We start from the raw sequence: 46,822 nt of genomic DNA on the forward strand, positions 1-46,822 counted from the left end.
GAGCGCATCGATTCCGGTCGCCGCAGCCTCGACATCGCCGGCGGCGGCGCGCTTGCCTTCGATCATCTGATCCTGGCGACTGGGTCGCGCCCGCGCGCCCTGCCGCTGCCGGGCTCGGATCTGTCCGGCGTTTTGTCGCTGCGCTCGCTGGCCGATGCGCGGCTGATCCGGGAGTTGAGCGCACAGAGCGAAGATGTCGTCATCCTTGGCGGTGGTTTCATCGGGCTGGAGATCGCCGCGACGCTTCGGGCGGCCGGCCGCACGGTGACGGTTGTCGAAGCGGTCGACCGGCTGCTTGGACGCGCCGTGGCGCCCGTCGTGGCGAGCCATGTCCGGCAAAGGCTGGAAGCGACCGGCGTGCGCATCCTGACCGGCACCTCGATCGCCCGGCTGGAAGGCGAAAACGGTCATGTCGTGGCCGCGATCACCTCAACAGGCGAAAGGCTGCCGGCGCGCATGGTCATCGTCGGCATCGGCGCCGTGCCGAATGTCGAACTGGCGCAGGCAGCCGGCCTCGTCGTGGCCAACGGCATCCGAGTCGACCACCAGATGCGCAGCTCGGTGCCTGAAATCCTCGCAATCGGCGACGCCGCCTCCTACCGGCACTGGTTCACCGGCGGCGACGTGCGGCTGGAATCGGTGCAGAACGCCACCGACCAGGCGCGCCTTGCCGCGCGCACCATATCAGGCCATGCCGATGCCTATTCGGCGGTGCCGTGGTTCTGGTCCGACATTGGCGACATGAAGCTGCAGATGGTCGGACTGACCGCCGGCGGCGACAGCCATGTCGTGCTGGGCGACCTGCCGGACAACAAGTTCTCGATCTACCATTACGCCGGGGACCGGCTGCTCGGCATCGAATCCGTCAACCGGCCAGGCGACCACATGCTCGGCCGCAAGATGCTCGGCGCCGGCTTCTCGCCGACGCCGCAGATGGTGGCCATGGGTCCCGAAGGGCTAAAGGCAGCACTTGCCGCGTTTCAGAACCTGGAGCCTGCGAAGGCCAGTGCGTAGAATTGCCAATTTTTGCCATACACTATATCGTGGCTGAATGAGCACGATGAATATCTCACTGCCAGACAGCTTGAAGCATTTTGTCGATCAGCAAGTGGCCGATCGGGGCTATGGCACGAGCAGCGAATATGTGCGTGAATTGATCCGCCACGATCAGGATCGCCAACTTCTGCGTGGTTTGCTTCTCGAAGGCGCGTCATCCGCGCCGGGCGCTCCCGTAGACGATGACTATTTCGCCGCGCTGCGAAAACGAGTGCAGGGCCAATAAATTAGGTGGCCACAAAGCCGATCATTCCTCGAAACCTTGCTTTGCGGGATATCGAGGACGCCGTCGATTACTTTGCTCGCGAGGTTGGTTCGCATGTGGCGTTGGGTTATGTCGAGGATCTTCAAAGCGCCTACAAGCTGATAGCCAGCCATCCGGCATCGGGCTCTTTGAGATATGGCTACGAAATTGGATTGCCCGGCCTGCGTAGCGTGCAACTCAAGCGCTATCCGTACCTGATTTTCTATCTTGAGCAGACCGACCAGATAGATGTGTGGCGGGTGCTGCATGCCAAGACGGACATTCCGGCATGGTTACAGACTCCGAACTCCTGACGGCCCGCTCACCGGCCTCGGCGTAGACCGTCAGGAGGGATGGGCGCCGCCCCTTTCAGGCGGCGCAGACTTCGCGGATCGAGCTTTCCAGAATGTCGAGCGCCTCGTTCATGACTTCGTCCTGGATGGTGATCGGCGCCAGGAAACGGATGACGTTGCCATAGACGCCGCAGGTCAGCAGGATCAGCCCCTTGTCGAGCGCCTTCAGCCGGATGGCGTTGGCGATCTCGGCCGAGGGCAGGCCCTTCTTGACGTCGTTGAACTCGACAGCGTTCATGAAGCCGAGGCCGCGGATGTCGACAATCTCGGGCACGTCATCGCGGATCGACTGGAGGCGCTGCTTCAGCCGCGCACCCAGTGTGTTCGCGCGGTCGCACAGCTTTTCGTCCTCGATGACGTCGAGAACCGCATGCGCGGCGGCGACGCCGATTGGGCTGCCGCCATAGGTCCCGCCAAGCCCGCCAGGGCCGGGCGCGTCCATGATCTCGGCGCGGCCGGTGACCGCCGCCAGCGGGAAGCCGCCGGCCAGGCTCTTGGCCATGGTGGTGATGTCGGCAGCGACCTCGTGGTGGTCCATCGCGAACATCTTGCCGGTGCGAGCAAACCCGGTCTGCACCTCGTCGGCGATGAGCAGCATGCCGTGCTGGTCGCAGAGCTTGCGCAGCGCCGTCAGGAGCTCACGCGGCGCGTCGTAGAAGCCCCCCTCGCCCTGAACCGGCTCGATGATGATCGCGGCGACGCGGGCCGGATCGACATCGGCCTTGAACAGCTTGTCGAGCGCGGCAAGCGAATCGGCGACCGAGACGCCATGCAGCTGCACCGGGAACGGCACGTGATAGACGTCGCCCGGCATGGCGCCGAAGCCAACCTTGTAGGGAACGACCTTGCCGGTCAGCGCCATGCCCATGAAGGTGCGGCCGTGGAAGCCGCCCCCAAAGGCAATGACGGCCTGGCGGCCAGTGGCGTTGCGGGCGATCTTGATGGCGTTCTCGACCGCCTCGGCGCCGGTGGTGACGAAGATGGTCTTCTTCTCGAACTTGCCGGGCAGCATGGCGTTCAAGCGTTCGGCCAGCCGCACGTAGCTTTCGTAGGGCACGACCTGATGGCAGGTATGGGTGAAGCGGTCGAGCTGCGCCTTGACGGCCTCGATCACCCTGGGGTGGCGGTGGCCGGTATTGACCACGGCGATGCCCGAGGAGAAGTCGATGTAGCGGCGGCCCTCGACATCCCAGATCTCCGAATTTTCAGCCCGGTCGGCATAGATCTGCGTGGTCATGCCGACGCCGCGTGAAATCGACTGGTTTTTGCGTTCAGAAATGGCTGAATTCTTCATTGATATCCCTCATCGGGCCGGCGCCCGTTCTCGTTGATCAGATGTCTTCTGACCTTATTTCATGTTTTCCTCAAGTCGGCACCACCGGCTGGCGATTGGGCCTGCGGCCGGCGGATGCCTGCCTTAATCAGTTGGGAGATACGCGTACGAGACCGGTTTCCTTTTTCCGGGGATCGATTATCCTCCAGATATCCGCGAGCGTCAGCGAGCGGTCCGCGGCCGAGGGGAGCCCATGAGCAGGAACGCGACATCCTCCGTCTCGCCGCCATCGGTCAAAACCTCCAGCCTTTTGTCTTTTCCAGTCGCCTCGGCGTTTTTCGCCTGTATGGCCGCCCTGCCGCTGACCGGCTGCCAGAAGCAGGAGGCCGCGGCGAAAAAGCTGCCGATCATGGTGCGCACAGAGACGGTGGCGCTCGCCGACTATGCGCCGAGAACCTCGCTGACGGGCGTAATCGCGGCGCGCACGCTGAACAATCTGTCGTTCAGGGTCGGCGGCCGCGTCGCCGAGCGGCTCGTCGATGTCGGCCAGCATGTCGACCAGGGCGCGGTGCTTGCCCGCATCGATCCGCAGGAACAAGAATCCGATCTGCGTTCCGCGCAGGCCGATCTTGACGCAGCACAGGCACAACTGACCCAGGCCGCCGCCACATTCGCGCGGCAGAAGACGCTGCTTGCCCAGGGCTTCACCACCAGACGCGATTTTGACACCGCCGACCAGGCGCTGAAGGTGGCGCAAGGCAGTGTCGATGCAGCGCAGAGCGCGTTCGCCAATGCGCAGCAGAACCTTTCTTTCACCGAACTCAAGGCAGGGGCCGCCGGCGTGATCACCGCCCGTCAGATCGAGACCGGCCAGGTGGTGCAAGCGGCGCAGACCGTCTTCACCATAGCCGAGGACGGCGACCGGGACGCCGTGTTCAACGTGCAGGAGACGCTGGTCGCCAGGACGCCGACCTCTCCCGCGGTGACGATCACGCTATTGTCCGATCCGCAGGTGAGGGCAACAGGCAAGGTGCGTGAAATCTCGCCGGCGGTCGACCAGGCGTCCGGTTCGATCCGGGTCAAGGTCGGCATTGCCGATACGCCCACCGGCATGCCGCTGGGCGCGGCCGTCATCGGCTCGGTCAGCGCCAAGCCGGCGAAGGCGATCCTGTTGCCCTGGCAGGCGCTGACGTCCAGCGGCGGCAAACCGGCGGTCTGGGTCATCGATCCCTCGACCAAGGCGGTAACGACAACGCCGGTCGAGGTGCTGGCTTTCGATTCGGGCACGGTCGTCATCGCCAAGGGGCTGGACGAAGGCCAAAGCGTCGTTACATCAGGCGGGCAGCTGCTCAGTCCCGGCGAGACGGTCGAGATAGCGGGAGCGGGCCAATGAACCGGCTGCCACGCATCCTGCTTGGCCTGTTTGCGCTTGGCGCGCTTGGCGCCTGCTCGAAGTCGGATCAAAAGCCGCCGGAGATCACCCGGCCGGTGCTGTCGCTCGTAGTCGAGCCGCGCACCACCCAGACCTTCGGCTTCGCCGGCTCGGTCGAGCCGCAGGTCAGCGCGGACCTTGCCTTCCGCCTGCTCGGCCGGGTTATCTCGCGCGACGTCAAGGTCGGCGACATCGTCAGCAAGGGTACGACGATCGCCGCGCTCGACCCCACCGCGCTGGAGCTGGCGGTGCAAGCGGCCAAGGCGGAGCTCTCCAACGCCGAGGCACAGTTCGCCAATGCCGCCGCCAGCGAGGAGCGCCAGCGCCAGCTGCTTGCCTCGGCCAACACCTCGCAGTCCGTCTTCGATGCCGCGCAGCAGGCAAGGAAAGCGGCCGAGGCCAGTGTCGAACGGACCAAGGCTTCTCTGGCCAAGTCGCAGGAGCAGCTTGGCTATGCCAGGCTGTTCTCGGATTTCGACGGCGTCGTCACCGCGGTCGGCGCGGAGGTCGGCCAGACGGTTTCACCCGGGCAGACGGTCGTCACCGTGGCGCGCTCGGACCTGCGCGAAGCGGTGGTCGATATTCCCGACCAGCTGACCGGCGATCTCTCCGCCGGCACGCCCTTCCAGGTCATCCTGCAATCGCTGCCGACGATCCAGACGGAGGCCAAGCTGCGCGAGATCGCGCCGCAAGCCGAGGGCTCGACGCGCACCCGGCGCGTGCGGCTGACACTGACCAATCCCCCGCAGGCCTTCCGGCTCGGCTCGACGGTGACGGCAACCCGCGTGACCAAGGTGGCGCCGACGATCGAACTGCCCATGTCGGCGCTGCTCGAAAAGGACGGCGCCGACAAAGTGTGGATCGTCGATCCGCGGACATCGAGCGTGAGCGCGCGCGACATCAAGGTCGCGTCGAGGAATGGCGGCACCTTCACCGTTGCCGAAGGGCTTGAGGCCGGCATGCGCGTCGTCACGGCGGGCGTCCACAGCCTGAGCGAAGGTCAGAAGGTGAAAGTGCCCGAGGGAGGGGCCTCATGAAAGGCTTCAACCTCTCCGACTGGGCGCTCAATCACCGCTCGCTGGTCTGGTACTTCATGCTGGTCTTCGTGGTGGCCGGCGTATTTTCCTATCTCAATCTCGGCCGCGAGGAAGATCCGGCCTTCACCATCAAGACGATGATCATCCAGGCCAACTGGCCTGGCGCCTCGGTCAACGAGACCGTGCGACAGGTGACCGACCGCATCGAGAAGAAGCTCGAGGAGCTCGACAGCCTCGACTACACCAAGTCGGTCACGACAGCCGGCCAGACCGTCATCTTCGTCAACCTGAAGCCGACCACCAGGGCGCGCGACGTCGTGCCGACCTGGCTGCAGGTGCGCAACATGGTCAACGACATCCGGAACCAGTTTCCGCAAGGCGTGCAGGGACCATTCTTCAACGACCGCTTCGGCGACGTCTACGGCAACATCTACGCCTTCACGTCGGATGGGCTGACACCGCGCCAGCTGCGCGATTATGTCGAGGATGTCAGAACCAGGATCCTGACCGTGCCCAATGCCGGGAAAGTCGACCTGGTCGGCGCGCAGGACGAGGCGATCTATCTCGAATTCTCGACCCGCCAGATCGCCGCGCTCGGCCTCAACCAGCAGGCGATCGTGGCGAGCCTACAGGCGCAGAACGCGATCACGCCCTCGGGCGTCATCCAGTCCGGCCCGGAGCGCATCAGCGTGCGCGTCGGCGGCCAGTTCACCTCGGAGGAGAGCCTGCGCGCCATCAACCTGCGCGTCAACGACCGCTTCTTCCGGCTGAGCGACGTGGCGACCATCACGCGCGGCTATGTCGACCCGCCGACGGCGCTGTTCCGTTTCAATGGCCAGGACGCGATCGGGCTCGCCATCGGCATGAAGCCCAATGCCAACCTGCTGCAGTTCGGCGAGGCGCTGCATGAGGAGATGAACAGAGTGCTGGCCGACCTGCCGGTCGGCGTCGGCGTGCATCTGGTCGCCGATCAGCCTGTCATCGTCGAGGAGGCGGTGTCGGGCTTCACCCGCGCCCTGTTCGAAGCGGTAGCCATCGTGCTCGCGGTGTCGTTCATCAGCCTCGGCATGCGCGCCGGCTTCGTGGTGGCGCTATCGATCCCGTTGGTGCTGGCCATCACCTTCACGGTCATGGAATATCTCGGCATATCGCTGCAGCGCATTTCGCTGGGCGCGCTGATCATCGCTCTCGGGCTGCTGGTCGACGACGCGATGATCGCGGTCGAGATGATGGTGGCGCGGCTCGAGGTCGGCGACACCTTGCGCAAGGCCGCGACCTATGTTTACACCTCGACCGCCTTCCCGATGCTGACCGGGACGCTGGTGACGGTCGCGGGCTTCATCCCGATCGGCCTCAACAACAGCGCCGCCGGCGAATACACCTTCACCCTTTTCGTCGTCATCGCCGTGTCGCTGCTGGTGTCATGGATCGTGGCGGTGCTGTTTGCGCCCCTGCTCGGCGTCACTATCTTGCCGGCGACGATGAAAGCCAAGCATCACGAGCAGCCCGGCCGCTTCACGTCGCTGTTCCGGCGCATCCTTGTCGGCTCGGTGCGCCGCCACTGGCTGACGATCATCGTGACGGTGCTTCTCTTCGCCGCCTCCATCGCCGGTTTCGGCCTCGTTCAGCAGCAATTCTTCCCGCCATCCGACCGGGCGGAACTGGTCGTCGACTGGAACCTGCCGCAGAATTCCTCGATCGCCGATACACGCGACCAGATGCAGCGGTTCGAGCAACGGGCACTGGTCGGCAATCCCGACATCGACCATTTCTCGTCCTATATCGGCCAGGGCGCGGTGCGCTTCGTGCTGGCCTATGACGTGCAGCCGGCCAACCCCTATTTCGGCCAGACCGTGATCGTCACCAAGAACATCGGGGCGCGCAACCGGGTCAAGGCGGCACTGGAAAAGCTGCTGCGCGAGGAGTTCGTCGGCACCGACGCCTTCGTCAAGCTGCTCGAGCTCGGACCGCCGGTCGGCCGCCCGGTTCAGTACCGCGTCGGTGGCCCTGATATCCAGACGGTGCGCGAACTGGCGCAGAAATTCGCGGGCATCATTTCGGCCAATCCGAAGCTGGCGGCCCCGACCTTCGACTGGAACGAACCGCAGCGTGTGCTGAGGGTCGACGTGCTGCAGGACAAGGCGCGCCAGCTCGGTATCACCTCTTCCGACATCGCCAGCGCGCTGAACAGCACGGTCGGCGGCGCCACCATCACCCAGGTGCGCGACGCCACCTACCTGATTAATGTCGTGGCGCGCTCACGCGAGGCCGAACGGGGCTCGATCGAGACTTTGCAGAACATGCAGCTGCCGACCAGCACCGGCGAGGCGATCCCGCTCGCGGCGGTCGCCAACTTCCGCTACGACCTCGAGCAGCCGACGGTGTGGCGGCGCGACCGCATCCCGACCATCACGGTGCGCGCCGGGCTGGTCGGCGACGCGCTGCCGGCAACCGTGGTCAACGAACTGAAGCCATCGGTCGACGCCTTCATCGCCAAGCTGCCGCCAGGCTATTCGGTCGAAACCGCCGGCTCGGTGGAGGAAAGCGCCAAGAGCCAGGGACCGATCGCCGCCGTCGTGCCGTTGATGCTGTTCGTGATGGCGACGATCCTGATGGTGCAGCTGCAGAGCTTCCAGCGCCTGTTCCTAGTGGTGGCGGTGGCGCCGCTCGGGCTGATCGGCGTGGTGGCGGCCCTGGTGCCGAGCGGCGCGCCGCTCGGCTTCGTCGCCATCCTCGGCGTGCTGGCGCTGATCGGCATCCTGATCCGCAACTCGGTCATCCTGATCGTGCAGATCGAGGACCTCGTCGTCGAAGGCAAGGATCGCTGGGTGGCCGTCATCGAGGCGACCGAGCATCGTATGCGGCCGATCGCGCTGACGGCGGCGGCGGCCAGCCTGGCACTGATCCCGATCGCGCGCGAAGTGTTCTGGGGGCCGATGGCCTACGCCATGATGGGCGGCATCATCGCGGGTACCGCGATCACGCTGCTGTTCCTGCCAGCGCTGTATGTAACGTGGTTCCGCATCAAGGAGCCGAAGCGGGAGCCCGAAGGCAATGGCGTACAAGGGGACACGGTGCCCGAAGGTGGAGCGGTCTAAGGCGGAAATTCGAATGCCGAGTTCTCGGGAACTCGGCGTCAGCGATAAACGTCAGGCCCGCACAAACCCCTCGCTCGCCCTGAGCAAATTCCGCGTATAGTCCGCATTCACGCGGTGGCCGATCAACTGGCTGGCGGTCAGCGTCTCCACCGCTTCGCCGTTCTGCATCACCATCAGCCGCTCGCACATATGGGTGATGATGGCGAGGTCGTGGCTGACCATCAGGAAGGTGAGCTTGCGCCGCCGTCGCACCTCTTCGAGCAGGTTCAGCACTTCGGCCTGTACCGAGGCGTCGAGCGCCGAGGTCGGCTCGTCGAGCAGCAGGATCGAGGGTTCGAGGATCAGCGCGCGGGCAATGGCGACACGTTGGCGTTGGCCGCCCGAGAGCTGGTGCGCGTAGCGGAAGCGAAAACCGTTGCCGAGGCCGACCTCGTCCAGCGCGCGTTCGATGCGCTTTTCGCCGTCGGCGAAGCCGTGGATGGCAAGCGGCTCCTGCAACAGGCGATCGACGGTCTGGCGCGGATGCAGCGAGCCGTACGGATCCTGGAAGACCATCTGCACCTCGCGGTAGAAAGCCTTGTCGCGGCGCGCGTCGAGCTTCTTGCCGTTGACGGCGATGCTGCCGGAGGAGACCGGTGCGAGCCCGGCAATCGCTCTTAGCAATGTCGATTTGCCGGAGCCGCTTTCGCCGACAAGCCCATAGGACTCTCCTTCCCTGACCTCGAGGCTGACGCCCTTCAGCGCGCGAAAGCGGTCGAAGACCACCTCCAGCCTGTCGACGGCAATCGCTGACGTCATGCCGCCCACTCCGGCTTGCGGTCGAGCACCGGCAAGGGATGGCGCTCGAAGCCGATCCGGGGCATGCAATTGAGCAGGCCGCGCGTATAGGGATGCTGGGCTTCACGCAGCTCCGAGGCCTTCAACTGCTCGACCACCTTGCCGGCATACATCACGACGACGCGGTCGCAGAAGGATGAGACCAGGCGCAGATCGTGCGAGATGAAGATCAGCCCCATGCCGCGCTCGCTGACCAGCTTATCGAGGATATTGAGCACGTCGAGTTGCACGGTGACGTCGAGCGCCGAAGTCGGCTCGTCGGCGATCATCAGCTCGGGTCCGGCGATCAGCATCATGGCGATCATGGCGCGCTGGCCCATGCCGCCAGAGACTTCGTGCGGATGCAGATCGAAAACGCGTTTGGGGTCACGGATCTGTACGGCCTCCAGCATGGCCAGCGCCCGCTCGCGCGCCTCGGCCTTGGAGACCTTCTCGTGCGTGCGCAGCGTCTCGACGATCTGGCGGCCGATGCTCATCACCGGGTCGAGCGAATATTTCGGATCCTGCAGGATCATGGCGATGCGGTTGCCGCGCAGCGCCCGGCGTTCGCGCGGCGAGATGCCGAGCAGGTCGATCCCATCGAAGGCCAATTTGCTGGCCGATATCCGGGCCTGCGGCGGCGTCAGGCCCATGATGGCGCGGCCCGTCTGCGACTTGCCCGAGCCGGACTCGCCGACGATGCCAAGACGTTCGCGGCCAAGCGAGAAGGAGACGCCACGCACCGCCTCGATCAGCCCGGTGCGGGTCGGGAAGGTGACACGCAGGTCCTCGACGTCGAGAAGGGCGCTCATTGGTCACCGCTGCGGGGGTCAAGCGCGTCGCGCAGGCCGTCGCCGAGCAGGTTGAAGCCGAGGCTGACGATGAGGATGGCGAAGCCCGGCGCGCCGGCCACCCACCATTGGTCGAGCACGAAGCGGCGGCCCGAGGCGATCATCGTGCCCCATTCGGGCAGCGGCGGTTGCGCGCCCAGACCAAGAAAACCGAGGCCGGCGGCGGTGAGGATGATGCCGGCCATGTCGAGCGTCACGCGAATGATCAGCGAGGAGATGCAAAGAGGCATGATGTGGCGCAGCACGATGCGGGCGGGCGAAGCGCCCATCAATTGCACTGCCTTGATGTAGTCGGAGTTGCGCACGGTCAGCGTTTCGGCACGCGCGATGCGCGCATAAGGCGGCCAGGACGTGATGGCGATGGCAAGCACCGCATTCTCGATGCCCGGACCGAGCGCGGCGACAAAAGCCAGCGCCAGGATCAGCTTGGGAAAAGCGAGGAAGATATCGGTGATGCGCATCAGGATGGCATCGGTCCAGCCGCCGGCATAGCCGGCGACGGTGCCGACCAGAAGGCCGATCGGGGCTGCGATGATGGCGACCAGGATGACCACATAGAGCGTCCAGCGCGAGCCGTAGAGGATGCGCGAATAGATGTCCCGGCCAAGATCGTCGGTGCCGAACCAGTGCTCCGCGCTCGGCGCCAGCAGCCGCGCGTTCTTCAAATCGCCGACGGTCGGCGAATAGGGCGCCAGCACACCGGCAAGAGCGGCAATGAGCAACAGCGCGATGATGATCAGCAGGCCGACAAAGGCCAGCCGATTGGCGGAAAAGCGCCGCCATGCGACATAGGCGCGGCCGAGCCTCGCCTGCATGCGGGACGCCGGCCGCTCGCTGAGCAGCCAGTCGCGACGGCTCTGGATCGCCTCGGCGCTCATCCGGATTTCGTCCTCGGATCGAGCAAACGATAGAGCAGGTCTGACAAAAGATTGATGCCGATGAACACCGAGCCGATGACGATGGTGCCGCCGAGCACGGCGTTCATATCGGCATTCTGCAGCGAGTTGGTGATGTAAAGGCCGATGCCCGGCCAGGAAAAGACAGTCTCGGTCAGCACCGAACCTTCTAGCAGGCCGGCATAGGAGAGCGCGATCACGGTGACCATCGGCACAGCGGCATTGCGCAGCGCGTGGGCCCAGATGATGCGGCGTTCCGACAGGCCCTTGGCGCGCGCGGCGACGACATATTCCTGAGCAAGTTCGTTGAGCATGAACGAGCGCGTCATGCGGCTGATATAGGCGAGCGAGAAATAGCCGAGCAGCGAGGCCGGCAGGATGATGTGGCGGAAGGCGTCCCAAAAGACATCCCACTGGCCCTGCATCGCAGAGTCGAGCAAGTAGAAACCGGTGATCGGCGTGAACGTGTATTCGTAGACGACATCGAGCCGCGCGGGAAAGGCCACCCATTGCAGCTTGGCATAGAACAGCACGAGCCCAAGCAGGCCGAGCCAGAAGATCGGCACGGAATAGCCGATCAGGCCGATCACGCGTACGACCTGGTCGATGAGGCTGCCGCGCCTGACGGCCGCCAGCACGCCGAGCGGCACGCCAAACAGCGCGCCGATCAGTGTTCCGAGCGTGGCCAGTTCCGTCGTTGCCGGAAGAGCGCGGCGGATGTCGGTCATGACAGGGTTGGTGGTCAGCACCGAGGTGCCGAAATCCCCGTTCAGCGCACTCCTGACATAGATGTAGAACTGCTCGATCAACGGCAGGTCGAGGCCCATCTCGCGGCGCGTGCGCTCGACGACATTTGCCGGCGCGCGGTCGCCGAGCACGGCCAGCACCGGGTCGATCGGGATGACGCGGCCGATGAAGAAGGTGACCGCGAGAAGACCAAGATAGGTCGTCACCGCGATGACCAGGAACCGGCCGATCGAGGAGAGAATGGCAAAGGCACGGGCGCTGCCGCGCCCCGCCTTCTCCTGGCTTTCAACCGCGCTCATGCGGCGTGTCCGCGGGCGCTATTCCTTGGAAACCGGCCCGACGAAGTTGGTGTCGAAGCTCGGGCCGAGCGCGAAACCCTTGAGGTTCTTGCGCAAGCCAGCCACTTCCAGTTGCTGGTGGATGAGGACGAAGGGGCTGGTGTCGAGTACCTTCTTCTCGAGGTCCTGGTACAGCGCGGCGCGCTTGGCCGAGTCCTTCTCCAGCAGAGCCGCTTCGGTCTGCTTGGTCAGATCCGGAATGTCCCAGGCGTTGCGCCAGGCCAGTGTGTGCGACTTGCCGGCATCCGAATTGTCCGGGTTCGAGGCGAAGGTCTGGGCGTTGGAATTCGGATCGAAATAGTCCTGTCCCCACTGGCCGATATAGATGTCGTGGTTGCGGGCGCGATACTTGGTCAGCGTCTGCTTGCCGTCACCGGGAATGATCTCCAGCTTGATGCCGGCCTGTCCGAGCGTCTGCTGGATCGATTCCGCCATGCCTGTCGTTGGCTGGCCGGTACGCACATCCATGGTCACGCTGAAGCCGTCCGGCAGACCGGCCTTGGCCAGCAGTTCCTTGGCCTTGGCGACGTCGAGCTTGAAGGGGTTTTCGTCGAGAGCGCCGAGATCGCCCTTGGGCAGGAAGGTCTGGTGGATCTCGCCGATGCCCTTGAGGATGGTCGAGCTCAGCGCGTCATAGTCGACCAGATATTTGAAGGCCTGGCGAACCTCGGGCTTGGCCAGGTTCGGGTTCTTCTGGTTGAGGCTGATGTAATAGACCGTGCCCTTCGGCGCGCTGTTGGTGGTGAGATCGGCGTTCTTGGCGATGGCGTCGAGGTCGTTCGGTTCGAGATTGCGGGCAACGTCGATGTCGCCGGCCTCGAGCGCCAGGCGCTGCGCCGAGCTTTCCTTCATGTTGCGGTAGATGACGCGGGCGAGCTTGGCCTTTTCGCCGTGATAATTGTCGTTGCGCTCCATGACGACGGCTTCGTTGGCGCGCCATTCACGCAGCTTGTAGGCGCCGGAACCAGCATAGCCGGTCTTCAGCCAGGCGTTGCCGAAGTCATTGTCCCATTTGTAGTCGGCGGTGGGCGCGGCCTTGACGACGTGCTCCTTGACCAGCTTGCTATCGACGACCGATGCGACGGTCGCCGACAGACAGTTCAAGACGAAGCTCGGCGCATAGGCCTTGTCGACGGTAAACTGGAAGGTGGTGTCGTCGACGGCCTTGGCCTTGTCGGCGACGTTGTCGCCGCTGATGCCGAACTGTTCGATGATGAAGGCCGGGCTCTTGTCCAGCTTGACAACGCGCTCGAACGAGTAGGCGACGTCGGCAGCCGTGATCGGATTGCCCGAGGCGAATTTCAGGCCGGGCTTGAGCTTGAAGGTGTAGATCAGGCCGTCGTCGGAGACGGCCCAGCTTTCGGCGAGGTCGGGCTTGACCTTGGAGGTGTCGCTGAGGTCGAGGCGGACCAGCAGATCATAGGTGTTGCCGGTGACCTCGGCGGTCGACAACTCGAACGCCTCGCCCGGATCCATGGAGATGATGTCGTCGATCGCGAAACCCTCGACCAGTGTGTCGGCGGGCGTAACCGCCCCGGCCGGGGCACCAGCCAGAAGCAGCGCCGACATGGCCGCGCCCGCAAGCAAGATGCGGGATCGTAGAGCAAACTTTTCCATCATCATGGTGATTGTTCCCTGTTTTGTTGACCTGAGTTCCCGGCTCAGGATTGCGGTGTTCTTTTCGGGGCCGGCAAGGCCCTTCGACGACTTACCGTCGTGGTTTTTGTCCAATTGGTCAACAGCATATCCGGCACTTCGGGGCGGGCGACGAGGATTTTACGCGACGACTCATTCAACCGGAATGGCGGGCGACGCGTCGACACACACGCAGGCTAATCGGGGCTGGCAAACGGGACAAATCCCCTTACTTTTTTGGGTTATTTCAGCGCGGCGACCAGGCCGGCGTCTGGAAAGCAGGTCGCGGGCTCGCCGTTCTTGGTCTGCCACTTGCCAATCGAGCGTCGGGTCTTGAAGCCCGGCAGGCCGTCGGCGCTGCCGACATCATAGCCTTTGGCTTCCAGCGCCCGTTGCAGGGCGGCGATGTCGGAACGATGGAGATCGCCTACCGGCCCCCAGCTGCCGGAAAAATTCTGATCGCCATGGGCAATCCCGTCAGCGCCGTGGCCGATGAACAGCGCGTAAAGGTCGCTGGTGTTGTATTCCTTGAGCACATAGAAATTGGGGGTGGCGATGAAGGCCGGGCCGCTGCGGCCAGCCGGCATCAGCAGGAAACCTTCCGCCTTCAATTCGCTCGCCGGAAACGGCTTTCCGTCGACGCGCTTGATGCCCATGGCAGCCCATTGCGAGATCTTCTTGCCCTGGTCCGGACCTTCCAGCGAGCAGGAGACGCTCTCCGGCACCGTCACCTCGAAACCCCAGCCGCGTCCCCGCACCCAGCCATAGTGGACGAGATAGTTGGCGATCGAGGCGAGCACGTCGGGCGTCGAATTCCAGATGTCGACGCGTCCATCGCCGTCGAAATCCACGGCATGCTTGAGGAAAGAGGTCGGCATGAATTGCGGCTGGCCGAGCGCACCGGCCCAGGATGATTTCATGGCATTGACCGGGGCCAGCCCGCGCTGGACGATTTCCAGCGCCGCGAGCAGTTCGGTGCGGAAGAAATCCTTCCTCGTCGACATGAATGCCTTGGTGCCTAGCACCTCGAAGGCATCGTAAGGCATCTTCGCCGCGCCGAAGCCGGTCTCGCGGCCCCAGATCGCCAGAAGGATCTCGCCGGGAACGCCGTAACGTTTTTCGATCAGCCCAAGCACTCTTGAATTGGCGCTCTCGCGTGTGCGCCCGCCCAAGGTGACGGCGCGGACGATCTTCTCGGCGAAATAGTTGGCAGGCGGACCGAACTCGGCCTGATGCTGCTTCTGCGGCGTCGCCGGCTCTTCGCCGGGCATCACGAGGTCCGGCAGCTTGAGGTTCGGCTTCACGCCGAGGAAGGCAGCGTCGAAGGTCTTTTTCGAGATGCCTTTGGACTTGGCTTCGGGCCAGAGGTCGGTTTGGAGCCAGGCCTGGAACTGGTCGTCGACGGAGGCGGCATGGGCGGGGATGGTGAGGAGGAAAATGACGAACGCTGCGAAGAGGGAGAGGAGAGCTAATGTTCGATTCTTGCGCACAAGCTTCGAAGGGTTTGTGGCAGGCATAGGCGTGGACTTCCCCATTTGTCCCCTCAAAACGCCGTCCGCGAGCGCAGCGCCGCGGCCAGCGTGCCTTCGTCGAGATAGTCGAGCTCGCCGCCGACCGGCACGCCATGTGCCAGTCGCGTCACCTTGATGTCGAAGCCGGAGAGTTGATCGGTGAGGTAGTGCGCGGTGGTCTGGCCCTCCACCGTCGCGTTGACGGCGAGGATGACTTCCTTGACCTCGCCGCCGTCGACACGGTCGATCAGCGAGCGGACATTGAGCTGGTCGGGGCCGATGCCGTCAAGCGGCGACAGCGTGCCGCCGAGCACATGGTAGCGCACGTTCATCGCCGCTGCCCGCTCCAGCGCCCAGAGATCCGAGACATCCTCGACAACGATGAGGGTGGCGGCATCACGGCGCGGGTCGGTGCAGATCATGCAGGGGTCCGAGGTGTCGACGTTGCCACAGGTCGAGCAGATGCGCACCTTGTCGGCCGCCTCGCCCATGGCGGCGGCGAGCGGCGACAGGAGTTGCTCCTTCTTCTTGATCAGGTGAAGGGCGGCACGCCTGGCCGAACGGGGACCAAGTCCCGGCACCTTGGCCAGGAGTTGGATCAGGCGTTCGATCTCGGGACCGGCGATTCGCTTGGACATCGCTCTGATCTAGGATTTTTCAGAGCGCTTTGAAACATCCTGCATCCGCGCATGACCTGCCATTGCGGGTCGGACGCGGATCAATTCTCTTCGAGCGGCCGACCCTGGCTGAGGATCATCGCGCCAATGGCATCGGTGTTCTCAGGCGTCGACTGGAATCCCATCGCCGCTTCCTGCGGCGCGCCCTGGACCGAGGAGATGACCCTTGCGTTCAAGACGCCGCCGAAACGGGCGGCATCCGGCTCTTCCATCGGCTCCTGCATCGCCACCAGTGTCGGCTTCACCGCAAGGCGCGCGGACTTTGCCGCCGGCGCCACTGCGGCCGTCACATAGGTCTGCTGCGCGGGTACGGCGGTTGCCGGGGTCGAGCGCGCGGTGGTTACGCCAGCCTGCTTGGCCGGATCGGCACGGACAATCGTCCTGACCACAGGTTCCGCGGATGCCACGAGCACGGGCGCCGCAGGCGCGCGCTGCTGCTGCTGTTCAGCCGAGGCCACCATCGGCTCGTCGGGCAGCGGCTGCCAGTCGCGGCCGCGCTTTTCGTAGAACGCATTGCCGCCGGCGACCATGGTGTAATGCATGTTGTTGTAGGGGAAGCGCAGGCCGGCGGTGTGGAAATACATCGTGTTCTTGAGCTTGGCCTTGCGCTCGCCCTTGAGCACGGCGTCGGCGGCTTCCTCGACATCGGGCATCGCCCGCGAGTTCATCTGCCTGGTCATGACACCTGGCGCGAACTGCCCGGGCTCGCCCACCACTTCGCAGATGGTGTTGCCGTGCTGGCCGGAGCGCAGCCGGTTCATGACCACGGTGCCGACGGCGATCATGCCGTCACGGCTCGAACGGTTGGATTCGAAGAACATCGCCCTTTCCAGGCATTCCTTGTCCTTCGGCGTGTGGCCGTAAGACCGCGAGCTCAGGAAACTCGGCGTGATGGCGTCGGTCAGGCTGGCAACGGACATGCCGTGCGACGTGGTCTGACTGCAAGCGGCCAAGAACAAAGGAGACGTAACGACGCCGAGCAACAGCGGCGCCTTCCATCGCATGGCAATCAACAGGTAACCCTCTCACTTCGATGCCCGCCCCCAGGCTGCGGCAAGAATGAGACACTTTCGGGCAAAATGATGGCTAAAACGTTATTAATGAAGCACTGTTGCCAAATTGGCACAATTTCGTGGCTTTCCAGATGGATCGAGCCATCGTTTCATGAATGCGATGATCGGCCTCTCATGGTTTCGCCGCAATTCCGGACGGAAAACCGCGTTATGCTTTTTCCGGAATCGCTTTTATCGCCCCGCCGCAATCGCGGCCGGTTGACCCGGCTCGATCTCCTCGACTTTCTCCGAAAACAGGCCACGCCTGAGGAACAGTGCCCGCGCATCCCTGGCCGTCGGCGCGATCCTTCCCGGCCAGTCGCTGTCGATGAACTCGGCCTTGGTGAAATCGGGATTTGTTTCGGAAGCCGCCTCGAGGAATTCGGCGATCTCCAGCACGATCGCGCGCTCCTCCTTCGAAAGCGCCGATCTGCCGGCCTCGATCGACGGGCGGTGCACGAAATCCTCGAACAGATTGAAGTAGCCCTTGATGCCGACAATATCGACGCCGGCATCGCAATCGGCCAGGATTTCCAGGATCTCGTAGAGCCTGTTGCGGATACGCTGCTCGATCAGTCGTTCGGACGGCTCGTCGATCATGGGTTCATCGCCGCCGAAGGCTAGAAGGGCAGTTTCATTCCCGGCGGGATCGGCAGGCCGGCGGTCAGCGCCTTGGTCTTTTCCTGCATGATCTGCTCGACCTTGGCCTTGGCGTCATTGTGGGCGGCGAGAATCAGATCCTCGAGGATCTCGACCTCGTCCTCCTTGAACAGAGACGGGTCGATCTTCAGCGACTTCATCTCGAACTTTCCGCTCAGCGTCACGCTGACCAGGCCGCCGCCCGCCTGGCCGACGGATTCCACCGTGGCGATCTCATCCTGCATGGCCTGGAACTTGGCCTGCATTTCCTTCGCCTTGCCCATCAGGCCGAGAAGATCTTTCATGGTCCGATCCTTGTCTTGATTTGTCAGGTCTCGTCGTCATCGGCCGGCGGTTCAACCGGCACTTCGGCCTCGGTCTCGTCGACCTCCGGCGCGTCGGGAATGCGCACGTCGATGATCTTGGCGCCGGGAAAGCGCGCCAGGATGGCGGCGACGGTCGGATCGCTCCTGGCATCGAGGAAGGCGTTTTCGCGCTTCGTCGATTCCATCTCGGCCAGCGTCTGGCCACCTTCTTCCTTCGAGAGCGACACCAGCCAGTTGCGGCCGGTCCAGGCGCGCAGCTTCGTCGTCAGGTCGTTGAGCAGCATCTTGGGCGCGTCGCTGGTCAGGCCGACATCGATGCGGCCAGGCTCGATGCGCACGAGACGAATGCAGCTCTTGAGCAGCACCTTGAGAGCGATGTCGCGCTGCGCATCGGCAAGGGCGATAATATCGGCCAGCGATTTCAAGGGTACTGGCTGCGTCTCCGGCGCCGGCTGCGGAGGCGCGACGAAGGCGGTCGGCGCCGGCGTGGCCTCGACCAGCCGCATGGTCTGCGCGCCGCCCGATCCGCCAGGCATGCGCGTCTGAGCCACCGCGCTGGCCCCGCTGCCGCCGCCATTGCCGGGACTGGCCGGCGCTCCGTTTGGCCGCGGCGCACCGTTTTGAACCGGTGCTCCCCCCTCGAGCGATCGCAACGCCTCGTCCAGCGTCGGCAGGTCGGCGGCGTGCGCCAGACGGATCAGCACCATTTCGGCGGCGCTGACGGGCCGGTTGGAGGACTGCACCTCGGGAATGCCCTTGAGCAGCATCTGCCAGGTCCGCGACAGCACCCTGACCGACAGCGCCCTGGCGAAATCGGCGCCACGCTGGCGTTCGTCCTGCGACAGCGATGCGTCGTCCATGGCGGTCGGCACGAAACGCAGCCTCGTGACGAGGTGGTTGAACTCGGCAAGGTCGGTCAGCACGGCGGCCGGATCGGCGCCGGTATCGTATTGCGCGCGGAATTCGCCAAGTGCGGCCGCCACATCGCCTTTCATGACATGTTCGAACAGATCTACGATGCGGGCGCGGTCGGCCAGGCCGAGCATGGCGCGCACGGCCTCGGCGCTGACGGAGCCGGCACCATGGGCGATCGCCTGGTCGAGGATGGAGAGCGAATCGCGGGCCGAACCCTCGGCGGCGCGCGCGATCATCGCCAGCGCGTCGTCGTCGACCGAAATGCCTTCCTTGGCCGCGATCGAGGAGAGATGCGCGACCAGTGCGCCGGCATCGATGCGCCTCAGATCAAACCGCTGGCAGCGCGACAGGACGGTGATCGGAACCTTGCGGATCTCGGTGGTGGCAAAGATGAATTTGACGTGCGGCGGCGGTTCTTCCAGCGTCTTCAACAGGCCGTTGAAGGCCTGCGTGGACAGCATGTGCACTTCGTCGATGATGTAGACCTTGTAGCGGGCCGAGACCGGCGCGTAGCGCACGCGCTCGATGATGTCCCTGATATCGTCGATGCCGGTGTGCGAGGCGGCGTCCATCTCGATGACGTCGACATGACGGCCTTCCATGATCGCCTGGCAATGCTCGCCGGGCACCGAAAGATCGACCGAAGGCTGGTCCACGGTTGATGTCTTGTAGTTCAAGGCGCGGGCCAGGATACGCGCCGTCGTCGTCTTGCCGACACCGCGTACGCCGGTCAGCATCCAGGCCTGGGCGATGCGGCCGGTGGCAAAGGCGTTGGTGAGGGTGCGGACCATCGGCTCCTGGCCGATCAGCTCGGAGAAGTTCGAAGGACGGTATTTGCGCGCCAATACTCGATAGGCGCCGGCCTTGTCCGCTCCCGAATTTCCGGCCTCGCTCATTCGCCCGTAAAGCTCCAAGGGCCGCGTCTCAACGCGGTCGATTCCTGCGCATAGTTTCGCCCGCACGGCTTGGCGCCGTCAATGTCGCGGGAGAAAGGCGAAGAGGCGGGAGGCTGGAACAATGACCCGTTCCGGGCTCGTTAGGGCTGCTTCCTTCCGGACCTGACCCGGTTGGCGAGTGGATCGTCCACCACCAACCTCCCGCTGTCCATATCGGCAATTGCGCGATGAAATGCAAGTGCGCATGAGATTTGATGCACCAAACCGTGAGGGAAACAATGATTCGCTTGCGGCCCCCGTGCCAGCGCTCTAGCGTCCACGAGTCCGAGGAAACCAAGAAAATTAAGGGAAACGCCGATGTTGCCGGGCCTGAAGGCCGGATTCACGCTGGACGCCCGGCTGGAAGCGGACAGCGAGCAGTTGATGTGGCTTGGGCTGTGCGAATTGCGGATCATGAACGATCGCCGCTGGCCATGGCTGGTTCTGGTGCCGCAAAGGCCGGGTGCGGAGGAGATCCACGACATGACGCCACTCGACCAGGCGATGCTGACCTTCGAGACCAACATGGTGGCGCAGGCCCTGAAGAAGGTGACCGGCTGCACCAAGATCAACACCGGCGCGCTTGGCAACATCGTGCGCCAGCTGCACATCCATGTCATTGCACGGTCTGAAGGCGATCCCGGCTGGCCCGGCCCGGTGTGGGGCCACGGCCTGCGCGAGCCCTATCAGCGTTCCGATCTGCGCCGGTTTGCCGAAACGATCAGGGCGGCGTTATAAGCCATCCCCTGTGTTCAGCCCAAACATGTCCATCCCAAAGTACCAGAGTCCGCATGAGCTTCAGCCTGTTTGACGCGCCCCTGCGCGAGCCGAGCCAGTTCGTCGGCTTTGCCGGCAACACGATCGACCGGCAATCCGAGAACCGCGCCGACGATTCGGCCGACAAGGCGCTCGCCGACCCGACGACGCGGCTGCTTTTGATGAACGGCGGACGGCTCTACCTGAAGTCAGGAAATGGCACCGGTCTTGATCCCTGGTTTGGCGTCGCGGAGAGCCAGCCATTTAATCCTCCCTTCGGTCAAAGTGTCCTGCTCGGCTTTTCCGAACAGGGACCGGTGCTGGCGGTGCCGGCCGGCATCGACCCCGAACAGCTGCCGGAAACCGTCAAGGCGATCGACTACCGCTCGGTCTACATGCAGGGGCTGATCGACGAGGCGGCGGCCGGGGCGATGGCGCAAGGGGCCTCCCTGCTCGCCTGGCATGCCAGCCACCGCTTCTGCAGCAAATGCGGATCCGAATCGCAAATGCGGGCCGGTGGCTACAAACGGCACTGCCCGAATTGCGGTGCCGAGCATTTCCCGCGCACCGACCCGGTGGCGATCATGCTGACGGCGACGCGCGAGAAATGCCTGCTTGGGCGCGGCCGCCACTTCGCCCCGGGCATGTATTCGGCCCTTGCCGGTTTCATCGAGCCGGGCGAGACGATCGAGGCGGCGGTGCGCCGCGAAACGCTGGAGGAGGCCGGCATCCGGCTCGGCCGCGTCGTCTATCATGCCAGCCAGCCCTGGCCGTTCCCCTATTCACTGATGATCGGCTGCTTCGGCGAGCCGCTCAACGAAAACATCCAGGCCGATCTCAACGAGCTGGAAGACTGCCGCTGGTTCTTGCGCGACGAAGTGCGCTCGATGCTGGCCCGGGAACATCCTGGCAACCTGATCACGCCGCCGAAAGGCGCCATCGCGCATCACCTCATCCGCGCCTGGGTCGACAGCGCATAGCGAATACTGAAAGTCATTGCAGGAGAGGCAAATGATCCGCCACACCGTCGTCTTCACGCTGAAGCATGCGCCGCACTCACTGGAGGAAAAGCGCTTCCTGGTCGACGCCAGGAAAATCCTCTCGGCGATCCGGGGCGTCACCCATTTCGAACAGCTGCGGCAAGTGAGCGCCAAAAACGACTATCGGTTCGGCTTCTCGATGGAGTTCGCCGACCAGGCCGCCTACACCCGATACAACGACCATCCGGACCATGTCGCCTTCGTACGCGACCGCTGGGTGCCGGAGGTCGAGAAATTTCTCGAGATCGACTACGTACCGCTGGGCGCGGTGATTTAATCCGCCACTTTCCACTGCTCGCGCGACTGGCTGGCCGGATAGACGCCAAGAATGCGCACCTCGCGTGAAAAGAAGCGAAGCTCGTCCAGCGCCAGCTTGACCAGCGGATCGTCGGGATGGCCCTCGATGTCGGCATAGAACAGCGTCGCCGTGAATGCGCCCAGCTGATAGCTCTCCAGCTTGGTCATGTTGATGCCGTTGGTGGCGAAGCCGCCCATCGCCTTGTAAAGCGCGGCCGGCACGTTGCGGACGCGGAACATGAAGGTCGTCATCATGCTGACGTCAGGTGACGGGCGCTCGGCCCACTGCTTGTTCTTGGTCAGGACGACGAAGCGGGTGACGTTGGAATCGGTATCCTCGACATTCTCCTCGATGATATCGAGCCCGTAAAGCGTCGCCGCCAGCGCCGGCGACAGCGCGGCCATGGTGCGGTCCTTGACTTCGGAGACCATCTTGGCGGCGCCCGCCGTGTCACCGGCGACGACCGCCTTCCAGCCGTTCTTGCGGATGTATTTGCGGCACTGGCCAAGCGCGTGGATATGGCTGTGCACGGTCTTGATCTCGTCGCGTTTGACGCCGGGCAGCACCATCAGCTGGAAATGGATCGGCAGAAAATATTCGCCGACGATGTGAAGCCTCGATTCCGGCAGCAGGTGATGGATGTCGGCAACGCGTCCGGCGATGGTGTTCTCGATCGGGATCATGGCGAGATCGGCCTTGCCGGTCTCGACCGCGTTGAACGCGTCCTCGAAGGTGGGGCACGGCAACGGCTCCATCGAGGGATAGACGTTGCGGCAGGCGGTGTCGGAATTGGCGCCCGGCTCGCCCTGGAAGGATATTCTGTTGGTCTTTTCAGGCATGGCCAGATCTCGATTCACAGTGTCTCTGTTCGGAGGGATCAGTTTGAAAGGATGGTTCGGGCGCGCTCAAGGTCTTCCGGCGTGTCGACGCCAAGCGGTAGCGACTGGACGACCTCGGCGTCGATGCGCATGCCGGCTTCCAGCGCCCGCAACTGCTCCAGCCGCTCGCGGCGCTCGAGCGGCGATGGCTTCAGCGACACGAAACGCTCGAGCGCGGCACGTCGATAGGCGTAGAGGCCGACATGGTGATAAAGCGGCCCCTCGCCCCATGGCGCGGTGGCGCGGGTGAAATAGAGCGCCCTCAGCCTCGTGGCTGACAGAGGCGAACCGACGACCTTGACGACGTTGGAATTGGTCTTTTCCTCCTCGCGCACGATCTCGATGCAGAGCGTGGCGATATCCACCGTCTGGTCCTCGAAAGGCCTGAGCGACGCGGCGATGATGCCGGGATCGATGGTCGGCAGGTCGCCCTGCACATTGACGATGGTTTCGACCTCGCGCCGGGGATCAAGCTGGACCAGCGCCTCGTGGATGCGATCGGAGCCGGATTCGTGATCGACGCGTGTCATCACGGCCTCGAAGCCGTGCGCGCGCACCGCTTCGGCGACACTCCGCGTGTCGGTCGCCACCACAACGCGGCCAAGGCTGGCCTCGGCCGCGCGGCGGGCGACATGCACGATCATCGGCGCGCCGGCGATGTCGGCCAGCGGCTTGCCCGGCAGGCGGGTCGAGGCCATGCGGGCCGGGATCAGGATCAAGGTGGACATGGCTATGGCAAGGCGTTCGAAAAGGGGAGGGGAAAAGTGGCAAAAGGTCTCACTGGAAGCGCCCTTATAGGTGTTGCAACGCCCGAGCAAAAGACCTAGTTTCCGCCCCGATTTGGCCGGCTCTGGAGGGCGGGTCTCGACACCGACGGACGGAGTGGACGGATCAGTCCGCCGGAAAAGGGAGCAAGGGGCGTATGGATTCCAACGAAGTCAACAAACTGCTCGCCGGATTGCTCGGAACCATTTTCGTCGTTTTCTCGGTCGGACTTGTCTCGGACGCGCTGTTTGCCTCGCCGGCTCCGGAAAAGCCTGGCTTTGCCATCGAGGCCGCCGAGCCCACCGAAGGCGGCGCTGCCGGCCCGGCCGCCGAGGCCAAGCCGATCGCCGATCTGCTGCAGACCGCCAATGTCGAGGCGGGCGCCGCCGTTTTCAAGAAATGCCAGGCCTGCCATTCCGGCGAAAAGGGCGGGCCGAACAAGGTCGGCCCCGATCTGTGGGACGTCGTCGACCGTCCGGTCGCCGAACATGAAGGCTTCGCCTATTCGGCCGGCATGAAGGAATTCTCCAAGGGCGGCACCGAGAAGTGGACCTACGACAATATCAACCACTTCATCACCTCGCCGAAGAAATTCGTGAAGGGCACAGCCATGGGTTTCGCCGGCCTGCCCAAGGACGAGGACCGCGCCAACGTCATCGCCTATCTGCGCACGCTGTCGGACAATCCCAAGCCGCTGCCGGCGCCGGGTGCCGCCGCGGACGCTTCCGCGCCCGCCAAGCCAGCCAGCGGAGCCGCTCCGGCAAAGCCGGCTGATGGCGCCGCACCGGCCAAGCCGGCCGCTCCCGCGGCACCTGCACCGGCGGCACCGGCGCCGGCCAAATAACCAAAATATCTCCTCATGATCTTGAAAAAGCCGGGTTCAGCCCGGCTTTTTTGTCGAGAAAACGCGCGGTGCGGCGACAAAGCCGGCGCATTGCGGTTTTCACGAGCGCCAAATCATCTAGGATCACTCCTTCTGGATGATCTGGCACGATAGCGAAGAGGATGGTGCATGACGGTTGGCCGAATGCTTCTCAAGTCGCTGCTGGCGGCGGCCCTGCTGGCGGCGGGGTTGCAGACGACCCTGGCCGACGAGTGGCGGACCACCTCATCGCTGATCGGCCAATCCAAATACGGCGACAACTTCCAGCACTATGACTATGTCAACCCCAACGCGCCCAAGGGTGGCACGTTGAATTCGGTGCTGCTCGGCACCTATGACAGCTTCAACCCCTATATCGTCCAGGGATCGCCAGCGGCCGGCCTGGTGGGATTCGGTGGCGGCCTGCTCTACGACACGCTGATGGAGCAGGCGACCGATGAGGGCAGCACCAGCCATCCTCTGATCGCCGACGCCTACAAATACCCAGCCGATTATTCCTCTGCGACCTACCGGCTCGACCCGCGCGCGAAATGGCATGACGGCCAGCCGATCACCGTCGATGACGTGATCTGGTCGTTCCAGGTGCTGAAGGCGAACAGCCCGCAATACAGTCGTTATTTCGAGAACGTCACCGATGCGGTCGCGGTCTCCGACCACGAGGTCGAGTTCCATTTCAACCAGAAGGGCAACCGCGAGCTGCCGAAGATCATCGGCGACCTCGCGGTGCTGCCGAAGCACTGGTGGGAAGGCACGGATGCCAACGGCAAGAAGCGAGACGTCACCAAGCCGACGCTGGAAATCCCGCTCGGCTCGGCGGCCTACAAGATCGCCAGCTTCAAGCCGGGTTCGGAAATCGTCTGGCAGCGCGTGCCGGACTATTGGGGCGCCAAACTGCCGGTGAAGATCGGCCGCGAGAATTTCGACACGCGCCGATATACCTACATCCTCGACGACAATGCCGCCTGGCTTGCCTTCACCAAGGGCGGTCTGGAAGATATCAACCGCGAGTACAGCTCCCGCAAATGGGCGACGGCCTACAATTTCCCAGCCATCCAGGCCGGCGACGTCATCAAGAAGGATTTTCAGACCCAGTCGCCACAACCAATGCAGGGCTTTGTCCTCAACCAGCGGCGGCCGTTGTTCCAGGACCGGCTGGTCCGGGAGGCACTGACCATCCCGTTCGATTTCGAAAGCATGAATCGCACCTTGTTCTTCGGCTTCAATACCCGCACATCCAGCTATTTCCAGGGGACCGAACTGGCATCCAGCGGCTTGCCGCAAGGCAAGGAACTGGAAATCCTGGAAAAATATCGCGACAAGTTGCCGCCAGAACTCTTCACGCAGGAATTCAAGCTGCCCGTCTACGACTCCCCGCAAGCGGAGCGAAAGTATCTGAGGCAGGCGGTCGATCTCTTCGCCAAGGCCGGCTGGGTCATCAAGGGCGGCAAGATGGTCAACGCCAAGACAGGCGCTCCGTTCAAGTTCGAGATTCTCGGCTGGAATGATACCGACCAGGTGATCGCCATTCCCTACATCGCCAATCTGCGCAAGATCGGTGTCGACGCCTCGCTCCGCATCATCGATCAGACGCAATACATCAACCGCGTCAACAACTTCGATTTCGATGTCGTCACGGGCCTGTTCGGCCAGTCGGACTCACCTGGCAACGAGCAGCGCGATTTCTGGAGCTCGAAGGCCGCCGACGCACCTGGTTCGCGCAATCTGATGGGCATCAAGGATCCCACCGTCGACGCGCTGGTCGACCGCATCATCTTCGCCACCGACCGCGATGATCTCGTCGCCGCCACCCATGCGCTTGACCGCGTCCTGCTGTGGAACTTCTACGTGGTGCCGCAATACCATCGGTCCGCGGTTTGGCTGGCCTATTGGGACAAATTCAAATTCCCCGACAAGCAGCCCGCCTATGTCGGTGCCGATATCGATTCGTGGTGGATCGACCTCGACAAGGAGAAGGCGCTGGCGGCCAAATACAAGGGCGGTAATTGATGGCGGCTCTTCCCCGCCGCGACTTCCTCGCACTTGGCGCGGCTGCCGCCGCCGCGACTCTGTTGCCCGCAAAAGCCTTCGCCGACATCGCGACAGGCACCAAACTGCACGGCCTGTCTGCCTTCGGCGATCTAAAATACAAGCCGGATTTCACCCATTTCGACTATGTCAATGTCGAAGCACCGGCTGGTGGGATCTTCAATTTCGCGCCGCCGAACTGGGGCTACAACCAGGATACGCAGACCTTCAACACGCTGAACTCCTTCGTGGACAAGGGCGATGCGCCGCCGCGCATGGAGATGTGCTTCGACGGGCTGATGGTGCGCGCGCTCGACGAACCCGACGCCGTCTATGGCCAGATCGCCGACGGCGTGACGCTGTCCGACGACCGCAACGCCTTCACCTTCTCGCTTCGCCCCGAAGCGCGTTTCCATGACGGCACGCCGCTGACGGCGCGGGACGCAGCCTTCACCTTCAAGCTCTACAAGGAAAAGGGTCACCCCGACCTGTCACTGTCGCTGACCCATTTGGTCGATGCCGTTGCTGTCGACGACCGCACGCTGCGGCTTACGTTTTCCGGCAAGCAATCGGCCCGCACCGTGCTCAATGTCGTGGAGTTCCCGATCCTGTCGAAGGCCTTCTACACGGCCAATCCGTTCGACTCCTCGCAGTTGAACCCGCCGCTCGGCTCCGGCGCCTACAAGGTCGGGCGCTTCTCCGCCGGCGCCTGGATCGAATACGACCGGGTGGTGGACCATTGGGGCCGCGACCTCCCGGTCAATCGTGGCCAGAACAATTTCGACCGCATCCGCATAGAGTTCTACCAGAACCGCATGGCCGGTTTCGAATCCTTCAAGAAAGGCGAAATCACCTATCGCGAGGAATTCACCTCGCGCGTCTGGGCGACCGCCTACGACTTTCCAGCCCTGACCGCCGGCAAGGTCGTCAAGCACGAATTCCCCGCCGAAAAGCGGCCGACAATGCAGGGGACGGCGGTTAACCAGCGACGCGAACAGTTTCGCGACCCGCGCGTGCGCCAGGCGATCGCGCTCTGCTTCGATTTCGAATGGACGCGGCGCAACTTCTTCTACGGCTCCTACGAGCGTTCGCAATCCTGCTTCGAGAAATCCGATTTCCGTGCCGAAGGGCTGCCATCGCCGCAGGAACTGACCCTGCTGGAGCCGTTGCGCAGCCAGCTTCCGCCCGAAGTCTTCGGCGAGGCGGTGACGCAGCCCGCGTCCGACGGCTCCGGGCGCGATCGCAAGCTGCTTGGCCAAGCGGCAAAGCTTCTCAATGCAGCGGGCTGGAAGCGGACGGGCGATTTCGTCGTCAATGAGAAGGGCGGCAGGCTTTCGGCGGAATTCATGGTCGACGACGATACCTTCGTGCAGGTCTATTCGCCCTGGGTCGCCAACATGAAGGCGATCGGCATCGACGCCACGATCCGGCTGGTGGATTCGGCGCAATACCAGGCGAGGCAGGCGACATTCGATTTCGATCTGCTGTCGGCCGCTTTCTCGTTCAGCGCGACGCCGACGCGCGACGATCTCGAAGTCTTCTTCCACTCCAGAACCGCCAACCTTTCCGGCTCGCGCAACCTGCCAGGCGTGTCAAACTCCGCTATAGACATGCTGATCGATGCGGTTGGGGCAGCCAAGGACCGTGAAAGCCTGACAGTCGCGATGCGGGCACTCGACCGGGTCTTGCGCGCGCGGTGCGATTGGATTCCTAGTTGGTTCCTGGCGAATCACCGAAGCGCCTATTGGGATATGTTCGGCTTTCCCAAGCAGAAGCCCGATTTCGGTTTTCCGGTCGAGGCGCTGTGGTGGGTCGATAAAGACAAGGCGGCAAAAATTGGCAAAGGCTGAGATATCAGTCCAAAGAGGGCAGGAAGCCTGATGGGCGCCTATATCCTGCGCCGCATCCTTTTGATGATCCCGACCCTGTTCGGCATCATGGCGATCTCCTTCGCCGTCATCCAGTTCGCACCGGGCGGCCCGGTCGAACAGGTCATCGCGAAGCTGACCAACCAGGGCGGCAGCGACCGCCTCGGCGGCGGTGGCGGCGATACGGGCGGTTCCAATTTCGACGCCGCCGGCGACGTCGGCTCGAAATATCGCGGCGCCCAGGGACTCGATCCAGAATTCATCAAGAAGCTGGAAAAGCAATTCGGCTTCGACAAGCCGCCGCTCGAGCGCTTCGGCATGATGCTCTGGAACTATGCCCGTTTCGACTTCGGCAACAGCTATTTCCGCGATATTTCGGTGCTCAATCTGATCCTTGAGAAAATGCCCGTTTCGATTTCGATCGGACTTTGGATCACGCTGCTGTCCTACCTGATCTCAATCCCGCTCGGCATCCGCAAGGCGGTCAAGGACGGCTCGCCGTTCGACGTCTGGACCAGCGGCGTCGTCATTGTCGGCTACGCCATTCCAGGCTTCCTGTTCGGCATCCTGTTGATGGTGCTGTTTGCCGGCGGATCCTTCTGGGACTGGTTCCCGCTGCGCGGCATCGTCTCGGACAATTGGGACCAGTTGTCATGGCCGGGCAAGATCGTCGACTATTTCTGGCACATGACCCTGCCGCTGACGGCGCTAGTGCTGTCGGCCTTCGCCACGACGACGCTGCTCACCAAGAACTCGTTCCTGGAGGAAATCCGCAAGCAGTATGTCGTGACCGCGCGCGCCAAGGGCCTGTCGGAAAGGCAGGTGCTTTACGGCCACGTGTTCCGCAATGCCATGCTGATCGTCATCGCCGGCTTCCCCGGCGCCTTCATCTCGGCCTTCTTCACCGGTTCGCTGCTGATCGAGAACATCTTCTCTCTCGACGGCCTCGGCCTGCTCGGCTTCAGGTCGGTGGTCGAGCGTGACTATCCGGTGGTGTTCGCCAACCTCTACATCTTCTCGCTTCTCGGACTGTTCATCGGATTGCTGTCCGACCTCATCTACACCTGGGTCGATCCGCGCATCGATTTCGAGCGGAGAGACGTCTGATGTCTGAGGCAAGCGTTACTGCCGGCGCGGTACCGGTGCGGATCCCACGGCCGTTTCTGTCGCCGCTCAACAAGCGCCGCTTGCAGAATTTCAAGGCCAACCGGCGTGGCTTCTGGTCGTTGTGGATTTTCCTCGTCCTGTTCGTGCTGTCGCTGTTTGCCGAATTCATCGCCAACGACAAACCGATCGTCGCCTCCTACAAGGGCGAAATCCTGTTTCCGGTGCTGGTGGCCTATCCGGAAGAAAAGTTCGGCGGCTTCTACGCCGTCACCGACTATCGCGATCCGGTGATCCAGGACGAGATCAACGCCAATGGCTGGATGATCTGGCCGCCGATCCGCTACTCCTACCAGACCGTCAACAACGCCATTCCCGAAGCCGCACCCGCAAAGCCGTCCTGGCGGTATGACGCCAAGACGCGCTGCAACCAGTATCCAAAAGGGGCTGATGATCCTGCCTGCATTGTCGGCAACTGGAACTGGCTGGGCACCGACGACCAGGCGCGCGACGTGTTGGCGCGCGTCATCTACGGTTTTCGCATTTCGGTGCTGTTCGGCCTGATCCTGACCGCCGGGTCGGCCTTGATCGGCGTCGGAGCCGGTGCCGTGCAGGGCTATTTCGGCGGCTGGACGGATCTGCTGTTCCAGCGCTTCATCGAAATCTGGTCGGCTATACCCGTGCTCTATCTGCTGCTCATCGTCGCCGCCATTCTGCCGCCGGGGTTCTTCATCCTGCTCGGCCTGATGCTCTTGTTCTCCTGGGTGGCGCTGGTCGGCGTGGTGCGGGCCGAGTTCCTGCGCGCGCGCAACTTCGAATATGTGAACGCGGCGCGCGCGCTCGGTGTGCCCAACCGCACCATCATGTTCCGGCATCTGCTGCCCAATGCCATGGTGGCGACATTGACCTTCCTGCCCTTCCTGCTCTCGGGCTCGATCTCGACGCTGACCTCGCTCGACTATCTCGGCTTCGGTCTGCCGCCCGGCTCGGCCTCGCTCGGTGAACTGCTGAAACAGGCACAGCGCAACCTCAACGCGCCGTGGCTCGGCATTTCCGGTTTCGTCGTCATCTCGCTGATGCTGTCGCTGCTGGTCTTCGTCGGCGAGGCGACGCGCGACGCCTTCGATCCGCGCAAGACGTTCAAATGAGAGGCAAACCGGCATTCGGAATGTTATATTCTCGGTGTGGCAATTCGCATAAAAGCGGCCGTATGCGTCAATTGGCGAAACGACTGGTGGCAGTGAGCGGTGAATCACAAGTGGCAGCCACGCCGCCCCCCATGAGAGGACCTCGCTATGAATAAGGTCATCCTTGAGCATTATCCGGCATCGAAACTCCCCGATGAATTGCGATCGGGTATAGCCCTGGGTGCCTCGGTCACGGTTACTGTAGAAGAGGAAGCCAAAAGGCCTCTCAGCCGCGAACAATTGCTTGAACTTATGCAAAATGCTCAGGCCAGCGCGCCGGGAACGAGCCTCGAAGAAGCTGTCGCGCGCGTTCGTGCCCTCCGTGATGAATGGGAGGATTGATGGCCGCCTTCCGGCTTTATATCGATACGAACATTTTCATCTACGCTTTTGAAAACAATGATGCACTCGCAAAAAAGCTGCTTCAGCTCATTTCATTGAACGGGGGTAGACAGCAGCCTTTCCTCGCGACAAGCGAGATCGTGTTGGCAGAGTTGATGGTTGATCCTCTGAAAAAAGGCAACGAGTCGCTTGTCGAGCTCTATGACAATATTTCGATTGGCAACGCCTTTGTCTTAGTTGGGACGGTAACTCGCGAGGTTCTGTGGCACGCGGCACAGCTCCGTTCGAAATTCGTTTCTCTCAGGCTACCGGATGCGATTCACCTTGCCGCGGCCATGCACTTCGGCTGCACGCAATTCCTGACTGCCGATACCAGGTTGAAAGATGCCTATTCTCTCGCGCCAGATCGACTCGTTCCTCCTCAATTGACAGCGGAAATTTCGATCATGCGACCGGAGATTTCCGCCCTGGACAAAGCTATCTCGGAAATCGAGGGATGAGTGCTCCCCTGCTCAGCGTACAGGACCTCAGCGTCGCCTTCAGGCAGGGCGGCGGCCAGTCCGTCGCCGTCGACCATATCTCCTTCGATATCGCCGAGGGCGAGACGGTGGCGCTGGTCGGCGAATCCGGCTCCGGCAAGTCGGTCTCGGCGCTGTCGGTGCTGAAGCTCCTGCCCTATCCCAGCGCCAGCCATCCCTCGGGCAAGATCCTGTTCCAGGGCGCCGACCTGCTGGCGATGAACGAGAAGCAGTTGCGCCAGGTGCGCGGCAACAAGATCACCATGATCTTCCAGGAGCCGATGACCTCGCTCAATCCGCTGCATACGATCGAGCAGCAGATCGTCGAGATCCTGAAGCTGCACCAGGGCATGGCCGACCGCCCGGCCAAGGCGCGCACGCTTGCGCTGCTCAACGAGGTCGGCATCCGCGATCCGCAGAAGCGGCTCGACGCCTATCCGCACCAATTGTCCGGCGGCCAGCGCCAGCGCGTCATGATCGCCATGGCGCTGGCCAACGAACCGGAACTCCTGATCGCCGACGAGCCGACGACGGCGCTCGACGTCACCGTCCAGGCGCAGATCCTGGAACTGCTGGCCGGCCTCAAGAGCCGCAAAGGCATGTCGATGCTGTTCATCACCCATGATCTCGGCATCGTGCGCAAGATCGCCGACCGGGTCTGCGTGATGACCAAGGGCAAGATCGTCGAGACGGGACCGACCAAGGACATCTTCGCCAACCCCCAGCACCACTATACGCGTCACCTCCTGGCCGCCGAGCCAAAGGGCAAGCCGCCAGCCGCCAATGCCGGCGCCAAGGCGGTGATGACGGGCAAGGACATCAAGGTCTGGTTTCCGATCAAACAGGGCTTCTTCCGCCGCACGGTCGATCATGTGAAGGCGGTCGACGGCATCGACGTCACCGTGCGCGCCGGCCAGACGCTGGGCGTGGTCGGCGAATCCGGATCGGGCAAAACGACGCTCGGCCTGGCGCTGGCGCGCATGATCTCCTCGACCGGAACCATCCAGTTCAACGGGCGCGACATCAACCAGCTCACTTTCAACGCCATGAGGCCGCTCAGACGCGAATTGCAGATCGTCTTCCAGGACCCGTTCGGCTCGCTCAGCCCGCGCATGTCGATCGCCGAGATCATCGAGGAAGGCCTGAAGATCCACGAACCGAGGCTTTCACCGGACCAGCGCGACGACAAGGTGGCCGCCGTGCTGCAGGAGGTCGGCCTCGATCCGGCGACCCGCAACCGCTATCCGCACGAGTTTTCCGGCGGCCAGCGCCAGCGTGTCGCGATCGCCCGCGCCATGGTGCTCAACCCGCGCTTCGTCATGCTGGACGAGCCGACATCGGCGCTCGACATGAGCGTGCAGGCACAGGTCGTCGACCTCTTGCGCAGCCTGCAGGCCAAGCACGACCTCGCCTATCTCTTCATCAGCCATGACCTCAAGGTCATCCGGGCGCTGGCCAACGACGTCATCGTCATGCGCAACGGCCAGATCGTCGAAGCCGGTCCTTCCGAACAGATTTTTGGAAAGCCGCAAACGGACTATACTCGGGCGCTCATCTCGGCAGCCTTCAAGATAGAGACGGCGCCAACCGGCACCGTCAGCGAGTGATTGGCATAAAAGGGACTAGACGAACCACGATGGAAAAAGGCCGCATCCTGCTTGCCGTCACCGGCTTTCATCCGCAGCGCTGGCGCGACCTGTTGTCGGCCGAGCGCGAGGTGGTGCTGGAGCCGGATGGCGCCAAGGATCCATCGATCACCTACGCGGTGGTGTGGAAGCAGAAGCCGAATATTCTGGCGTCGCTGCCCAATCTGCGCGCCATCTTCTCGATCGGCGCCGGCGTCGACCATATCTTCGCCGACCCCGGCCTGCCCGATGTGCCGATCGTCAGAGTCGTCGCCGACAATCTCACCCAATACATGACCGAATATGTCGTTTGGCGGGTGCTCGACCATCATCGTCAGGGCCTGCTCTACCGGTCGCAGCAGCCGAAGAAGATCTGGCGCGAGGCGCAGCAACGGCCGGCCGAGGACATTTCCGTCGGCATTATGGGGCTCGGCAATCTCGGCCGCGCCGCGGCCTCGGTGCTTCTGTCGCTCGGCTTCGCGGTCAATGGCTGGTCGCGCACCGACCGGCCGATGCAAGGGGTCGCGACCTATTGCGGCGAGGCCGGATTGATCCCGTTCCTCAAGGCGACCGATATACTGGTTGTGCTTTTGCCGCTGACGCCGGACACCCAGGGCATAATCAATTATGGCGTGCTGAAGGAACTGAGGAAACGCAACGGCCTCGGCGGCTCGGTGCTGATCAATGCCGGACGCGGCCGCCTGCAGAAGGACACCGACATCGTGCGGGCGCTGGACGACGGCACACTGAAGGAGGCGAGCCTCGACGTCTTCGAGGTCGAACCGCTGCCGAAGACCAGCCCGCTGTGGAAGCATCCGAAAGTGTTCGTCACGCCGCACGCCGCGGCGACCTCCGATCCGGTCCATCTGGCGCCGATCATGCTGCGCCAGATGGACGCCTTCGAGCGCGGCGAAAAGCTGGAGAATCTGGTGGACCGCAAGGCGGGATATTAGCTGGACTTTACCCTCGCCTGGTCAGGTTAGCCAGGCAGCGCGAGCTTCTTCTGCTTGTCCGGCTTGCCGCAGTCGCGGCGGTCGATGGACCGGTTCATGGCATCGATCTCGCCTGACGCCTTGTCGCTGTCGCGCTGGGCCTCGGAGCGTATGTCGGGCGTGAACGGGCCGAAGCCCATGGCGGGATTGGAGAAGGTCGGCTTCGCGGCAGTCGGAAGGTTGTATTGCTGCGCCAATCCATTGCGCTGCGCCAGCAGTTGATCGCATGGCACGCTGTCATACTGCAGCGAGGACTGGATGTTGGCGTCCTGGCGCTCCGACATCGAATTACCCACGCAGCCGGCCGTCGCCAGGCAAGATGCCAAGACCATCATGTTCCAGCGCATCTGATATGCTCCTCCAGATATCCCGCCCTGATGCGACCAGATCGCAAATATCAGTCGCGCACGCAAATCCGACTTTTTCGCAGCAGCGTCATTGCATGACGACCATCCACAAATCATGCGGCGTGACCTTTTCGGGCCACGACCGCCAGCCCGTTGACGGGCTGGCGGCGATCCTGCCGGATGGTTGTCGGTTTCAGTGTCAGGATCGAAAATCCATTGGCCTCGAGTATGCGCCTGACATAGCTATCCGAGTGTGCATAGCGCCGGGAGGGTTGCAGAGCGAAATCGCCGCCATCCACCAGGCTCTCGACCGAGAACACAAACAGGCCACCGCCGGCGAGCAGGCCGGCAACTGTCGCCACGATGCCCTCCAGCGCGCCGATGTAGATCAGAACATCGGCTGATGTCACCAGATCGGCCTTCTCGCCCGGATAGGAAAATCGCTGCAGATCCGCTTTGGTCAGCGCGTCATAAACGCCTTTTGCCCGCGCTTTCCTCAACATGCTGGCGGAGATGTCGACTCCTTCCAGCCGGTCGACGATCGGCCTCAGCCTCTCGCCCATCAGGCCGGTGCCGCAGCCGAGGTCGAGCGCCAGGCGGAAGCGCCCCGGCTCTGCCTGGCGGATGATGGCGTCGAGCACACCCGGCAGCCGGTAGTCGAGCTTGCCGACCAGCATCTCCTCGAATGTCTCGGCATAATGATCGAAAAGCGTCTCGACAAAGGCACTGGGCGGCGCGGTGGCAACCGGTCCCCTGCCGATCAACTGCAATTTGAGGGCCGCGCCCTGGCGATCGGCGGGGTCCAGTTTCAGCGATGTCGTCCAGGCCTGCGCCGCGAGGTCAGGCCTGCCGGCGGCTTCCTGCATCTCGCCAAGGCGAAACCAGCCCATGGCCCATTGCGGCGCCAGGTCCAGCGCAGCAAGCAGCAGCTCGGCCGCCTCGGCGTGATCGCCCGAGGCAAAGAGCATCTCGGCATAGTCGGCACGACGATCGGCGTTCAGGTCGCCCGACGAGGTCTGAAGCGGTTTCATGATGATGGTTCCACCGGCGGAGGCGTCCGGCTGCATGTCCATGTAGAGCAAAACATGTCGAAGCTGAACCGAATTGCGCATCCTTTGTCGAGGAGTCAGCAGTCTCCGGTGACAGGCTTCCCGTGGCGGAATTATATCCTATCTTGGGACGATGCGCGCCAGCGACCTGCTTCATCCCCGGCCCGAGGGCCTCTACTGCCCGCCCGGCGATTTCTTCATCGATCCGGTGCGGCCGGTGAACCGGGCGCTGATCACCCACGGCCATTCCGACCATGCGCGCTCCGGTCACCGCTCGGTGCTGGCGACGCAGCAGACGCTCGACATAATGGGCCTTCGCTATGGCGAGGATTTTGCCGAAATCTGCCAGGCGGCGCGGCTCGGCGAGACGATCGTCCTCGACGGCGTCAGCGTGAGCTTCCATCCGGCCGGCCATGTGCTGGGCTCGGCGCAGATCTCCGTCGAGCATCAGGGCACGCGCATCGTCGCTTCCGGCGACTACAAGCGTCAGAAGGATGCGACCTGCGCGCCCTTCGAGCCGATCCGCTGCGACGTGTTCATTACCGAGGCGACCTTCGGCCTGCCGGTGTTTCGCCATCCACCCGATACCGAAGAGATCGCCCGCCTTTTGAAATCGGCGGCGCAGTTTCCCGAACGCTCGCACTTGGTCGGCGCCTATGCGCTGGGCAAGGCGCAGCGCGTGATGCGGCTGTTGCGCGATGCCGGCTACGACAGGCCGCTCTACATCCATGGCGCGCTGGCCAGGCTCAGCGACTATTACCAGAGCCAGGGCATCGATCTGGGAACGCTGGAACCGGCGACGGTGGAAGGCGGCAGGCAAGACTTCGCCGGCGCCATCGTGGTCGGGCCGCCAGCGGCCTTCGCCGACCGCTGGGCGCGGCGCTTTCCCGATCCGATCTCGTGCTTCGCGTCGGGCTGGATGCGCATCCGCCAGCGCGCCAAGCAAGGCGGCGTCGAACTGCCGCTGATCATATCGGACCATGCCGACTGGGACGAGCTGACCGCCACCATCAAGGAGACCGGCGCCGAGGAGGTCTGGGTCACGCATGGCCGCGAGGAAGCGCTGGTGCGCTGGTGCGAACTCGAAGGCATCGCCGCCCGGCCGCTGCATCTGGTGGGCTATGAGGACGAGGGCGATTGACGGCATGAACCGCTTCGCCGAACTCCTCGACCGCCTTGTGCTGACCCCGTCGCGCAACGGCAAGCTCACTTTGCTCACCGATTATTTCCGCAGCGTCGAGGATCCGGATCGCGGCCTGGCGGTGGCCGCGATCACCGGCGATCTCAAAATCGCGGCGGTCAAACCGGCGATGCTGCGCATGCTGGTCACCGAACGCATGGACCCTGTGCTGTTCGGCTATTCCTACGACTATGTCGGCGATCTCGCCGAGACGGTGTCGCTGGTCTGGCCGCAAACACCCGGCAAAATCCCGAACCGCGAGCCGACGCTTGGCGAGGTCGTGGCCAAACTGCAGGCGGCGAGCCGATCCGACGGACCGAAGGTCCTGGCGGGGCTGCTCGACAGCGCTGGCATCTCGGCGCGCTTCGCCATCATCAAGCTGGTCACCGGAGGCCTGCGCATCGGCGTCTCGGCGCGGCTCGCCAAACAGGCGCTGGCGGATCTCGGCGAGGTCGATGTCGCCGAGATCGAGGAGCTCTGGCACGGCCTGTCGCCGCCCTACACCGCGCTGTTCGCCTGGCTGGAAGGCAAGGCCGACAAGCCTCGGAACACGGCGATGGCGCTGTTCCGCCCGGTGATGCTGTCTAACCCGGTCGGTGACGGCGATCTCGAAAAGCTCGACCCCGCCGATTATGCGGCCGAATGGAAATGGGACGGCATCCGTGTGCAGGGGGTAGCGGAAGGGGGCATCCGCCGGCTTTATTCGCGGACGGGCGACGATGTCTCCGGCGCTTTTCCCGATCTTGCCGACGCCATGCATTTTTCCGCGGCACTCGATGGCGAATTGCTGGTCGGGGATCCCCGAGAGGCGACAGGAACCTTTTCGGACCTGCAGCAGCGGCTGAACCGCAAGACGGTGACGCCGAAGATTCAGCAGCAATATCCGGCCTTCATGCGCTGCTACGACGTGCTGCAGATCGGCGCCGAGGATTTGCGCGCACTGCCCTTCCGCGAACGGCGCGGCCGCCTCGAAGCCTTCGTCAAGACACTCGACCCGAGCCGTTTCGACCTGTCGCCCTTCGTGGCGTTCACGGATTGGCAGGCGCTTGAAGACCTGCGCCGTTTGCCGCCGCATCCGATCATCGAGGGCGTGATGCTGAAGCGCTGGGATTCGCCCTATGTCGCCGGGAGGCCCAAAGGCCCGTGGTTCAAATGGAAGCGCGATCCGCACACGGTGGACGCCGTGCTGATGTACGCCCAGCGCGGGCACGGCAAGCGGTCGAGCTTCTACTCGGACTACACGTTCGGCGTCTGGTCGGGGACCGAGGGCGAGGAGGAACTGGTGCCAGTCGGCAAGGCCTATTTCGGCTTCACCGATGAGGAACTGAAGCAGATCGACAAATATGTCCGGGACAACACGGTCGAACGTTTCGGGCCGGTGCGCTCGGTGCGGGCCGACCGCGACAATGGCCTGGTGTTGGAAGTCGCCTTCGAGGGGCTCAACCGCTCGACCCGGCACAAATCCGGCGTCGCCATGCGCTTTCCCCGCATCTCACGGCTGCGCTGGGACAAGCCGGCCAACGAGGCCGACCGCATCGAGACGCTGCAGGCGCTGCTGGACCGCTAGGGCAATTCCAGTGTGCAGCCGCTTTCCGCCCGGAATGACCCAAGGCAACGAGTTAGAGCGGGTCAACGATTCTATCAAACGCTGAACCGCTCTGACTGCTCGCAACTACGGCTCGACCGAGACGCGGATCTCGTAGATGTTGACCGCCTTGCCTTGTTTGTCGAAATCGGAATTGACGGCAATGGTTCCGGCCGAGCCCGGATGCTTGTTGGGGAACTGCACGTCGAACAAATATTCGTTTTTCTGCTGGCCGACCGCGTAGCGCTTGCGGCCGCAGTCGCCGAGCTCGCCGAAATTGCAGTCGACGGAAATCTGCGTGTCCTTGCCGTCCTCGGCGCGGGCGACGATGTCGAACATGGCGTGCTTGCCGGCGAGCTTCTCCAGCACCCCCTGCCCGACGTCGAAAACGATCGCCGAACCAGAGGCGCCGGACTGGATGCGCAGGAACGAGCCGGTGTCGTCCTTCATCACCTCTGCCTTGGCGTCCGAGGGGGCGGCGACATGTGTCGGGTCGTTCGGCGAGAACACATTGATCCAGTCACGCGACTGGTCCGGCGCGCCCGGCTTTGCCGGCGCGTTGGCGCCGTCGGCCGGCGTGAAATCGTCGCCCTCGACGGTCGGCGGCGCCTCCGGCGGCGCTGTATTGAGCTGCGCCGCCGTCTTGAACACGCCGGTCTGCATGGCGAAAAACAGGCCGATGCCGATTGCTGCAAGCAGGGTCACCGTGAAGAAGATCGCGGTCAGCGGCAGGCGTCGTCCGCGAATGCGCCGTTCATCGCGGTCCGGCGCCACTTCGGTCGCGGCTCCCGGCGCGGCGGGGGCTGCGATGTCGATAGCGTCCGGCATGATGTCGGGAACGACCGGCAGCACGCGCGAGCGCGCCGCGTCGGATGCCGGGTGTACAGGGCCGTCCACGGTAAAGGCGGGCGATGGCGCCTCCTGTCCCGTCTCGACCGCCGGCGCTACGCCGGCCGTGGGCCCGGCCACCGGTGCGTCGATCTGCGGGGCGACGTCCGGCACCGCCGGCAGGAATTCGGATTCGATTTCGGTGATCTTCGCCTGGATCGCCTTGCGGCGCTTGATGGCGACTTCCACGGTCACGCCGGGATTGGACTGGAGCGCGCGGTCGAGCGCGGCAAAGGCCGACCGGTAGACCCTCTCGCGAAACGCGCGGTCCTCGGCATTGCCCTTTTCCAAGGCGTTCCGGATCGCTTTTTCGATCGCGTCCAAGCGAGATCCCTCTGCAAATTGTCCAACCCCGCGTGATGGTTAGCCGCAGGCGACCAATCAATCAACGGGCGGACGGCCGCATTCTGCCTCGACAGCGTGTCCAAAGTCCATCTTGGCGATGTTCCGGCAAACAAAATCGGACCCTGTCTGCGATTTTCACGCGCAAGGACGGGCGAACCGTGCCGCAAGACCGATCCGAGGCCGGCTTTCGATCCTGACGGAAGCCCGTGCAGAATTGCCAAGTCGCATCTTGAATTCGCAGCCAGTTGAGTCTATCACCCAGCCCATCTTGGAGGCCTTGGCCTCCCGGGCCGCTTTAGCTCAGTTGGTAGAGCACATCATTCGTAATGATGGGGTCAGGTGTTCGAGTCACCTAAGCGGCACCATTCCCCTACTGAAAATGCTTTATTTCCAGTATGATACAGAAACTGTATGGATTTCAATCCACCTGAAAATCCACCTCAGAGTGCTTCGTTGGCAGGCCTATGAGGGTCGCGTCCAGCCCGTAATATGGCTGTGGAGGCGAAGGTATCAGTCATCAGATTTAACAATCCCGCTTACCTTGTAGGCGGTAGCAAGGTTGCCAATTGGTCGCCCTTTGGTTCTGTTTCGATAAAACAGAGAATCTGAAACCGGACATACCCTTGGCATGTCGTCAAGCACGTATTTCTCGTGCATTGTAGCCGCGCTTGCCCAGGGGGAAACCCGCCATGAGTCCCAACGCAGCCATTTCTGCTGATTGACAGTCCTCAAGGCGGGATAGCTGTGAGATAGTTCGGCAAGTTTGCGGAGGGGAGAAGATGCTGATTCAAGGGGTTGGTGGGGCTATAGATGTGCAGGCAGACAGGCTCGTTATCAAGCGCGAAGGCGTACTGAGCTTCATGACCCACGGCTTGAAGGGCGATAAGACTATCCCGTTCACCAGTATCACCGCTGTCCAGTTTAAGAGCGCGGGGGCGCTCACCAACGGATATATCCAGTTTTCGGTTCAGGGAGGAGTTGAAAATAGGAACGGCCTGTTCGCCGCCACATCGGACGAGAACAGCGTCATATTCAAAGCCGCCCAACAACCGATTTTTGCGAAATTGCGTGAACTCGTAGAAGGCAAGATCTCGTCACTCAAAACGGCGGCAACTCCGGCACCAATCTCGGCTGCGGACGAAATTGAGAAACTGGCATCTCTTCGCGAACGGGGAATTCTTTCGGAGCAAGAATTCCAGCAGCGAAAGAAGGCGGTCCTTGAAGGATAAAGCGTGCCCAGCCTGCCGTGCGGCTGGAAAGCCCCGCTGTTCGGCACGAGAAAGCCCAACAGCGCCCGACGGAGCGATGAGCCATAGGAAACGAAAGCAAGCTCATATCGGGCCCAGCGGATTGGGACCGGCCCCCTCCCAACGACCACTGCACTGGCCCTCCAGCCGGATGTCCCTGGACATAAGGCTTGTCGCGTGGTTGGCAAGCGTAGCCAGTATGGGCGCACAAGCAGCAGTGTCCGGGCTCTTGTCGGCCGTGACAACGCCAACTGCCCGCCAAGCCCACCAGGGCAGTATCGGTCCTTTCTGAAGCCGCCCCATAATCCCTGCCGCGCTAGCTTTCTTTCCAGGTATTTGGTCTGATAAGAAAATCCGACCGCACACCTCCTGTAAATGCGCAAGAGTTCCCCAATGAAAGTTAATCAGCTGCGCCTCGTTGGATTTAGCAGCTTCGCAGATAGCGGTTGGATCCGGTTTTCCGATGGGATCAACATAATTGTTGGTCAAAACAACTCGGGAAAAAGTGCACTCTTGGTCTCTTTGAGGCAGGCACTTGAGGACAATAGGCACCGAGGCGAAGACCGATTCTTGTCCGAAAGCCTCCAGCCGCCGGTACAGGAAATCGACTTAGAAGTACCTGGAGCTCAATATCGGCGCGCATTCCTCCGCAGGGGTGGACAAATATACTGGCCGTTCCAGCGAGAGATACAAACAGGAAAGGAATCGTTCGAGAATTATATCCACGAGGGGACAACGACATGGAAATTGAGCCGCACTTCTGGGCAGCAAGCTTTTTTTGCGCGTGAATCTCCATCAACCGGACTTTTTCACGGCCCCGCGACAATTGCGACCCAAATTTCGGCAAGGGACGGAGAGTTTACAATCCTTGCAGATTCAACAGGTGCGGACACTGCTGCCGAAGTGCTTCAGAATGTCTGGGTAGAAAACTCGTTCTATTTTGACGCGCAGCGGTTCAATCTTGGTAGAAGCCCGTTCTCAAACCCAGAGCAGCTCGACGGCACCGCTGTGAATTTGCCAGCGTACCTAAATCGAATGCAGGGCAATCGGCCGGGAATATTTCGACGTTTGATTGAGCATTTGCGTGAAATTTTTTCTACCGTCGGGAACCTGAGCGTCGGCCCGGTTGGTGGGGCCGAATTGGAAGTCCGAGTCTGGCCGACCGAAGAGCAAAACTACTTTGAGCTCAGCTTCGGTCTTAATAGTTCTGGAACCGGATTGTCGCAAGCTATCGCCATCTTGACAGTAGCACTTACGATGCGTGGCGCAGTGCTAATGATAGATGAGATCAGCAGCTTCCTTCATCCCGCCGCTGCAAAATCTTTGCTAAGGATTTTGCAAATATATTATTCCGACAATCAGTATATTGTTACCACTCATTCAGCTGAGGTGCTGAGTGCGGCTTCGCCCTCTATTGTCCATTTTGTAGAAAAGGACGGATTTAGGTCCCAGATAGCGAGCGTCGATTTAGGAAATCTCCAGGATTTGCAAAACGTAGCCGGTCAGCTCGGAATATCAATGACCGACGTGTTTTCTGCAGAACGAATAATTTGGGTTGAGGGTTCTACCGAGGAGCTTTGCTTCACGTATCTGTACGAAACCAACAATCCAATTCCACACTCGACCAAGTTTGTGTCGGTCGTAGCCCCCAGCGACTTCTCTCAAAAAATACCCCGGCGGAAGCTAATTCTGGATATCTACGAGCGCCTTAGTCGCACAACTCTGCCGCTTGTGAAGTCGGTGACATTTGGATTTGACACCGAGGATTTGTCGCCACAACAGAAGGCAGACCTTATCCGCCAATCTGTCGACCGCGTTCGCTTTCTGCCTCGTAGGAATTTTGAATCCTACCTTATTAATGCTTCCGCCATAGGGAGCCTCATAGCTGAGCAGCTACATGACATAAACGCGGAGGACGCCGTTGAACGCGTTGAGAGCGCATTGTTGGCTTCTGCAGGCGACCCAGCGTTGAAGGCGAAGGCCCAATGGAAGGGGGATTTGTCGAGCGAAGCTTGGCTGGCCAGAGTCGATGGGGCCAACCTCATCAAAACGGTCTGCAGTCATGTTAGTGGCGCGCGCTTTTCTTTCGCGAAGTCAGTGCACTCCCTCTATCTGCTCCAGAAAATTGCGGCTAGCGATCCAGATTCGCTTGCCGAGCTTAGGGCCTACGTTGGCGAGTTGGTCGAAATTTCAAAAAAATAGAATGGAAGTTGGCCCACGGAGTTACCCACTGCCGATGAGGCGGTCAGATCACTGGACCATCAGGACGTGACCAGCCAGTCATCTCGGTGGCTCCCAGAAAGAAGTTAAAGACCATCGCGCTTGTGATGTAGCGCTCTCGCGGGTCCTTCAATTGTTCTGACGCGCCGGGAAACGCCATAAGCACACCGCTTTCCGGCTCGCCGACGGCGTAGGAATTAGGTGGATGCTCATCTTTGACATAGTTATCGACAAGCTTCAGGTTTTCGCATCGCGATTTGATTTCCGGGTGACTGAATGAGTCGATATCGGTCCGATGCGCGAAACGATTGCGAATCTCCTTCATGTTTTGCAGATCAGTTTGCGCGGCGGCGCTGATATAGCCGAAGAGATAGCCGACGTTTATTTTGGCACTGAAGCTGCCCAGGGCCGCACTGGAATGGAAAAGAGCTGCAGCCAATTTCTCTGAAAGATCGCCCTTCGGGAAGCGCGATTGGAGACATTCCGCCAATCGCTGTTCAACGATTGACGCTGCGACGACGCCTGCGGCTCGGTCTGAATCCTTAGTGAGTTGGGTGAAGGCAGTAGCGCCTATTCGTTTGTCGCCTTCGCCGTGGAAAAAGATGACCATGAAGACGTTTCCGATCTGAATGCGCCCCGAATTATGCGACCTTGTCAGCCTTGCGCGCCAGCACCGTTGTCACGAAGCGAACCCCATACGTTGCCGCTGCATGACGGACAATCAAAAACTGCGCCAGCAAAACTACGCAATAGATGAGCGACACCCTGAGGGATTGCACCAGAAAAAAGGAAGCCGTTCCAAAGCCGAGGAAGAATAGGAATGAGAATGCCGCATAGTCACGCGTGAATAGAAATTCCCTGTGTGACTGGACGACCGCAGGGTCCTTCTCCGTGTCCTTATAGAGCCTATACCAAGCCCGATTTTCCTCACTTGGCGTACTCGGAAAATCTTCCCCCATGGTCTTTCTAATTCGGGCCATATCTATCCGAGGATCTCCCGGTCCATGTTTGCTGAAGGCTCGATGACCCGGCAAGGCAAAGTGCCATCTTAGAAACACCAGCCGCGCTTTCGCTGCGGCGTTTAGGAGGCCGTTAGCGATTGATGTAACGATCAGCGCCAAGCCTACAGGCAAGAGGTTTGCAGCCCCTTCTAAGAGGCCTTTGATGCCTGATACGGCGATGGCGTCGGATTGTGCGACTGCATAGAACAACGCGAAATTCGCAGCGATTGTAAGCCAGAGTTGCCAACGGTTCTGGTCTTTCAACGAGCGCGGAGGTCCGTCCGTCACGTGTATTCCTCGACTTGGGTATAGAATGGCAGGTTTTCTGCGTCGCCATATCCCTCACGCTTCGGAAAGCCGCCCCAGTGAATTTTTCCGGTGCCTTGGGTTGCAACTATATATCCCCCGCGTCGCTTGAAGGCATTGAGAACGATCCGACGGGGATGCTTCACGTCGTCCTTAGGTGCCGAAACAAAAGCACTGAACCGCGTGGGGGAACCCTCCGGCTGAATCTCCCCCAAGAGACGTGTCAAGATCGTTGGTCCGACATTCCGGCGGCTTCCATGATGAGGGATCTGAACAAAGCTGAAACTCTTAAGGGGCAGGCCCAAGCTGTCGGCATAGTTTGCGGCCCATCGTAGGCCATTTGTTCCGGTGTCGGCGGTGAGCAGCACGCGGGCATCATCGTCAAACGAACCGTAGAGCACTACGCTCGATTCGTTACTTGCGCTTGTGATGCCGCCATCGCGCAGCCGTTCATCCTCCCAGGTTTCAGTCGTCCAACTTTGCATCGCGGCCTTTGCTGCCTCTAGCAGCTTGCGAGCGAGAGACTCCTTACCCAGCCACATGTGAGCAGCTTCAATCGTCGCCTGATCGGGGTCCGGAGTCTTTTCGAATTGCGGAAGCAAATAGTTGTAAGTCTCGCGGCTGGGCGAACATACGCGGAAAGGGCCGATGTCCGCTCCCTCGAAGGGGAAGAAGATGTTGCAGCCGGCGGCAACGGCCAGATCATAGATTTCGCTGAGCGTTCCATACTCAGCTTTGATAGCCTGCTTTAGCCCCTCCGCGGTCCACCGCTTGTCCGAAAAAAGATGCCGGGACTCGTCCGCAAGAAGCCAGGGGATGTGCATCCAAAGATTTTTTACAGGAATCGCGCTCAAAACAGTCCGCAATCCCGACGCGTGATCGGAATCAGAATGAGTCAGCACGACATGCTCCAAAACAGGAAATGGACCAAAGTGCTTTTTTAGATGCGCAACAACGTTTTCCCCAGTTTCCGCATGTCCGCCGTCGACCAACATTAACTGATAGGCAGTGGGGTATCCGTAGCGTACTACGATGGCGTCGCCGGCTTTTGAACCGTCGCCCACCGGTAAAAACTCAATTTCGCAGTGCATATCCTGTTCCCCTCTCGGAAGCGCGTTTTACATCGAACCGAGAGCTTTGCGAAGCTAGGGGAAGTAAGGATCCCAAGGTAATTCAAACTTCTTTGTGAATTTGTTTGTCGGTCGGGGTGTTTGTCTTGGAGCGTTTTCACGACGTATTCCAGTGCCCGCTCGGACAGTGTCAAGCGCGTGGCGTCCAGTGATCCCGATAGGACTATGCTCACTGAACTTTCATGGAGACGGCGTCAGGCCACAGGCTGCCAGCTGCGGTGCCTGTCAGGGTGAAATTGGACAGGAACGCGTTCTGAAAAACTGTGTTGCCTCCGCTAAGAACCAGATTGCCGTCCTTCAAGGTGTAATATGCTTCAAAGCTGAGTATCCTACTTTCATCTTGAGCAAAGTCAGCCTCGGATAGGTGCGCCAGCGCTTGCTCTTGGGTCGTGAAACACCGGTTTCCTGCTGGAACCAATCCGCCGTCGTTCTGGTAAAAACCGTTCGCGCTAGAGCTGGCAGCGTTAGATACGAAGCGTCCCTGTATATAAACAACGCCTATGTACGGGTTCATGAGAGAATCAGTTCTACGGACATCAACAGATACTGATGCATCCGATTGTAACTTCATGGCGGCAAACGTGTTGTTAGCACAGCGCCATAAAAATACGTCCCCAGAACCTGCCAACTTACTCCATATTCCCGCAAGAGCTGCCACCCCTTCTTTCACGGCCGGACCAGAGGAGTCGGCATTGCTGGTGACGACCTGCGTAGCTGAACTAGGTTGCGAATGGCTTGATTCGCCACTGCCGACGCGGCTTTGCGGAACAGGCGGCGAATTGCGCTCCGTTGCTATCGGACGGGCCTCAGCGTTGGCAGAAACTTCCTTGGCCTCGGCCATAAGTCCAGAGTTGGCCGTGCTGTCCAATGCGCCGGGACTGGCGCCGGCGTGATACCCACCGACAAATCCGACGACAAACGACGTGAAGCTGCATGCCACGATTAGCGACAGTACTGACCAGATTGGCAGCTGCGTTCTGTGGGTCGTTCGTGGTCGCATAGTGGTCTTTGCGTCACTGCCCATCACAGTCGCCCCCAGCCACTCGGTGACCGAGCCGATGCGCACCGAGTGGCAGATACATACTATAGTTGATACGATTCCTGCGAGTAAATTGCGACCGGTTGCGTATGGACATGCGCATGTTGGTCGGCAGAAATTTCGCCCGCCTGCGTCGGGAGAAGAACCTGACCCAGGAAGACGTCCAAGCGCGTTCGGGCTTCAGTCAGCAGTATCTTAGAGCAGAATCTGATCACTCAGGCTCGTAACCTGCGGCGCTGAAGTAGTTTGTGCATTCCTCGGCGGTGAAGCGGGGCAGCGCGTCGCGGATAGTGTCCCAGAGCTCGGGGATGTTGCGGGCGGCGGCTTTCCTGAGGATCGACTTCAGCTTCGAGAAGGCATTTTCGATCGGGTT

General features: G+C 62.0%; 43 protein-coding genes, 1 tRNA gene, 1 other RNA gene and 2 pseudogenes (1 of these 47 running past the window's edge). 24 read left to right on the forward strand and 23 right to left on the reverse strand.

Annotation, left to right across the window (positions count from 1 at the left end):
• The 3 genes in view from FJ958_RS16200 to FJ958_RS16210 are tightly spaced (at most 37 nt apart) and all read left to right on the forward strand, a layout consistent with a single transcriptional unit that may run on beyond the window.
• A protein-coding gene (locus FJ958_RS16200) for an FAD-dependent oxidoreductase (RefSeq protein ID WP_140744209.1) crosses the window boundary here: on the forward strand, positions 1 to 1,014 show its 3' portion. It extends 240 nt beyond the left edge of the window; the window shows 1,014 of its 1,254 coding nt (coding positions 241–1,254); its start codon lies off the left edge, out of view; its stop codon occupies positions 1,012 to 1,014.
• 37 nt (positions 1,015 to 1,051) lie between these two features.
• On the forward strand, positions 1,052 to 1,282 hold the full coding sequence (locus FJ958_RS16205) for a type II toxin-antitoxin system ParD family antitoxin (protein ID WP_140744210.1): 231 nt from the start codon (positions 1,052 to 1,054) through the stop codon (positions 1,280 to 1,282).
• A gap of 5 nt (positions 1,283 to 1,287) precedes the next feature.
• Positions 1,288 to 1,614 carry a type II toxin-antitoxin system RelE/ParE family toxin gene (locus FJ958_RS16210; RefSeq protein ID WP_140744211.1) on the forward strand — a complete coding sequence of 109 codons (327 nt, stop codon included), beginning with the start codon at positions 1,288 to 1,290 and terminating at the stop codon, positions 1,612 to 1,614.
• Between the two features lie 55 nt (positions 1,615 to 1,669).
• Here FJ958_RS16210 and FJ958_RS16215 read toward each other — a convergent pair whose 3' ends face one another.
• Positions 1,670 to 2,947: a 4-aminobutyrate--2-oxoglutarate transaminase gene (locus FJ958_RS16215; protein ID WP_140744212.1), complete on the reverse strand. Its 1,278-nt coding sequence runs from the start codon at positions 2,945 to 2,947 to the stop codon at positions 1,670 to 1,672.
• Positions 2,948 to 3,179: 232 nt separating this feature from the next.
• Here FJ958_RS16215 and FJ958_RS16220 point away from each other — a divergent pair, with 232 nt between their 5' ends.
• The 3 genes from FJ958_RS16220 to FJ958_RS16230 are packed head-to-tail and all read left to right on the forward strand — an operon-like array spanning position 3,180 to position 8,493.
• Complete coding sequence (locus tag FJ958_RS16220) at positions 3,180 to 4,319, forward strand: efflux RND transporter periplasmic adaptor subunit (RefSeq protein ID WP_140744213.1); 1,140 nt, start codon at positions 3,180 to 3,182, stop codon at positions 4,317 to 4,319.
• The gene (locus tag FJ958_RS16225; RefSeq protein WP_140744214.1) at positions 4,316 to 5,395 is read left to right on the forward strand and encodes an efflux RND transporter periplasmic adaptor subunit; all 1,080 of its coding nucleotides are present in this window, start codon (positions 4,316 to 4,318) and stop codon (positions 5,393 to 5,395) included. Before FJ958_RS16220 ends, FJ958_RS16225 begins: the two co-directional genes overlap by 4 nt.
• Complete coding sequence (locus FJ958_RS16230; RefSeq protein WP_140744215.1) at positions 5,392 to 8,493, forward strand: efflux RND transporter permease subunit; 3,102 nt, start codon at positions 5,392 to 5,394, stop codon at positions 8,491 to 8,493. The genes FJ958_RS16225 and FJ958_RS16230 overlap by 4 nt, the downstream gene beginning before the upstream one ends.
• Before the next feature lie 51 nt (positions 8,494 to 8,544).
• Here FJ958_RS16230 and FJ958_RS16235 read toward each other — a convergent pair whose 3' ends face one another.
• From FJ958_RS16235 to ffs, 12 genes are all read right to left on the reverse strand, one after another.
• Positions 8,545 to 9,291 (reverse strand): ABC transporter ATP-binding protein, encoded by a 747-nt coding sequence (locus FJ958_RS16235; RefSeq protein ID WP_140744216.1) that lies wholly within the window; start codon positions 9,289 to 9,291, stop codon positions 8,545 to 8,547.
• Positions 9,288 to 10,121, reverse strand: a complete 834-nt coding sequence (locus FJ958_RS16240; RefSeq protein ID WP_140744217.1) for an ABC transporter ATP-binding protein — start codon at positions 10,119 to 10,121, stop codon at positions 9,288 to 9,290. Before FJ958_RS16240 ends, FJ958_RS16235 begins: the two co-directional genes overlap by 4 nt.
• Entirely contained in the window at positions 10,118 to 11,038 is a 921-nt protein-coding gene (gene nikC, locus FJ958_RS16245) for a nickel transporter permease (RefSeq protein ID WP_140744218.1), read from the reverse strand. The genes FJ958_RS16240 and nikC overlap by 4 nt, the downstream gene beginning before the upstream one ends.
• Positions 11,035 to 12,102, reverse strand: coding sequence for an ABC transporter permease (locus FJ958_RS16250; protein WP_140744219.1), 1,068 nt, complete (start codon positions 12,100 to 12,102; stop codon positions 11,035 to 11,037). The genes nikC and FJ958_RS16250 overlap by 4 nt, the downstream gene beginning before the upstream one ends.
• Positions 12,103 to 12,120: 18 nt before the next feature.
• Positions 12,121 to 13,764, reverse strand: a complete 1,644-nt coding sequence (locus tag FJ958_RS16255) for an ABC transporter substrate-binding protein (RefSeq protein ID WP_140744220.1) — start codon at positions 13,762 to 13,764, stop codon at positions 12,121 to 12,123.
• 254 nt (positions 13,765 to 14,018) lie between these two features.
• On the reverse strand, positions 14,019 to 15,293 hold the full coding sequence (locus tag FJ958_RS16260; RefSeq protein ID WP_181176406.1) for a lytic murein transglycosylase: 1,275 nt from the start codon (positions 15,291 to 15,293) through the stop codon (positions 14,019 to 14,021).
• Positions 15,294 to 15,319: 26 nt separating this feature from the next.
• Positions 15,320 to 15,925, reverse strand: coding sequence for a recombination mediator RecR (gene recR / locus FJ958_RS16265; RefSeq protein WP_140744221.1), 606 nt, complete (start codon positions 15,923 to 15,925; stop codon positions 15,320 to 15,322).
• 80 nt (positions 15,926 to 16,005) lie between these two features.
• The gene (locus FJ958_RS16270; protein WP_140744222.1) at positions 16,006 to 16,977 is read right to left on the reverse strand and encodes a cell wall hydrolase; all 972 of its coding nucleotides are present in this window, start codon (positions 16,975 to 16,977) and stop codon (positions 16,006 to 16,008) included.
• A 231-nt stretch (positions 16,978 to 17,208) separates the two neighbouring features.
• Positions 17,209 to 17,616, reverse strand: coding sequence for a hypothetical protein (locus tag FJ958_RS16275; protein ID WP_140744223.1), 408 nt, complete (start codon positions 17,614 to 17,616; stop codon positions 17,209 to 17,211).
• A 20-nt stretch (positions 17,617 to 17,636) separates the two neighbouring features.
• Positions 17,637 to 17,960 carry a YbaB/EbfC family nucleoid-associated protein gene (locus FJ958_RS16280; RefSeq protein WP_019863040.1) on the reverse strand — a complete coding sequence of 108 codons (324 nt, stop codon included), beginning with the start codon at positions 17,958 to 17,960 and terminating at the stop codon, positions 17,637 to 17,639.
• A gap of 23 nt (positions 17,961 to 17,983) precedes the next feature.
• A complete protein-coding gene (locus FJ958_RS16285) occupies positions 17,984 to 19,792 on the reverse strand; it encodes a DNA polymerase III subunit gamma/tau (protein WP_140744224.1) in 1,809 nt (602 codons plus the stop codon).
• Positions 19,793 to 19,897: 105 nt separating this feature from the next.
• An RNA gene (gene ffs, locus FJ958_RS16290) (signal recognition particle sRNA small type) lies at positions 19,898 to 19,994 on the reverse strand.
• Positions 19,995 to 20,149: 155 nt separating this feature from the next.
• Here ffs and FJ958_RS16295 point away from each other — a divergent pair.
• The 3 genes from FJ958_RS16295 to FJ958_RS16305 are packed head-to-tail and all read left to right on the forward strand — an operon-like array spanning position 20,150 to position 21,904.
• A complete protein-coding gene (locus FJ958_RS16295) occupies positions 20,150 to 20,569 on the forward strand; it encodes an HIT family protein (RefSeq protein ID WP_140691276.1) in 420 nt (139 codons plus the stop codon).
• 53 nt (positions 20,570 to 20,622) lie between these two features.
• Complete coding sequence (gene nudC / locus FJ958_RS16300; RefSeq protein WP_140744225.1) at positions 20,623 to 21,567, forward strand: NAD(+) diphosphatase; 945 nt, start codon at positions 20,623 to 20,625, stop codon at positions 21,565 to 21,567.
• A gap of 31 nt (positions 21,568 to 21,598) precedes the next feature.
• Positions 21,599 to 21,904, forward strand: coding sequence for a Dabb family protein (locus FJ958_RS16305; protein WP_140744226.1), 306 nt, complete (start codon positions 21,599 to 21,601; stop codon positions 21,902 to 21,904).
• Here the strand turns inward: FJ958_RS16305 and FJ958_RS16310 are convergent.
• Positions 21,901 to 22,764, reverse strand: a complete 864-nt coding sequence (locus tag FJ958_RS16310) for a prephenate dehydratase (RefSeq protein ID WP_140744227.1) — start codon at positions 22,762 to 22,764, stop codon at positions 21,901 to 21,903. The two genes, FJ958_RS16305 and FJ958_RS16310, sit on opposite strands and share 4 nt — an antisense overlap.
• Before the next feature lie 38 nt (positions 22,765 to 22,802).
• Positions 22,803 to 23,531 carry a 3-deoxy-manno-octulosonate cytidylyltransferase gene (locus FJ958_RS16315; RefSeq protein WP_140744228.1) on the reverse strand — a complete coding sequence of 243 codons (729 nt, stop codon included), beginning with the start codon at positions 23,529 to 23,531 and terminating at the stop codon, positions 22,803 to 22,805.
• 194 nt (positions 23,532 to 23,725) lie between these two features.
• Between FJ958_RS16315 and FJ958_RS16320 the strand changes: the two genes are divergently transcribed.
• From FJ958_RS16320 to FJ958_RS16360, 9 genes are all read left to right on the forward strand, one after another.
• On the forward strand, positions 23,726 to 24,412 hold the full coding sequence (locus tag FJ958_RS16320) for a cytochrome c family protein (RefSeq protein ID WP_140744229.1): 687 nt from the start codon (positions 23,726 to 23,728) through the stop codon (positions 24,410 to 24,412).
• Positions 24,413 to 24,580: 168 nt separating this feature from the next.
• Positions 24,581 to 26,458 carry an extracellular solute-binding protein gene (locus FJ958_RS16325; protein ID WP_140744230.1) on the forward strand — a complete coding sequence of 626 codons (1,878 nt, stop codon included), beginning with the start codon at positions 24,581 to 24,583 and terminating at the stop codon, positions 26,456 to 26,458.
• Positions 26,458 to 28,326, forward strand: coding sequence for an extracellular solute-binding protein (locus tag FJ958_RS16330; RefSeq protein WP_140744231.1), 1,869 nt, complete (start codon positions 26,458 to 26,460; stop codon positions 28,324 to 28,326). The genes FJ958_RS16325 and FJ958_RS16330 overlap by 1 nt, the downstream gene beginning before the upstream one ends.
• A gap of 30 nt (positions 28,327 to 28,356) precedes the next feature.
• Complete coding sequence (locus tag FJ958_RS16335) at positions 28,357 to 29,451, forward strand: microcin C ABC transporter permease YejB (protein ID WP_140744232.1); 1,095 nt, start codon at positions 28,357 to 28,359, stop codon at positions 29,449 to 29,451.
• Positions 29,451 to 30,596 (forward strand): ABC transporter permease, encoded by a 1,146-nt coding sequence (locus tag FJ958_RS16340; RefSeq protein WP_140744233.1) that lies wholly within the window; start codon positions 29,451 to 29,453, stop codon positions 30,594 to 30,596. Before FJ958_RS16335 ends, FJ958_RS16340 begins: the two co-directional genes overlap by 1 nt.
• Positions 30,597 to 30,743: 147 nt before the next feature.
• The gene (locus FJ958_RS16345) at positions 30,744 to 30,977 is read left to right on the forward strand and encodes a hypothetical protein (RefSeq protein ID WP_140744234.1); all 234 of its coding nucleotides are present in this window, start codon (positions 30,744 to 30,746) and stop codon (positions 30,975 to 30,977) included.
• Complete coding sequence (locus tag FJ958_RS16350) at positions 30,977 to 31,477, forward strand: PIN domain-containing protein (protein ID WP_140744235.1); 501 nt, start codon at positions 30,977 to 30,979, stop codon at positions 31,475 to 31,477. Before FJ958_RS16345 ends, FJ958_RS16350 begins: the two co-directional genes overlap by 1 nt.
• Positions 31,474 to 33,102 (forward strand): ABC transporter ATP-binding protein, encoded by a 1,629-nt coding sequence (locus FJ958_RS16355; protein WP_140744236.1) that lies wholly within the window; start codon positions 31,474 to 31,476, stop codon positions 33,100 to 33,102. The genes FJ958_RS16350 and FJ958_RS16355 overlap by 4 nt, the downstream gene beginning before the upstream one ends.
• 29 nt (positions 33,103 to 33,131) lie before the next feature.
• On the forward strand, positions 33,132 to 34,073 hold the full coding sequence (locus FJ958_RS16360) for a glyoxylate/hydroxypyruvate reductase A (RefSeq protein ID WP_140744237.1): 942 nt from the start codon (positions 33,132 to 33,134) through the stop codon (positions 34,071 to 34,073).
• Positions 34,074 to 34,099: 26 nt separating this feature from the next.
• Here FJ958_RS16360 and FJ958_RS16365 read toward each other — a convergent pair whose 3' ends face one another.
• Both FJ958_RS16365 and FJ958_RS16370 read right to left on the reverse strand, forming a co-directional pair.
• Positions 34,100 to 34,459, reverse strand: coding sequence for a hypothetical protein (locus FJ958_RS16365; protein ID WP_140744238.1), 360 nt, complete (start codon positions 34,457 to 34,459; stop codon positions 34,100 to 34,102).
• A gap of 113 nt (positions 34,460 to 34,572) precedes the next feature.
• The gene (locus FJ958_RS16370) at positions 34,573 to 35,490 is read right to left on the reverse strand and encodes a class I SAM-dependent methyltransferase (RefSeq protein ID WP_140744239.1); all 918 of its coding nucleotides are present in this window, start codon (positions 35,488 to 35,490) and stop codon (positions 34,573 to 34,575) included.
• Between the two features lie 151 nt (positions 35,491 to 35,641).
• On the opposite strand from FJ958_RS16370, the gene FJ958_RS16375 reads away from it, so the two are divergent.
• Entirely contained in the window at positions 35,642 to 36,649 is a 1,008-nt protein-coding gene (locus FJ958_RS16375) for a ligase-associated DNA damage response exonuclease (protein WP_140744240.1), read from the forward strand.
• Between the two features lie 4 nt (positions 36,650 to 36,653).
• Positions 36,654 to 38,255 carry a cisplatin damage response ATP-dependent DNA ligase gene (locus FJ958_RS16380; RefSeq protein WP_140744241.1) on the forward strand — a complete coding sequence of 534 codons (1,602 nt, stop codon included), beginning with the start codon at positions 36,654 to 36,656 and terminating at the stop codon, positions 38,253 to 38,255.
• A gap of 105 nt (positions 38,256 to 38,360) precedes the next feature.
• On the opposite strand, the gene FJ958_RS16385 is transcribed toward FJ958_RS16380, so the two are convergent.
• Positions 38,361 to 39,485 (reverse strand): hypothetical protein, encoded by a 1,125-nt coding sequence (locus tag FJ958_RS16385; RefSeq protein ID WP_140744242.1) that lies wholly within the window; start codon positions 39,483 to 39,485, stop codon positions 38,361 to 38,363.
• A gap of 310 nt (positions 39,486 to 39,795) precedes the next feature.
• On the opposite strand from FJ958_RS16385, the gene FJ958_RS16390 reads away from it, so the two are divergent.
• The 3 genes from FJ958_RS16390 (at position 39,796) to FJ958_RS16400 (ending at position 42,955) form a co-directional block, all read left to right on the forward strand.
• Positions 39,796 to 39,871, forward strand: a tRNA-Thr gene (locus FJ958_RS16390).
• Between the two features lie 414 nt (positions 39,872 to 40,285).
• Complete coding sequence (locus tag FJ958_RS16395) at positions 40,286 to 40,735, forward strand: DUF4429 domain-containing protein (RefSeq protein ID WP_140744243.1); 450 nt, start codon at positions 40,286 to 40,288, stop codon at positions 40,733 to 40,735.
• Positions 40,736 to 41,146: 411 nt separating this feature from the next.
• Positions 41,147 to 42,955, forward strand: a complete 1,809-nt coding sequence (locus tag FJ958_RS16400) for an ATP-binding protein (RefSeq protein ID WP_181176407.1) — start codon at positions 41,147 to 41,149, stop codon at positions 42,953 to 42,955.
• A 43-nt stretch (positions 42,956 to 42,998) separates the two neighbouring features.
• Here FJ958_RS16400 and FJ958_RS16405 read toward each other — a convergent pair whose 3' ends face one another.
• The 4 genes from FJ958_RS16405 to FJ958_RS16420 all read right to left on the reverse strand — a co-directional run bounded on the left by FJ958_RS16405 (position 42,999) and on the right by FJ958_RS16420 (position 46,251).
• On the reverse strand, positions 42,999 to 43,583 hold the full coding sequence (locus tag FJ958_RS16405; RefSeq protein WP_140744245.1) for a hypothetical protein: 585 nt from the start codon (positions 43,581 to 43,583) through the stop codon (positions 42,999 to 43,001).
• 31 nt (positions 43,584 to 43,614) lie between these two features.
• Positions 43,615 to 44,238 carry a hypothetical protein gene (locus FJ958_RS16410; RefSeq protein WP_140744246.1) on the reverse strand — a complete coding sequence of 208 codons (624 nt, stop codon included), beginning with the start codon at positions 44,236 to 44,238 and terminating at the stop codon, positions 43,615 to 43,617.
• Positions 44,239 to 44,258: 20 nt separating this feature from the next.
• Positions 44,259 to 45,371 (reverse strand): MBL fold metallo-hydrolase, encoded by a 1,113-nt coding sequence (locus FJ958_RS16415; RefSeq protein WP_140744247.1) that lies wholly within the window; start codon positions 45,369 to 45,371, stop codon positions 44,259 to 44,261.
• Between the two features lie 208 nt (positions 45,372 to 45,579).
• The gene (locus FJ958_RS16420) at positions 45,580 to 46,251 is read right to left on the reverse strand and encodes a hypothetical protein (RefSeq protein WP_140744248.1); all 672 of its coding nucleotides are present in this window, start codon (positions 46,249 to 46,251) and stop codon (positions 45,580 to 45,582) included.
• Between the two features lie 287 nt (positions 46,252 to 46,538).
• On the opposite strand from FJ958_RS16420, the pseudogene FJ958_RS31995 reads away from it, so the two are divergent.
• Positions 46,539 to 46,646 (forward strand): annotated as a pseudogene (locus FJ958_RS31995) (helix-turn-helix transcriptional regulator); the annotation flags it as partial.
• 14 nt (positions 46,647 to 46,660) lie between these two features.
• Here FJ958_RS31995 and FJ958_RS32000 read toward each other — a convergent pair.
• Positions 46,661 to 46,822: pseudogene (locus tag FJ958_RS32000) on the reverse strand (IS630 family transposase); the annotation flags it as partial.

It is taken from the genome of Mesorhizobium sp. B2-3-5, from assembly GCF_006442395.1.
GTDB lineage: Bacteria > Pseudomonadota > Alphaproteobacteria > Rhizobiales > Rhizobiaceae > Mesorhizobium.

Excerpts from the sequence above, each read along its gene's own strand:
- FJ958_RS16255 (WP_140744220.1), bottom strand. The coding sequence starts at position 13,764 with ATGATGATGGAAAAGTTTGCTCTACGATCCCGCATCTTGCTTGCGGGC.
- FJ958_RS16325 (WP_140744230.1), top strand. The coding sequence starts at position 24,581 with ATGACGGTTGGCCGAATGCTTCTCAAGTCGCTGCTGGCGGCGGCCCTG.
- FJ958_RS16280 (WP_019863040.1), bottom strand. The coding sequence starts at position 17,960 with ATGAAAGATCTTCTCGGCCTGATGGGCAAGGCGAAGGAAATGCAGGCC.
- FJ958_RS16230 (WP_140744215.1), top strand. The coding sequence starts at position 5,392 with ATGAAAGGCTTCAACCTCTCCGACTGGGCGCTCAATCACCGCTCGCTG.
- FJ958_RS16415 (WP_140744247.1), bottom strand. The coding sequence starts at position 45,371 with ATGCACTGCGAAATTGAGTTTTTACCGGTGGGCGACGGTTCAAAAGCC.
- recR (WP_140744221.1), bottom strand. The coding sequence starts at position 15,925 with ATGTCCAAGCGAATCGCCGGTCCCGAGATCGAACGCCTGATCCAACTC.
- FJ958_RS16400 (WP_181176407.1), top strand. The coding sequence starts at position 41,147 with ATGAAAGTTAATCAGCTGCGCCTCGTTGGATTTAGCAGCTTCGCAGAT.
- FJ958_RS16330 (WP_140744231.1), top strand. The coding sequence starts at position 26,458 with ATGGCGGCTCTTCCCCGCCGCGACTTCCTCGCACTTGGCGCGGCTGCC.
- FJ958_RS16420 (WP_140744248.1), bottom strand. The coding sequence starts at position 46,251 with ATGGCCGAGGCCAAGGAAGTTTCTGCCAACGCTGAGGCCCGTCCGATA.
- FJ958_RS16370 (WP_140744239.1), bottom strand. The coding sequence starts at position 35,490 with ATGAAACCGCTTCAGACCTCGTCGGGCGACCTGAACGCCGATCGTCGT.
- FJ958_RS16315 (WP_140744228.1), bottom strand. The coding sequence starts at position 23,531 with ATGTCCACCTTGATCCTGATCCCGGCCCGCATGGCCTCGACCCGCCTG.
- FJ958_RS16395 (WP_140744243.1), top strand. The coding sequence starts at position 40,286 with ATGCTGATTCAAGGGGTTGGTGGGGCTATAGATGTGCAGGCAGACAGG.
- FJ958_RS16320 (WP_140744229.1), top strand. The coding sequence starts at position 23,726 with ATGGATTCCAACGAAGTCAACAAACTGCTCGCCGGATTGCTCGGAACC.
- nudC (WP_140744225.1), top strand. The coding sequence starts at position 20,623 with ATGAGCTTCAGCCTGTTTGACGCGCCCCTGCGCGAGCCGAGCCAGTTC.
- FJ958_RS16225 (WP_140744214.1), top strand. The coding sequence starts at position 4,316 with ATGAACCGGCTGCCACGCATCCTGCTTGGCCTGTTTGCGCTTGGCGCG.
- nikC (WP_140744218.1), bottom strand. The coding sequence starts at position 11,038 with ATGAGCGCCGAGGCGATCCAGAGCCGTCGCGACTGGCTGCTCAGCGAG.
- FJ958_RS16205 (WP_140744210.1), top strand. The coding sequence starts at position 1,052 with ATGAGCACGATGAATATCTCACTGCCAGACAGCTTGAAGCATTTTGTC.
- FJ958_RS16250 (WP_140744219.1), bottom strand. The coding sequence starts at position 12,102 with ATGAGCGCGGTTGAAAGCCAGGAGAAGGCGGGGCGCGGCAGCGCCCGT.
- FJ958_RS16375 (WP_140744240.1), top strand. The coding sequence starts at position 35,642 with ATGCGCGCCAGCGACCTGCTTCATCCCCGGCCCGAGGGCCTCTACTGC.
- FJ958_RS16220 (WP_140744213.1), top strand. The coding sequence starts at position 3,180 with ATGAGCAGGAACGCGACATCCTCCGTCTCGCCGCCATCGGTCAAAACC.
- FJ958_RS16310 (WP_140744227.1), bottom strand. The coding sequence starts at position 22,764 with ATGCCTGAAAAGACCAACAGAATATCCTTCCAGGGCGAGCCGGGCGCC.
- FJ958_RS16380 (WP_140744241.1), top strand. The coding sequence starts at position 36,654 with ATGAACCGCTTCGCCGAACTCCTCGACCGCCTTGTGCTGACCCCGTCG.
- FJ958_RS16360 (WP_140744237.1), top strand. The coding sequence starts at position 33,132 with ATGGAAAAAGGCCGCATCCTGCTTGCCGTCACCGGCTTTCATCCGCAG.
- FJ958_RS16285 (WP_140744224.1), bottom strand. The coding sequence starts at position 19,792 with ATGAGCGAGGCCGGAAATTCGGGAGCGGACAAGGCCGGCGCCTATCGA.
- FJ958_RS16295 (WP_140691276.1), top strand. The coding sequence starts at position 20,150 with ATGTTGCCGGGCCTGAAGGCCGGATTCACGCTGGACGCCCGGCTGGAA.
- FJ958_RS16305 (WP_140744226.1), top strand. The coding sequence starts at position 21,599 with ATGATCCGCCACACCGTCGTCTTCACGCTGAAGCATGCGCCGCACTCA.
- FJ958_RS16240 (WP_140744217.1), bottom strand. The coding sequence starts at position 10,121 with ATGAGCGCCCTTCTCGACGTCGAGGACCTGCGTGTCACCTTCCCGACC.
- FJ958_RS16335 (WP_140744232.1), top strand. The coding sequence starts at position 28,357 with ATGGGCGCCTATATCCTGCGCCGCATCCTTTTGATGATCCCGACCCTG.
- FJ958_RS16275 (WP_140744223.1), bottom strand. The coding sequence starts at position 17,616 with ATGATCGACGAGCCGTCCGAACGACTGATCGAGCAGCGTATCCGCAAC.
- FJ958_RS16340 (WP_140744233.1), top strand. The coding sequence starts at position 29,451 with ATGTCTGAGGCAAGCGTTACTGCCGGCGCGGTACCGGTGCGGATCCCA.
- FJ958_RS16350 (WP_140744235.1), top strand. The coding sequence starts at position 30,977 with ATGGCCGCCTTCCGGCTTTATATCGATACGAACATTTTCATCTACGCT.
- FJ958_RS16365 (WP_140744238.1), bottom strand. The coding sequence starts at position 34,459 with ATGCGCTGGAACATGATGGTCTTGGCATCTTGCCTGGCGACGGCCGGC.
- FJ958_RS16235 (WP_140744216.1), bottom strand. The coding sequence starts at position 9,291 with ATGACGTCAGCGATTGCCGTCGACAGGCTGGAGGTGGTCTTCGACCGC.
- FJ958_RS16355 (WP_140744236.1), top strand. The coding sequence starts at position 31,474 with ATGAGTGCTCCCCTGCTCAGCGTACAGGACCTCAGCGTCGCCTTCAGG.
- FJ958_RS16260 (WP_181176406.1), bottom strand. The coding sequence starts at position 15,293 with ATGCCTGCCACAAACCCTTCGAAGCTTGTGCGCAAGAATCGAACATTA.
- FJ958_RS16345 (WP_140744234.1), top strand. The coding sequence starts at position 30,744 with ATGAATAAGGTCATCCTTGAGCATTATCCGGCATCGAAACTCCCCGAT.
- FJ958_RS16215 (WP_140744212.1), bottom strand. The coding sequence starts at position 2,947 with ATGAAGAATTCAGCCATTTCTGAACGCAAAAACCAGTCGATTTCACGC.
- FJ958_RS16405 (WP_140744245.1), bottom strand. The coding sequence starts at position 43,583 with ATGGTCATCTTTTTCCACGGCGAAGGCGACAAACGAATAGGCGCTACT.